This is a genomic window from Brucella sp. H1_1004, assembly GCF_047308065.1.
Taxonomy (GTDB): Bacteria; Pseudomonadota; Alphaproteobacteria; order Rhizobiales; family Rhizobiaceae; genus Brucella; species Brucella pseudogrignonensis_B.
In genome coordinates this window covers 354,285-410,335 of record NZ_JAYKZA010000002.1, presented here as the reverse complement: position 1 = coordinate 410,335, position 56,051 = coordinate 354,285, and the positions used below count along the sequence as shown (strand labels likewise).

Genomic DNA, 56,051 nt, shown 5'->3' with positions numbered 1-56,051 from the left:
ATGTTCCTATCGAGTTCGTAACGCGTAATCCACGCAATCCGCGGCGTATGTTCTCGGAAGTCGAACTGGAAGATTTGGCACAGTCGATCAAGGAACATGGTGTCGTTCAGCCGATTGTGGTTCGCCCGGCACCAGGTGAACCGGAACGGTTCGAGCTGATTGCGGGTGAACGGCGCTGGCGTGCGTCGCAGCGCGCAGGTGTCGATACGATTCCTGTCATCATCCGCGATGTGGATGATCGTGTGGCGCTTGAAATTGCTATCGTTGAAAACGTTCAGCGCGCAGACCTTAACGCAGTTGAAGAAGCGTTGGGATATCAACAGCTTATCGATAATCATGACTATACGCAAAATGATCTCGCACAGGTCATCGGTAAAAGCCGAAGCCATGTTGCCAATACGTTGCGTCTCCTGAAATTGCCACAGCGCGTGCAGGACTTTATCTCGGATGGCGCTCTTTCAGCTGGTCATGCACGTAGCCTGATCACCATGGAAGATCCAACCGCGTTGGCGGAACGTGTGGTCAAGGAAGGCTTGTCCGTGCGTCAGGTTGAAGCCCTGTCGCAGGCACGCAATGGTGCAGAGCCGAAGGCTAACAAGAGTGCGCCGGTCGAGAAAGACGCTGATACTAAGGCACTTGAAAAGCTGCTTTCTGATGTCACTGGCATGAAGGTGGAGATCAATCATCGCGAGCGCGGTGGCGAAGTGAAGGTGCGCTACAGCTCGCTTGAGCAGCTTGATGAGATTTGCCGTCGCTTGCAGAGCTGATAGCCTCTCATCAGGGTTACATTTGAAGTCGTGGAACAGTGATTTGTTTCACGGCTTTTTCTTATCGTCCGCGTGCCTTAATCAGCGAAAAGACGAGGATGATCATGATGATAGCACCCATGATCATACCTGCTGAACCTCCCCAGAAAGCTCCGTAGTCGCCACCAATGAGCCAGCCGATAAATGCGCCGATCATGATCAGGAAAATGGGAGGAATGCAGCCAATCATGCAATTATTCCAATGATTTGTATGAGATGGCTGCCTGAGGTGAGATGGGTAATAAGGCGCCAGATAAGGGAATTGTCGATTATTACGTTGGCTCTAATATTGATGAACAGGCGTTTAAACTCAAGATCGGGATGATGATCTCGCAGCCGATTGATCGGGTTCTCAAACTTTGCAGCCTGCCTGCTTTTAACGGCTTTCCCTCAAAGCGCTAAAATCTTATAAGAATAAAAGATAGAGCGTCCAGATCAAAGGGGCGGGAGAGAGCGCAATTCATGGAACTGCTGACGCAAATCATTATTCACACGCCAGTCTATGTTTGGGGATTGCTGGTCTATCTGATCATAATGGGCATCAAGGGGCGTGAAACACAAACGGTTTCGCTCTGGAAAATGCTTTTTGTGCCTGTGATTTTCATCGGCGTAGGCTTCTTGCACTTTGATGATACGTCGGACCAGTTTAGTTCGTTTCTAATCGCCTGGTGTGTAGGATTGGCACTGTTTGCGCCGCTGGGTTTTTTGACTGGGCCGCGCATTCTGGCAGTTGATCGTGAAACCAAGCGCATAGAACGAGCAGGCACAACGCTGCCGCTGATACGCAATCTACTTTTCTTCTGTGCGCAATATGTCTTGGCAGTTCTCAATGTGATCCACCCGGAAGAGCATACTACGTTGATGTATGTCACTGCCGTGGTTTCAGGCGCTTCAGCCGGCTATTTCGGCGGTTGGCTTGTTTCGCTTTGGCGGAAATATTCAGCTTCACCCAGTTTTCCGCATCGTCCTAGTTAAACCCGACAGCCACGCAACAATCGAACCTTGCGTGGCTGCTTTTAACCATAGAAACTCAGCGCCAGCCGAGCGCTGGTGCTACATGCTTGAGGATCGCTTCGATCACGTGCGCATTGTATTCGACGCCGAGCTGGTTTGGGACGGTCAGCAATAGCGTATCGGCTTCAGCAATCGCTTCATCCTGAGCGAGTTCTTTGATCAGCGCATCCGGTTCAGCCGCGTAGGAGCGACCAAAAATAGCGCGCGTATTCTCATCGATATAGCCGATGGAATCCTGCTCCTTGCTGCCGCCACCAAAATAAGCGCGGTCGCGATCATCAACGAGCGCAAAAATGCTGCGGCTAACTGAAACGCGTGGCGTTCTCGTATGTCCAGCCTCTTTCCAGGCTTCACGATAAGCACGAATTTGCGCGGCCTGCTGGACATGAAATGGCTCGCCCGTTTCATCATCTTTGAGCGTGGAGCTTTGCAAATTCATACCAAGCTTTGCGGCCCAGCGTGCCGTCGCATTGGAGCCTGCACCCCACCAGATACGGTCGCGCAGACCTTCCGAATGCGGTTCGAGACGCAACAGACCGGGAGGGTTTGGGAACATCGGGCGCGGATTTGGCTGGCCAAATCCTTGTCCTTTGAGTGCCTCAAAGAAAACCTCGCCATGTTTGCGGCCCATATCGGCATCGCTTGCGCCTTCCTCCGGTGCATAACCGAAATAGCGCCAACCATCGATCACCTGTTCGGGTGAGCCACGGCTCAGACCAAGCTGAAGGCGGCCTTGCGAGATAAGATCAGCAGCACCCGCATCTTCCACCATGTAAAGCGGGTTTTCATAGCGCATGTCGATGACGGCAGTGCCGATCTCGATCTTGCTGGTTTTCGCACCCACGGCTGCAAGCAGCGGGAAGGGCGACGCAAGCTGGCGGGCAAAATGATGCACGCGGAAATAAGCGCCGTCTGCGCCAAGTTCTTCGGCTGCAACGGCCAGATCAATTGACTGCAACAAAGCGTCACCTGCCGAGCGGGTGCCCGATTGTGGCGAAGGCGACCAATGACCGAATGAAAGAAAACCTATCTTTTTCATATTCATTTTCCTCAAGTCCCCGCCCTATGAGCGTGACGGTACTTTTCAAGTGTTCTCGCAGAATATGGCTTTGCGCGATAGTCTTTGAAAGTGGGTTGAACACAGTGTTCATGAAACAGAATGTAGTGGCGTATTAAAACAGCGAATGCGGACACGTTGACAGTCTATACGGACCCGATTAAGCCTTGTTATCAGGCGGATAAACCTTCAATTCCGGCAGATAGCCGTTGTTGAACATTCGGGTGTAAGCCAAAAATGCCTTCACAGGCGACGCACCAAAACAGGGGAGATTTTCATGCGTTCTATGCTTCTGGCCTTGCTGGCCGCAACAGCGCTTGCCACATCGGCTCAGGCCAAAGATGTGACCGTTGCTGTCACCGCTATCGTGGAACATCCGGCACTTGATGCTGCGCGTGATGGCGTTAAGGATGCGCTGGCTGCGGCTGGCTTCAAAGAAGGTGAAAATCTTACCTTCATCTATCAGTCAGCACAGGGCAATCCGGCAACCGCCGCACAGATCGCGCGTCAGTTTGTTGGCGATGGCCCGGACGTAATCGTTCCAATTTCGACACCATCAGCGCAGGCCGTTGTTTCCGCAACGCGGGATATTCCGATTGTCTTCACTGCGGTTTCCGATCCGGTTGGCGCGCAGCTCGTCAAGGACATGGCAAAGCCGGGCGGCAACGTCACTGGCCTTTCCGACATGTCGCCGGTTGTTGAGCATATCAAGCTCATCAAGGAAGTGATGCCGAATATCAAGAAGCTCGGTTATCTCTACAATTCCGGTGAAACCAATTCTGTTTCGCTGCTGGAAGCACTGAAGGCTGCGGCTGCGGCTGAAGACATCGAAATCGTTGAATCGGCCGCCACCAAGTCGGCAGAAGTTCAGGGCGCAGCGCGTGCGCTCGTTGGTCGTGCGGATGCGATGTATGTTCCAACCGACAACACCATTGTTTCGGCTCTTGAAAGCGCCGTCGGTGTTGCCGAAGAAAGCAAGTTGCCGCTCTTCACCGCTGATACGGACTCTGTGAAGCGCGGTGCGCTGGCTGCTCTTGGCTTCAACTATTACGATGTCGGCAAGCAGACTGGTGAAAAGGTCGTGGCCATTCTTAACGGCGAAAAGCCGGGCGATATTCCGGTTGAAATCGCCAAGGGTACCGATCTCGTCATCAATCTTGGTGCAGCCAAGAAGATGGGCGTTGAGCTCCCGCAGGCTGTGATCGACCGCGCCACCAGCAAGATCGACTGATTGCGATCCATATTGTAGATACAAAGGGCGGGAATTTATCCCGCCCTTTTGTTTAAAACCTGTCGAGTTTTTGAAATGCCCGCAATTCGCATTCTTCCAGCCGATGACAACACCAATGGCTGGAGCAAAATCCTCAGCGCTCGCACCCCGAATGTATCGCTAAAAGGCGACATCAAGGCTGATTGGATCGTGCTTGGTGCGGGTTATGCGGGTGTGGCTGCGGCGCGACGGCTGGCCGAAAATCGCCCCAATGATCAAATCGCGCTGATCGATGCGCAAGAGGTCGGCAAAGGCACATCAGGCCGTGCAGCGGGCTTTGCGATTGATCTGCCACATAATGTCAGCTCATCGATGGAAGAACTGGCAAAGTCCCACAGCTACCGCGCATTGGCGCGTGCTGCCATTGATCATCTCAAACAGCAAATCGATCAGCATGGAATCGACTGCGACTGGCGACAGGACGGCAAGTTTCACGCAGCCGTCTCCGATCAGGGGATGCGTGAAGTTTTGGAGCCGACGGTTAAAGAACTCGAACGTCTCAAAGAACCGTTTGACTGGCTGGAAGGCGATGCTCTCACCCAAAGGCTTGGCACAAGTCATTTCAAGGCAGCGATTTTCACGTATGGCACATCGCTGTTAAACCCGGCTGCTCTGGTGCGCGGCCTTGCCGATAGCCTGCCAGACAATGTGACGCTTTATGAAAACTCCGCTGTCACCAAAATCGATTATGGCGAGCGTATCCTGATCACCACTGCCCATGGCAGCGTTCAGGCACCGGCAATGATCCTGACCGTCAATGGGTTTGGGGAACAATTCGGCTTCTTCAGACGAAAACTGCTGAATTTCGCCGCGCATGCGAGCCTCAGCCGCACGCTGACCGATGTTGAATACAAAGCCATCGGCGAAGTTGCACCATGGGGTCTCACGCCTGCCAATTCCTTTGCTGGCATCACCATGCGTCTGACATCGGACCGGCGCATATTGGTTCGGCAGAATGTACACTTTTGCCCGTCGCTTCGTCAGTCAGATACGCGCCGTGAAACAATCAAGCGGGAACACAAATGCCTGTTTGATGCGCGTTTCCCGATGCTGGCTGGTGTCGATATGGAACATACATGGACAGGCTTTATCTGCCTGTCACGCAATGGCGCACCGGGTTTTGGGCAGATTGCAAAGAATGTTTTTACATCGCTGTGCCAGAATGGTGTCGGCATCACCAAGGGAACCATCGGTGGCATTCTCGCAGCCGACATGGCCTGTGACATCGACAATCCGCTGATTGATGACATGTTGAAACTTGGATCCCCGACCGAACTTCCGCCACGGCCTTTCCTTGATATTGGCGTGCGTGCGCGTTTCGCATGGGAGTTGTGGCGCGCGCGCGGAGAAGTGTAAGCTGAAATAAGCGGCCAAAATGTTGTAACAAGCTCACAGAACGCGGCTTTTCAGCGCCTTTCCATCGATAATGCTTGCGTGTTGAAACTTTTGAGTTGTATCGCAAAAGATAACTAGCCAGAACAGTCGCAATCAATGCGATTGCGCATGAAAACCGGGGAATGGTTTCGGAAGATATAAGCCTTCGAAACGAACTCAAACCAAAACCGGTCGTGATTGAAACAGGCCTGCGGGCATGAGTGGCAGAAGTCATCATGCTTGAAGGCCAATGAATAGTGTGTGCCGCAAGGCCATATTCATGTTCAGTCACGGCAAAGAACAAGGAATCTCAATGTGAGTCAGATCGCCTTCTGGGGTGCGGTCGAATTGGGCCTCGTCTTCTCTTTTGTCGCTATCGGCGTCTATCTGGCTTTCCGCGTGCTTGATTTTCCCGATCTGACCGTGGATGGCTCGTTTCCGCTCGGTGCAGCTGTAACCGGCGTTCTGATCCTTGCTGGCTGGAACCCTTGGCTGTCTGCCGGTGTTGCAATGATTGCAGGATCGATTGCCGGTCTTGTGACTGCAACGCTGAATGTGCGCTTCAAGATTCTCAACCTTCTGGCATCCATTCTGACGATGATTGCGCTGTTCTCGGTCAATCTGCGTATTATGGGTCGCCCGAATATCGCGCTGATCAATCAGGATACCATGCTGTCGCCATTCTTCGGTCATGGCATTCCTGAATATTATGTGCGTCCGGCTTTCCTTTTCGTGCTGGTGGCAATCACGGTTTTCCTCGTCTGGCGCTTCCTTGAAAGCGACATGGGCCTTGCCATGCGTGCAACCGGTGCCAACCCGAAAATGGCGCGTGCGCAAGGCGTACGCACTGACCGACAGATCTATCTCGGCATGGCGCTCTCGAACGCGCTGGTGGCGCTTGGTGGCTCGCTTTTTGCCCAGACAAACGGCTTTGCGGACGTAACCTCCGGCGTTGGTACAATCGTGGTTGGTCTTGCTGCCGTAATCATCGGTGAAACATTGCTGCGTTCGCGTCTGATTCTCGTGATCCTGATCGGCTGTGTGCTTGGCTCGATTATCTATCGTATCGCTATTCAGCTTGCGCTTTCCAATGGTAGCATTGTGGGCCTTCAGGCTTCCGATCTTAACATTGCAACGGCACTTCTCGTTACCTTCGCACTGATATTGCCACGCCTTCGCCGTGGAGGAGCATCATCATGATCGAAGTCTCCAATCTAGACGTTATCTTCGGTCGTGGAACACCGCTTGAAAAGCAGGTGCTCAACAAGATCAACCTGACGATGGAACAGGGTTCGTTCGTCACTGTGATTGGTTCCAACGGTGCTGGCAAATCGACTATGCTCGGCGTGCTGGCAGGTGATGTTATCCCGACCGCTGGCAGGGTGGTGATCAGCGGGCAGGACGTGACCCGCAAATCAACCGCAGAGCGTGCAGGTCTTGTGGCCCGCGTATTTCAGGATCCGCTTGCTGGCAGCTGTGGAACACTGACGATTGAGGAAAATCTGGCGCTGGCTGCATCGCGTGGAACACGCCGTGGTCTGACCCATGCGCTCAATTCCAAGCGCCGTGAGTGGTTCCGCGAACGCGTGGCAAGCCTCAATCTTGGCCTCGAAAACCGCATGCAGGATCGTATGGAGCTTCTCTCCGGCGGTCAGCGTCAGGCACTTTCGCTGATTATGGCGACCCTTGCTGGTTCAGAAGTGCTACTGCTTGATGAACATACCGCAGCACTTGATCCGGGCATGGCAGAATTTGTCATGGAACTGACCCGTACGCTGATTACTGAGAACAAGCTCACAGCGCTCATGGTCACGCATTCCATGCGTCAGGCGCTTGATTATGGCGACCGCACGATCATGTTGCATGGCGGCAAGATCCTGCTTGATGTGACTGGCGACAAGCGCAAGACGCTCAGCGTTGAAGACCTGATCGAAATGTTCCGCAAGGTGCGTGGACAGACGCTTGATGATGATGCTTTGCTGATCGAATAGCGTTGCAAACAGCTTTGTTCACAGCCGCCGCTCAGTTTGATCGGCGGCTGTTTTGTTTGAATGAGAATTGCGCTAGTACATCCTCTATGGCGCAGAAGAAAGCACACGAAGTAGATCAATTTCTCAGCAAACCGAGCAGCTCGTTTCCGGTTGTATTGCTCTATGGGCCTGATAAGGGGCTCGTGAACGAACGTGCGCGTCGCTATGCAAAGGCGACAAAATTGCCACTCGATGATCCCTTTGCTGTTATTCGTATGGAAGCAGACGAAATTGATGCTGATCCGGCAAAGCTTGCCGATGAAGCGCGCACAATTTCAATGTTTGGCGGTGAGCGGCTCATCTGGATCAAGAATGCCGGCGGACAAAAGAAGCTTGCCGAAGCTGTGAAACTTCTGGCGACCGAGCCGCCGCGTGAAACCTATATTCTGGTCGAAGCTGGCGATCTCAAAAAAGGCGTTGGTCTGCGCGGCGCGGTTGAAAATGCACCAGCTGGCATGGCACTGCCCTGCTATTCCGATGATGCACGCGGCATTGATGGCGTGATCGACGATGTGCTGGCCGAATGGAAGATGCAGATTACCATGGATGGCCGTCAGCTGCTGCGCGCGAGTCTTGGCGGTGATCGGTTGGCCACGCGTGGCGAGCTGGAAAAGCTTTGCCTCTATGCGCGGGGCAAGGAGCGCATCGACATAGATGATGTGCGTGAAGCCGTGGGCGATGTTGCAGGACTTTCTACGGACGAAGTCGTGGATGCGGTTCTGACGGGCGATTTGCGTCGTTTTGAGACAACATTTGACCGCGTTGTGAAATCGGGAACTGCTCCTTTCCTGGTGCTCAATACCGCCGCGCGTCAGTTCCAGCAGATTCAGACGCTACGTCATATCGCAGACACCGAGCGTAAAAGTGCTTCTGTCGTAGTCGCTTCAGCGCGTCCGCCGGTATTCTTCAATCGAAAGAAGCTGATTGAGAATGCGGTCAGCCGCTGGAATGCCGAAAGCCTTTCCCGTGTCATGGAGCGCCTGCAACGCGCAGTCCTTGAAAGCCGTCAAAATGCTGCTCTCTCAATCCCAATCATCCGCCAGTGCCTGCTCGCCATCTCGGTGGAAGCTGTGAAACTATCGCGGCGATAAATAAATGGCTGAAAGTTGATTGAATCTCTTTATAGCTAAATCTGGATGATCAAGAACATTGGCCTGATCTGCGAGGCGAAAAATATCCGCATAATGCAGAATGCTGCGTGCGGATTGCATTCCGGCGGGCATGGTGAAATGGCTTTGGTGTCCGTTGAGCCAGGCAAGGAATACAACGCCTGCTTTGTAATATTGCGTCGGAGCTTCAAAGATTTTGCGTGACAGCGGCACAGTTGGCTCGATGATCGCGCGGAAGCGGGAATTGTCGCCGTCGGCGAGGGCGGCGAGGGCGCTTGAAGCCTGCGGTGCCACGGCGTCAAAGATGCCAAGCAGCGCATGGCTGTGCTTGTTTCCATCGCCTTCGATCAATGGCGCATAGTTGAAATCATCGCCCGTGAAACAGAGAACGCCATCCGGCAGGCGGTTGCGAAGCGCGATCTCGTAGCGTTCTTCAAGCAGCGAAATCTTGATGCCTTCAACCTTGTCGCGATTGGTCTCTATAATGCCGATGACCGTATCAAGTGCGTCTTCAAACGTGTCGGAACCCCAGTAACCTTTGAGTTGTGGGTCGAACATATCTCCGAGCCAGTGCAGAATGACCTTTTCGCGGGCACTGGAAAGAATATGGTCATAAACCCTGGCATAATCCTCTGGCGAGCGGGCGATGCGAGTGAGTGCGCGACTGGCCATCAGAATGAAACGACCGCCGTGTTTTTCGATGAATTCAGCCTGGGTTTCATAAGCCCTAATCACGTCGTCAAGGCTTTTTGCGTCCGAAGGATCAAGATGATCGGTGCCAGCGCCACAGGCGAGATCAGCACCTGCTACGGTCTTGCTTTCTGCCAGTGAGCGGCGGATCAGCTCCTGCGCGCCAGCCCAGCTAAGCCCCATGCCGCGTTGCGAGGTGTCCATCGCTTCCGCAATCTGAAAGCCGAGGCTCCAGAGGTGATGGCGGAAAGCCATAGTCGCATCCCAATCAATCGCCGGATTGTTCCACGGATTGCTGTCTTTGAGCGGGTCTGAAACCACATGCGCTGCCGCATAGGCAATGCGGTTGAATCGGGGGGGAGATGCTGGGCGCGGTGTCGGGGTGCCGATCAAGCGATAGGGTTTTATGCTGCCGTCAGCGCATGGTAGGCTCAGCATATTTTCCGATAATGCGCTCATATCACTCCTCCGGCTCCAGGACGACTTGAATATTTTAGATCGTTCCAAATTTCAAGAGAGTGCTTAGAAAATGAAATTTCGGAACCTGATTTTGCGTTTTAGCTTGCAAAACACCGCAAAAATCGAGGCAAACCGATGTTGAGAATGCGGCAATTTCGTGTTTATTAAAAAAGTTGACAAATTTGGAACGTTCCAATTAACTTACCGCAACAGGAGACAGATATGAGCAAGAGCAGCATTACGGTTATCGATATTGCACGTGAAGCAGGCGTGTCGAAGTCGACCGTATCGCTGGTTTTGCGTGACAGTCCTCTGGTTCATGCCGAGACCCGGGCGAAGGTTCAGGAAGCGATCGAGAAGCTCGGCTATGTCTATAATCGCTCGGCCGCCAATCTCCGGCAGTCGAAATCGAAGATCATCGGGCTTGTGGTCAATGATCTGACCAACAGCTTCTTTGCCGAGCTTGCGGTGGGTGTTGATCGTGTCATGCAATCGGCAGGTTATGTGCAGTTTCTCGCCAATACAGCAGAAAGCATTGACCGCCAGCGCGAAGTGATTGCCTCGATGCGTGAGCATGGCATTGCCGGGCTGATCGTTTCGCCCGCGCGTGGCACCGAGGCTGGTGATCTGAAACCATTGGCAAAAAGCGGCCTGCCTGTTGTGCAGATGGTGCGCGATGTGCCGGGGTCGGGTGTGTCGTCGATTGTTTCGGATAATCGTGGCGGCGTGGCAAAGGCGGTTGAGCATTTGGTGTCGCTGGGGCATCGCGTAATCGCTTTCATCGGCGGCTATGCGGATACCGCTGTTTTTGCTGAGAGAGTTGCGGGTTATCGTGGGGGGCTTGAGCAGGCAGGCATCCTGTTTGATGATGCGCTGGTCTTCACCTCAGCCCCCTCGCGTGCTGGCGGTGTTGAAGCCGTTGAGCGCGTGTTGCGGCACAGCATGAAGCCGACGGCAGCGGTGTGTTTCAATGATGCTGTGGCTTTTGGGGTCTGCGATGGTTTGCGCGGCGCTCAACTGGAGCCGGGCCGGGATTTCGCTGTGGTTGGTTTTGACGATGTGATCGAAGCAAAGACCGCTGTTCCGGCACTGACAACTGTGGCTGTTGATCCGCAAGGTTTGGGAGAACGTGCAGCGCAGCTTTTGCTGAAACAGATCAATTCAGAACGGGTGGAGGCGGAGGCGCAGCGTTTGGCGGTGCGTCTTGCGGTGCGTGCAAGTTGCGGTACGCAATCTAAAAAGGAGGAGAAATTCGCATGGCAAAGTGGGGCCTTATAGGCGCAAGCACCATTGCAAAAGAATGGGTGATTGGCGCCATTCGCGCGACCGGTGGCGAAGTTGCGTCCGTTTACAGCACCAATGCTGAGCGTGCCGAAACCTATGCCCGCGAGAACGGGATTGCCCGCTCGGTGACAAGCCTTGATGCGCTGTTGTCCGATCCGGAAATCGACGCTGTCTATATCTCCACCACCAATGAACTGCACCGCGATCAGGCGATTGCCGCCGCCAAAGCAGGCAAGCATATTCTGTGCGAAAAGCCGCTGGCTCTGACGATTGGCGACGCGCATCAGATGCTGAAAGCCGTGCGCGAAGCGGGCGTTGTGGCGGGCACAAATCATCACCTACGCAATGCTGCTAGTCACCGCGCCATGCGTGATGCCATCGCTCAAGGCAAGATCGGCAAGGTGCTGGGCGCGCGGGTTTTCCACGCGGTTTATCTGCCGCCGCATTTGCAAGGCTGGCGCATTGAACGCCCTGATGCGGGCGGTGGTGTGATCCTCGATATTACCGTGCATGATGCTGACGCATTGCGCTTTGTGTTGGGTGAAAATCCGGTCGAAGCTGTGGCTTTCAGCCAGCAGGGTGGCTTAAGCGGCGCAGGGCTGGAAGACGGTGTGATGGGTGTGCTGCGCTTCTCCTCCGGCGCGATTGCTCAGTTCCACGATGCATTCACCGCCAAATATGCGGAAACCGGCTTTGAAGTGCATGGTAGCGAAGGCTCGCTCATTGCACGCAATGTCATGACGCAGAAGCCGGTGGGAACCGTCATTCTGCGTGACAAGGATGGCGAGCACGAATTGCAGCTCGACCAGAAGAATCTCTACGAAACCGCCTTGCGGGCTTTCCATAACGCCATCGCAGGTAAAGGCCAGCCTTCCGCAACTCTGGAGGATGGAATTTGGTCGCTGGCGACCGGGCTTGCCGTGCTTGAGGCTGCAAAGACCGGTAAGGCAACTGCTGTTCATTCAGGACTTTGAACATTATGAGCAAACATATTTCATTTTCGGAAGCAGCATCCCTTATTCCCGACAACGCTGTCGTTTCGGTTTCTTCATCGAGCGGCCTCGGCTGTCCGGATATGATGCTTAAAGCTATTGGCGAGCGTTTCGACGAAACCGGTCATCCCCAAAATATCACTACACTGCACCCGATCGCTGCGGGAGATATGAGTGGCATCAAGGGTGTCGATTACATCGCCAAAAAGGGGCTTTTGAAGAAGATCATCGGTGGTTCTTATCCGTCAGGGCCATCAAGTTCTGAGCCGCCGCTGATCTGGCAGATGATCACCAATAATGAGATTCCGGCCTATAATATTCCGTCTGGTATTCTGTTCGACATGCATCGTGAGGCAGCTGCCAAGCGTCCCGGTGTACTGACCAAAGTGGGGTTTGATACGTTTGTTGATCCCAAGCGTCAGGGATCGGCAATGAACGACAAGGCGCGTGAGGAGCCTGTCGTCAAGCAGGTCAGTTTTGAAGGTGAGGACTGGCTCTATTTCCCCAATATCGTGCCGCATGTAACGATCATCCGTGCCACCACTGCCGATGAACGCGCCAATCTCACCTATGAACATGAGGGCGCATATCTTGGTGGGATGGATCAGGCGCTGGCTGCGCGCAACAATGGCGGCATCGTCATTGCGCAGGTGAAGCGCATTGCCAAGGAAGGCACGCTGAAACCACATGATGTGCGCGTGCCGGGCGTTCTGGTTGACTATATCGTCGTTGATCCCGACCAGAAGCAGACAACGCAGACACTTTACGATCCGGCAATTTCCGGCGAGATTTTCCGTCCGCTCGATACATTCCGCTTACCGGAGTTCAATATTCAGAAGGCGATTGCGCGGCGTGTGGCGCAGGAGTTGCAAGCAGGTAGTGCGGTCAATTTGGGCTTTGGCATTTCTGCCAATGTGCCGCGCATATTGTTGGAAGAGGGCCTGCATGGTGCAGTGACCTGGGTGATCGAGCAGGGGGCTGTTGGTGGCGTGCCGCTTCTCGACTTCGCCTTTGGCTGCGCGTCGAATGCTGATGCTTATATGCCATCACCCTATCAGTTTACCTATTTTCAGGGCGCAGGCTTCGACGCATCGCTTCTGTCCTTCCTTGAGATCGGACGCGACGGCTCGGTCAACGTATCGAAGCTGTCATTCCGTCCGCATGTGACGGCTGGCGCTGGCGGTTTTGTCGATATTACCGCGCGCGCCAAAAAGATTGTCTTCTCCGGCATGTTTAATGCAGGCGCGAAATTGTCGGTCAATGATGGCAAGCTGGTGATCGAAAAAGAGGGTAAGCTCAAAAAGCTCGTCAATGAGGTTGAGCATGTTACATTCTCAGGTCCACGCGGTGTCGAGCAGGTGCAGGATATCACCTATGTCACCGAACGCGCCGTCTTGAAGCTGACACCGGAAGGGATTGTTCTCACCGAGATTGCGCCGGGTGTGGATTTGCAGACGCATATTCTGGACCAGGCCGAGTTTCCGCTGATTGTTTCGGATCAGCTTAAACGCATGGATGAGGCACTGTTCCGTGATGAGCCGATTGGTCTGACACTACCGCAAAAGCCTGCGCGAAAGCTGGAGGCATAAATGGCTCAACGGATAGACATTTCGATTGAGAACCACATCGCCGTCATGACCATCAAGCGGCCAGAAAAGCTCAACGCATTTGATATCGAGCTTTTGCAGGAATTGTCTGTGGCCTGTGATAAAGTGGAAGGCGATGGCTCGGTGCGTGTTGCGATCCTGACCGGTGAGGGCAAAGCCTTTTCCGCCGGCGGCGACATCAAGGCGTGGGGCGGCATGGAACCAGCAGAGTTCGGCCATGCATGGGTGCGCTATGGTCATCGTGTGTTCGAGCGGCTTGCGACTTTGCGGGTGCCGCTCATCGCAGCGATGAATGGTCATGCACTGGGCGGCGGTCTGGAACTGGCAGGTGCCGCTGATATCCGCATTGTCGAACGGCAGGCAAAAATCGGCCTGCCGGAAACCTCGCTTGGTATGATCCCCGGCTGGTCGGGTACGCAGCGTTTGGTGCGCCGTTTCGGTGCGCAGATCGTGCGCCGCATGGTGCTTGGTGGCGAAATTTTTACCGCTGATGAAGCGCTATCGCATGGGCTGGTCGATGCTGTGGTGGAGACGGGTGCGGCTTTACAAGCGGCCCAAGATTATGCGGCGCGTGTGGCAAAACGCGGACCTGCCGCACTCGAAATTTCCAAATTGATGCTGTCGGTCGCCAATGGCGAGGACAATGGCGCAGCCGTAGAGGCACTGGGGTCTATCCTTGTTGCCAAAACCGGCGATCTGCAAGAAGGCGTGCGCTCATTTAGCGAAAAACGCGAAGCGAATTTTGAAGGAAAATGGTGATGAGCATTGTTGTAAAACCGCAGCCGCTGAATGGGCTGGAAGTGCGTGAATTCTCCATGCTGATTGATGGCAAATGGGTTAGCAGCCAAAGCGGTGAAACAATTGAACGTGTCGCGCCCGGCCATGGCGTCACGGTAAGCCGCTATCCTGCTGGCAATAAGGCCGATGTGGAACGCGCGGTTGAGAGCGCACGTAAGGCTTTCGATGACGGGCGCTGGTCGTCTAAAACCGCATCGCAACGTTCGCTGATCTTGTTGAAAGCCGCGGATCTGATTGAAGCGCGGGCAGAGGAACTTGCTTATCTCGATGCAATTGAAGCGGGTAAGCCGATTTCTCAAGTGCGCGGCGAGATTGCAGGGTCGGTAGACATTTGGCGCTATGCGGCAGCACTGGCGCGTGATCTGCATGGTGAGAGCTACAATAATCTGGGCGATGGGACGCTTGGTGTCGTGCTGCGCGAGGCGATTGGCGTTGTCTCGATCATTACGCCGTGGAATTTCCCGTTCCTGATCGTGGGCCAGAAGCTGCCATTCGCGCTGGCTGCGGGTTGTACGGCATTGGTGAAACCATCGGAACTGACGTCTGGTTCGACTTTATTGCTTGGTGAAATTCTGGCTGAAGCCGGTGTGCCGGATGGTGTCGTCAACATCATCACCGGAACGGGTGCTGAGGTTGGTCAGCATATGAGCACGCATCCAGATGTGGACATGGTGTCGTTCACCGGTTCCACAGGTGTGGGCAAGCTGACCATGGCCAATGCGGCGCAGACGCTGAAAAAAGTATCGCTGGAGCTTGGCGGCAAGAATCCGCAAATCCTGTTCCCGGATGCGGATATGGATGCGTTCATTGACGCTGCGGTGTTCGGTGCATGGTTCAATGCGGGCGAGTGCTGCAATGCCGGTTCGCGACTCATCGTGCATCGCTCGATTGTCGATGAGATTATTGGGCGCGTTGCTGATCTGTCGAAGAAAGTGATCGTCGGCGATCCCCTCGATGTTAGTACGCAGGTGGGCGCGATCATCACGCCGCAGCATTTGAGCAAGGTTGGCACCTATGTCGATCAGGCCAAAAAGGCGGGTGCTTCAATAGCCCATGGTGGCGAAGTGCTGGATCTCGGCCTTGGCCAATATATGGGGCCGACCATCATTGCAGGCGTGAAAGCCGATATGGCTGTGGCGCGTGAAGAAGTGTTCGGGCCGGTTCTGTTGGTGCTGTCTTTTGATACGGTGGATGAAGCAATTTCGATTGCCAATGCGGTTGATTATGGGCTTTCCGCAGGTGTTTGGAGCCGCGATTTCGATACTTGCATGACCATTGGCCGCAAGGTGCGGGCGGGCACAGTCTGGATGAACACCTTCATGGACGGCACGCCGGAACTGCCTTTTGGCGGTTACCGCCAGTCAGGTCTGGGTCGCGAGCTGGGTCGTCATGCGGTCGAGGATTATACCGAAACCAAGGCGCTCAACATGCATATCGGTGCGCGTACCGGCTGGTGGATGCCGCAAGCAAAATAAGGAGTGACGGCTTTGGGAGGACAGCCGGATATTGTCATTATCGGATCAGGCATCGGCGGCGCAACGATGGCCGCTGGTCTGGCCGCGTCTGGTGCGGATATTCTCATTCTGGAGGCGGGCGAGCATTTGCCGGACAGACCGGAAAACCGCGACCCACGCGCCATTTTCCAGCGTGGTTTCTTTCGCCCGAAAGAGTTCTGGTATGAGACGGATGGTACGCCGTTTAATCCCGGAAATTATTACAATGTCGGCGGCAATTCCAAATTCTATGGCGCAGTGCTGGTGCGCTATCGGCGCGAGGATTTTGAGGAGCTTGCGCATCTTGAAGGCGTGTCTCCGGCGTGGCCCTTCGCCTATGATGAGCTTGAGCCCTGGTATTGCAAGGCGGAAGAGCTTTTTCAGGTGCGCGGTGAGTTGGGCGATGACCCGACCGAACCCTATCATTCAAAGCCCTATTCGTATCCGGCTATCCGTGATGAGCGTCCGATTGCAGATCTGCGTGCGCGGCTGAAGAAGGCAGGGCTGCATCCGGCTTCCTTGCCATTGGGTGTTGATATTGAGCGCTGGCTGGCGAAGGCCAAAACGCCGTGGGACGCGCATCCCAACAGCGATGATGGCAAGATGGATGCGGAAACCTGTCCGTTAGCAATTGCGCTCAAACATCCAAATGTCCGGCTTGAAACATCCGCGCGGGTAACGAAGCTGGAAACCGGGCCCGATGGTAAAACCATCTTGGCAGTTCACTATGTGAAGAATGGCGAGGCGCTGGTCCTCCGTCCAAAGCTCGTCATTCTTTCAGCGGGAGCGGTGCAGTCGGCTGCGCTTTTGCTGCGTTCAGGACTGGCGAACCGTTCCGATCAGGTCGGTCGCAATTTTATGAACCACAATTCGAGCGCGGTGATCGGATTTGATCCGCGCTATCGCAATGACAGCGTCTACCAGAAGACCTTTGGCTTCAATGATTACTATCTCAGCGATGGGGCAGGTGGGCCGCCGCTTGGCAATGTGCAATTGCTGGGGCGGGTGTCGGGTGCGATCCTGAAAGCCAATATGCGTCAGGTGCCGGAATGGATACTGAACCGCATTGCCGGGCATACGATTGATTTTTATGCGATGAGCGAAGACCTACCATCGCCGGAAAGTCGCGTGAGCGTCGATGGCGATCGCATCATTTTGCATTGGGTGCGTTCCAACTGGAAGGCGCATCTGATGCTGGTAGATAAGCTTAAATCCGCGCTGCGAGCAGCAGGATTTCCAATCGTGCTGTCGCGCGCTTTTGATCGCCGAACACCATCGCATCAATGCGGCACGGTGCGCATTGGCAATGATTGCGCGACAGCGCCGCTTGATCCCTATTGCCGTGCTTATGACCATCCCAATCTCTATGTGGTCGATGCGTCGTTTCTGCCGACATCGGCGGCGGTTAATCCTGCGCTGACGATTGCGGCGCAGGCTCTGCGCGTTGCTGATCACATTCATGCGGAGGCACTGGCATGAACCGTCAAAGACCTGTGGCACTGGTGACTGGCGGGCGGCGTGGTATCGGGCTTGGCATAGCGCGTGCTTTGGCCGCCAAAGGGTTTGATCTGGCGATTACCGACCGTGAACGTGATGAGGCGGTTATCCAAGAATTGCGCGGGCTTGGGGGAAGGGTGGCTTTCTTTGAAAGCGACCTGGCATCTATCGAAACGCACGAAGCGACGGTTGAAGCCGTTGTGAATGAGCTTGGCGGCATCGATTGTCTGGTCAACAATGCTGGTATGGGTTCGGTTGAGCGCGGTGATTTTATCGAGCTGAAGCCTGAGAATTTCGACACGATTATTGATGTGAACCTGCGCGGTACTGTGTTTTTTACGCAAGCGGTGGTGAAAGCCATGCTGGCCGTGACGGATGTGCGTTTTCCGCGCAGTATCGTGACGATCAGTTCGGTTTCGTCGGTGATGACTTCACCTGAAAGGCTTGATTACTGCATCAGCAAAGCAGGTCTGACAGCCTTCGTGCAGGGGCTTGCGCTGCGGTTGGCAGAAGCCCGGATCGGCGTGTTCGAGGTGCGTCCCGGTATTATCCGCACCGATATGACAGCGCGTGTTGCCGAGCGTTATGACGGACTGATCGAAGGTGGTCTGGTGCCGATGAAACGCTGGGGCGAGGCAGGCGATGTCGGCGCTATTGTGGCCGGGCTTGCAGGCGGTGATTTCATTTTTGCGACGGGCTCGGCGATCAATGCCGATGGTGGCCTGTCGATTGCGAAGCTTTAGTTTCTCGGGAGGAGAAACGCATGACGTATGACTATATCATCGTTGGCGGCGGACCTGCCGGTTGCGTTCTCGCCAATCGTCTGAGCGAAGATGCAGCGATCAAAGTGCTGCTGCTGGAAGCAGGCGGAAGCGACTGGAATCCGCTGTTTCACATGCCTGCCGGTTTTGCAAAGATGACCAAGGGTGTGGCGAGCTGGGGCTGGGAAACCGTTCCGCAGAAGCATCTCAAAAACCGTGTGTTGCGCTATACGCAGGCAAAAGTCATTGGCGGCGGCTCCAGCATCAATGCGCAGATTTATACACGCGGCAATGCAGCCGATTATGATCTATGGGCTACTGAGGACGGCTGTACCGGCTGGGACTATCGTCATGTGTTGCCCTATTTCAAACGCGCTGAAGACAATCAACGTTTTAACGATGATTTTCACTCCTATGGCGGGCCGCTTGGCGTTTCGATGCCTTCCGCACCATTGCCGATTTGCGACGCCTATATACGCGCGGGTCAAGAACTCGGCATTCCGTATAACCCGGATTTCAATGGTCGTGAGCAGGCAGGCGTCGGCTTTTATCAGCTAACCCAGCGCAATCGCCGCCGCTCGTCTGCATCCCTTGCCTATCTCGCGACGATCAGGGATCGCAAGAACCTTACCTTGCGGATGAATGCGCCGGTGCGCAGTATCGATCTGGAAAAGACCCTAGTTACCGGCGTAACACTGATGGACGGCGAGGTTTTGCGCGCAAACCGTGAGGTGATTGTCTCGTCCGGCGCTATCGGCTCACCTAAGCTTCTGCTGCAATCGGGTATCGGCCCTGCTGATCATCTTAAAAAGGCTGGCGTGAATGTGAGGCACGATCTGCCGGGTGTGGGTGAGAACATGCAGGATCACCTCGATCTGTTTGTTATTGCCGAATGCACAGGCGATCACACCTATGATGGCGTGGCAAAGTTGCACCGGACGCTGGGCGCTGGCCTGCAATATATCTTTCTGCGCTCTGGTCCGGTGGCGTCCAGCCTCTTTGAAACCGGCGGCTTCTGGTATGCTGATCCGGATGCCCGCTCACCGGATATTCAGTTTCATCTGGGTCTTGGTTCGGGCATTGAAGCTGGCGTCGAGAAGCTCAAGAATGCAGGCGTGACGCTTAATTCTGCCTATCTGCATCCGCGTTCGCGTGGAACCGTGCGGCTGGCTTCCAATGATCCGGCTGCAGCACCCCTGATCGATCCGAATTATTGGAGTGATCCGCATGATCGCAAGATGTCGCTTGAAGGCCTGAAGATCGCGCGCGAAATCATGAGCCAGGATGCATTGAAACCTTACGTGATGGCCGAGCGTCTGCCGGGGCCGAAGGTGGTGAGCGATGATGATCTGTTCGACTATGCCTGCGCCAATGCCAAGACCGATCATCATCCGGTCGGCACCTGCAGGATGGGGACGGATGCTATGGCCGTTGTCGATCTGGATCTTAAAGTGCGCGGTCTTGAAGGTCTGCGGGTGTGCGACAGCTCGATCATGCCGCGCGTTCCCTCGTGCAACACCAATGCACCGACCATCATGGTCGGCGAAAAGGGTGCGGATATTATTCGCGGTCTCGACCCGCTACCGCCTGTTGTATTTTCATGGGAGAAAAACGAACAGAGGTGGCGCGCGCGGGGTTAGTCTTCGTTTACCTCAAAACGCAGATAACCCGCAATGCCGGAGCCTTTGTAGTTCGGATTGTCTGACGGGTGGTTCACGCCGTCATTGACCGGAATGACCTTGAAGTCGAAAGGTGAGACGCCTTCGAGACAGGCGACATTGACGCCATATTGTTTTGGATTGGATCGGCGCTGGTGGAACGTATAAATCCCGCATTTCGAGCAAAAGTAATGCTTCGCTGAACCTGTATTGAATGTGTAGAGCGTCAGCGCATCTTCGCCTTCCAGGACTTCAACGCCACTAAGATCTGCGGAAACGGCGACGGCACCGCGCATCCGGCAATAGGAGCAGGTGCAGCGGCGAGCTGTGTGAAGTCCATCGGATAGTTTGACGCGAAAGCGCACGGTTTCGCAGTGACAGGCACCATTGGCAGTTTGAATATCAAAATCCATTTGCAGCTCCTTTTTCGCCAGAATTTTATTCTGGTCTTCCAGGCTTTACCATTGGAAAAACTTAACTAAAGTCGACCGACAAGATTTTGGGAGGGGTTGAATGAGTGGATTTGCGGTGGTCACAGGCGGTAGCACTGGTATCGGCAGACATCTGGTTCTGGCGTTCGCGGAGGCCGGATATGCCGTTGCTTTCAGTTTCAGAGGTGATGAAGAGCCCTCAAACACACTTGTGGAAGAGGTGGAGGCTGCTGGCGGTCAGGCGCTTGGGATCGAGTGCGATGTTGGTTCCGCCGCCGAAGTGGACGCATTTTTCGATGAAGTCTGCAGCTGGTATGGTGATGCGCCGGACGTGCTCGTTAACAATGCTGGAATTCAGGTCTGGGCATCATTGCTCGAACTTTCCGAAGATGATTGGGACGATGTTATTCGCACCAATATGAAGGGCTGTTTCCTGAATACACAAGCGGCAGCCAGACGCATGGTTGATGTTGGTAAAGCGGGTTCGATCATCAATATAGGCTCGGGTTGCAACAAGCTGGCTTTTCCCAATCTGGTTTCTTACACGGCGTCAAAAGGCGGGATTGAACAATTCACCAAGGTTTCGGCGGTAGAACTCGGACCGAAGGGCATCCGGGTCAATTGCGTCGCACCGGGCGCTATTCTCAACGAGTGCACGATGCAAGAACAGCCAGATTATGCGCCAAGCTGGAGCCGGATTACTCCATTGCGACGCGTTGGTTCTGCCGAGGATATATCAGGGCCGGTGTTGTTTCTAGCATCGGATGCCGCCGGCTTCGTGACCGGGCAGACACTGTGGGTGGATGGCGGCGTGTTTTCACAAGCCAACTGGGCTTATGACAGATGAAACAATAAAACCGATGGGTTATTTGGGCATCCTTAGATGCTCAGCATAGCCGAACAACATCAAGTTGTTTTCTGAATACTTCCCGATTTTTTCTAAATTGTAATTATTGAGGGAAACTTATGGTTTCTCTCGCCTTCTGGGTGCTGGAATTTAAAAAAACACTAATTTACAACGTTTTTCAGAATCGTAATCCCCCTTTTTAAGTGTGTGAGGTTGTTATAATTACCGAAACAAATAAGCTTGTTTGGACAATCATGATTAAAACGATGTCCATAGCTGGCATTACAATAGGCTTTGTTTGGGTATTCGTATTTTTATACATCGGCCATTTTTGGCTCGTATTTTTTCTTTTGTCTCTCGGAGTATTCGCAATATTTGGTATAATTTTAGCCAAATATGGATATTACTCGTCTGCTTTAATAATAAATCAATTGAGTATTTTAACTTTTATAGTTATTTATTGTATTTTTTTTGATTTTCCAACGGAAAAGTTTTCCAGAACAACCCATCAATATATACCTATCGTATTTATTGTTGGATTTGTGAATTATATCAGATTTAAATCAAAATTACAATTATTGGTTATGATATTATCGCTAATATTATACATATTTTTTATGATTAATTTTAGTTTATCTACTAAATATGATGTTCTTCCTGATCATATAAGGCATAGTAGTGAGTGGATAAATGCGATTTTAAGTGTTTCACTGTTTTCAGCTGCTGTTTTTCTTCTCAAAAATGAATTTGAGGAAGATGGAAGGCTTAAAAAGCAAATTCAGAGTGCGATAGTCGATGATGAACTTGAATTGTTCTACCAGCCTCAGGTCAACTCAGATCGCGATATCATTGGTGTGGAGGCGTTGTTGCGCTGGAGGCACTCTGAGCGGGGATATGTTGCGCCCAATGATTTCCTTCCTGCCGCTCAAAGACTGGGATTAATGCCGCGAATTGGCGGTTGGGTTTTGAACGAATGTTCGAAAACATTGGCCGAGTGGCAGAACAGACCCGGTTTTCAAAGACTTCATATTTCAATGAATATCACAGCTGATCACGTGCTTCTGGATAATTTTCATGAAATTATTATGGATACAATATTGGCTTACGACGTGAATTCGAAGTTATTGCGTTTAGAAATTACTGAAAGCGCATTTATAAATGACTTTATCAAAGTGGAAAAAAATTTACGTAAGCTGAAAGAGAATGGATTTTATATTTCAATTGATGATTTTGGTACGGGATATTCATCTCTTAGCTATATTAAAAGACTTCCAATAAACCAGATTAAGATAGACAGAAGCTTCGTTGCGGATGTTTCGAGCAGCCTCCACGGCGCTGCACTTGCAAAAAATATTATAAGAATGGGCAAGGATCTTGGTATGGATGTTTTAGCAGAGGGGATAGAAAATAAGGATCAGTTCGAATTTATGAAGGTAAATGGCTGTAATGAATTTCAAGGTTTTTATTACGGTAAACCTATGAACAAGAATGATTTTGAGGCGCTCTTTTCGCGTCGGCAAAACGGAGCATAAAATCAGCTCTGATATTTGCAATGCACCTGCACAAGAATTGGATAAATGGTGATCCCGACTGGATTCGAACCAGTGGCCTCAAGATTAGGAATCTTGCGCTCTATCCTACTGAGCTACGGGACCAGCACCATCAAAGCCCTGCTTGCGCTGAGCATTTTCCGACACATACTGTTTTTCATGGCTTTCGCCAACCCCGCAAAAAGCGGGGCAGGCGCATTTATTTGCATATTGCGTTTCAGGCGGCGAGGGCGGTTTCAATCACCGACACGAAATAACTCACGCCATAAGGAATGGCTTCGTCATTGAAGTCGTAAGCGGGATGATGCAGGCCCGGTGTGTCGCCATTGCCAAGGAAGATATAAGCGCCGGGACGCGCTTCCAGCATATAGGAAAAATCCTCCGCAGCCATCATCGGGGCCACATCGGTTTTCACCTTGCCTTCGCCAGCGACATTTTTTGCAACGCGGGCGGCAAAATCGGTCTGGTCATCGTGGTTGTACGTAACCGGATAATTATTCTTGTAGCGAACGGTGATTTCCGCACCAGTTACAGCCGCGATACCAGCCGCTGCATCGCGAATGCGCTTTTCGGCATAGGCGCGCGTTTCTTTGCTGAGCGTGCGCACCGTGCCCGAAAGTTTTGCTGTTTCCGGAATGACGTTATAGGCTTCGCCAGCGTTGAATTTCGTGACCGAAATCACGAGCGAATCGAGCGGGTCGGTATTGCGCGAAACGACGCTCTGTATGGCGATATGCAGTTGTGAACCGGCTAGGATCGGATCAATTGTGCGGTGTGGCTGTGCTGCGTGGCCACCGCGTCCTTTGATTAAAAAATCGAATTCATCGGTGGCTGCCATGATCGGGCCTTTGCACATAGCAAACTGGCCGACCGGCAGGCTTGGAAGATTATGCACGCCATAGACTTCCGTAATACCGAAACGGTCCATCACGCCGTCCTGAACCATGGCGAGTGCACCTGCGCCACCTTCTTCGGCTGGCTGGAAAAGCAGGACAGCAGAGCCACGGAAATTGCGGGTTTCAGCGAGATATTGCGCTGCACCCAATAGCATTGCCGTGTGACCATCATGACCGCAGGAATGCGCTTTACCCAGATTTTTGGAGGCCCATTCGACGCCGCTGGTCTCGTTAATCGGCAGTGCATCCATATCGGCGCGCAGACCAATCGCCGGACCCTCTCCGTGACGACCTTTGATGACGGCGACAACACCGCTGCGACCAATGCCGGTTTCGACCAGATCACAACCAAAAGACTTCAGCTTTTCTTCGACAAATCGTGCGGTTTCGTGAACGTCATAAAGCAGTTCAGGGTTCTGATGCAGATGACGGCGCCATGCGGCGATCTCCGCTTGAGTTTCGACGACACGATTAAGCACTGGCATTTCAAAAATATCCTGAGATTCTTTATGTACAGAAGTTGTCAGGATATGACGTTTCGGTGAAAGCGGGCAATCCCTATTTGCCTTTTGATTGCCACATGGCATAGATAACAGAAAGTAAATTCTTCTTTTTGATTGATGTATTCGCAAGCGGTTATCGTTCTTGCTGATTGGAACTACGAATGATCTCGAAGTCGTTGAAAATCCTTTGTGCAGCCGCGGCTCTTTCAGCCCTGGCTTTGTCGAGCGCTCTGGCGAACCCATCAATTGCTGTCGATGTGGCCACCGGTAAGGTTTATTCGGCTCAGGATCCATTTCAGCGCTGGTATCCGGCGTCGCTCACCAAGATGATGACGGCTTATGTTACATTTCGGGCGCTCCAGTCGGGACAGTTGACGCTTGAGTCACCGGTCAAGATGACCGTCAATGCTTCCAAAGAGCCGCCGAGCAAGATGGGCTATCGCCCTGGTTCGGTGCTGACGTTGGATAACGCGCTAAAAATCATGCTGGTCAAGTCGGCCAATGACGTATCGGTTGCCGTTGCAGAAGCGGTTGGCGGCAGCGAGGCTGCTTTCGTCAAGCGCATGAATGCAGAAGCGCAGCGCCTTGGCATGAGTGGAACCCATTTCGCTAATCCGAACGGTTTGCATGATCCCAACAATTATTCGACTGCGCATGATCTGGCAGTGCTTGGTGTGCAGCTGCGTCGTGAGTTCCCGCAATATGCGCATTATTTCAATACGGAAGCGATTGATGCGGGTGATGGTAAGAAGCCACAGGCCAATTACAACATTCTGCTCGGTCGTTTCGACGGCGCGGACGGTATGAAAACCGGCTTTGTCTGTGCATCCGGCTTTAATCTGGCCAGTTCCGCAACGCGTCAGGGCCGGACAATTCTGGCTGTGGTTCTGGGGGCCGATCGTCAGGAAACCCGCGCAGTTCAGGCAGCGCAGCTGATGACCGATGCTTTCCGCTCCAATGGTGCCGGTGTGCCGACGCTTGGCAACATGGTGCCGCCCGCAAGCAGCGCGGTTCATCAGGCCGTGGATCTGCGCAAGACCATTTGCAGCCAGCAGGCTATGGCTGATCGCTGGGATGGTCGCGATGTGGAAGGGCGGTTGCAGCTCAATTCGCCTTATATCCACGCGATGACCCGCGAGCCTGTGCCGGTTCAGGTCGGACTTGTTTCGGCTCCGCCAGCGAAGATCACCCGCGTTGGTCAGCTCGATATTTCGCAGGTTCCGGTGCCAATGCCACGTCCGCAGCGCACATCCGCTTCAATCAATTAAGATAGACCCATGCCGCATCCAATTCCTGTTTCCGTGCTGACCGGCTTTCTTGGTTCGGGCAAGACCACGCTGCTTAATCGCTTGCTCAAAGACCCGGCGCTGACCGATACGGCTGTGATCATCAATGAATTTGGTGAAGTCAGCATCGATCATTTGCTGGTTGAAGAAGCCAGCGAAGGGGTGATCGAACTTGCCGATGGTTGCCTGTGCTGCACGGTGCGCGGCGAGTTGGTGGATACGCTGGCCGATCTGATTGACCGTCTTCAGACGGGCAAGATCAAGGCATTGAAGCGGATAATAATAGAGACAACAGGTCTTGCCGATCCGGCTCCGGTGCTGCATTCGATCATGGGGCATCCGGTTCTGATTCAGGCGCTTCGTCTTGATGGCGTGCTGGCGACCGTTGATGCCGTCAATGGCATGGCGACGCTTGATAATCATGAGGAAGCGGTCAAGCAGGCGGCAATGGCTGATCGTATCATCATCACCAAAGCTGACATGCCGGAAGCGCAGGCAGGACTTGGAGCGCTCAAAGCGCGGCTGAAGCTGCTTAATCCGGGTGCGGATATTCTGGAAGCATCCGATACACGCACGGGCTATGCAGCTCTGTTTGAATGCGGGCTTTATAATCCTGAGACCAAAACGGCGGATGTGCAGCACTGGTTGAACGCCGAAGCCTATGAGGATGATCATCATCACGATCATTCGCACCATCATGACCATGGGCATGACCACAGCCATGACCATGATCATGTGTGCGGCCCTGATTGCGATCATGAGCATCACCATCACCATGGGCATCACCACCATCATCATGATGATGCGATCCGTTCATTCTCGCTGCGTCATAAGGAGCCGATTCCGTTCTCAACGTTTGAAATGTTTCTTGATCTGCTGCGTTCGACCCATGGCGAGAAGCTGCTGCGCGTGAAAGGCATCGTGCAGATTGCAGAAGACCCGGAGCGTCCGTTGGTCATTCATGGTGTGCAGAAGATTTTCCATCCCCCCGCACGTCTGCCAAAATGGCCCAAGGATGAGCATGAAACGCTTTTGGTGATGATCGTCAAGGATTTGCCGGAAGCCTATGTGCGTGAGCTTTTCGATGCATTTCTCGGCAAAGCGGGGATTGATCGTCCAGACCGTGCCGCGATGATGGATAATCCGCTGGCAATTCCCGGATTTTCGACGCGATAATTATTTTTTCTGAATGAGAAAACGGTGAAGGTTTTCATGGCGCTCTTGTGAAAGCAGAGCGTGACCTTCCTGTGTGCAGAAATGTGGAAGGTCAATGCCCGACAGCGGGTCGGTTGCTTCGACCCAAAGAAGCGCACCGGCTGGCATGTTTTGCAGGCGATTGCGTGTTTTTAAAACGGGAAGAGGGCATTTAAGCCCTCTCAAATCATAGACCGGAATGTTTTCACGCATTGCGTCTTAGTTTCCGCCGAGCTTCCACCATGCCTTCTTCTTTTCAGGCGCTGGTGCTGCCACAGTTTCAGCAACGGTGTTTGCCGTGGTCATGGGCGAAACAGTGGCTGGGTTCTGCTGCGGAACAGGCACGGAAGCTGTCTGTGTTGCATCAACGACCGCTGGTGTTGCTGCAATTGCTGTGTTTGGCTGCACCGAGATCGGTGTTGCCGCAGGCGCAATATCCGGAGCATTTGGTGTTTCAGCCGATGAAGGCGAAAGTGACGGTGGTTCACGCGTTACTTTCTCGCCACGCGCACGCGCTGCACTCCATGCCGAGACAAGCTTCGCTTCGGTTAGGCCCTGAATGGATGGTGCAGGCTTCTTTTGTGCCGCACTAAAGGCCGACTGGAATGTCTTTTCATACGATGTCGTATAGGCCATCGATTCAGCATTGGCAGAAGGCGGGCAGGCATCGGTTGCGGAAAGCGGCTGACCATTTGGTGTCGGCACGTTGAAAACGTAGCGCTTTTCGCAAACGTCAACTTTTGGCGGCACTTTGGTTGCTTCAAAGGCGTCATAGCCCTGCTTGAGCATTTTCCAAAAAGCATAGTTCTGGTCGTTCTTATAACGCGCCATATTGGCTGCGGTCATACGGAACGGGAAGGCTTGAATCTGGAAGTCACGCTGTCCGCCCTTGAAAGCGTCGCGCCCAAAAGCATAAATTTCGCTCACGCTCTCATCGGTCATCGAATAGCAGCCTGAGGAGGAACAGGCGCCATGGACCATCAGATTCTGGCCTGTGCGGTTATGCGCACGGTCATAGGCGTTGGGGAAGCCGATGTTGAAAGCAAGGTGGTATTGCGAATTCGGGTTCATCTGCGCCGGGCGGACTGTATAGAACCCTTCAGGCGCCTGACGATCACCTTCGATGAATTTCGGGCCAAGTTTACCGGACCATTTGCAAATCTCATAAGAGGCAATCTGGTCGTATTTGCCGTTATTCTTCTGCTTCCAGACTTCAAGGACGCCTTCTTCCTTGAAAATGCGGACCATGACGGGCGAAGTGCGGCTCATGCCCTTCGACTTCATCTTGGCGACCATCTTCGCGGAAAGTGGCTTTTCAGCCCGAAGGCTGAGATCGGAAACGGACGAACCCTGACAACCCGCAAGCAGAGCGGAGGCCATGAGAGTTGCAAAAAGTGCGGTTCTGATCTTCATATCGCATCAAGCCTGTTTCGAAATCTGAATTTTCAGTATTCGTTTATTAACAACAAAACCTTTCAGTATCGTTGATAATTCCTTGCTCAAATACCTAAAAAACAGCGTGTCCGCAATATGGCGGAAATGGCGGCATGATGCAAATCCGGCGCAGTTTGAGCTGCGCCGGAGCGGTTTTTTAAATTTTAGGGTAAATTAAAGGTTACGACCGATCTCCAGGAACTTCTGGCGGCGTTCCTGTTTCAACGTTTCACCATCGACATCTTTCATCGAGCGCAGCGAAGCGGTGATGATGTCGCCAGCGGCTGCAATGGTCGATTCCTTGCCGCGATGAGCGCCGCCGAGCGGTTCCGGGATGATACCGTCGATGACCTTGAGATCGAACAGATCCTGCGCGGTGATGCGCATATTTGATGCTGCATCCTTGGCGCGCGTTGAATCGTGCCAGAGGATTGAGGCCGCACCTTCCGGCGAAATCACCGAATAGATCGAATGTTCAAGCATATAGACGCGGTTTGCGACAGCAATCGCGATTGCGCCGCCCGAACCACCTTCACCGATGATGATCGAAATGACAGGCACGCGCAGCTTGAGGCATTCTGCCGTCGAACGCGCAATGGCTTCGGCCTGACCGCGTTCTTCTGCGCTCACGCCCGGATAAGCACCAGCGGTATCGACAAAAGTGATCAGCGGCAGCTGGAAACGGTCGGCCATTTCCATGATGCGTACCGCCTTGCGGTAGCCTTCAGGACGGGCCGAACCGAAATTGTGCTTGAGGCGCGTCTTGGTGTCCGAGCCTTTTTCCTGACCGAGAATGGCAACAGCCTGACCATTGAAACGGGCGAAACCGCCCTGAATGGCTTCGTCATTGGCAAACTGGCGGTCACCGGCCAAAGGCGTGAATTCGGTGAAAAGCGCGTTTATATATTCAAGGCAGTGCGGACGATCCGGGTGGCGGGCGATCTGCGCCTTCTGCCATGGGGTCAGCTTGCGATAAATATCCTTGAGCGCATCGGCCGAGCGTTTCTCGAGACGGCTGATCTCGTCGCTCATCTCAACACTGCCCTGTTCCTGAGCGAGTTTTTTCAGCTCAAGGATCTGGCCTTCAAGGTCTGCGACGGGTTTTTCAAAATCGAGATAGTTATACATCGGGCCTGACTATTGTGCGTTTCCAGAGATGTTGGCCATAAAACACCCCAGATAACGGCTGTTTTACGACGCCTTACATATTTACTTCGAGCGCATCTTGCAAATTTTTCTGAAATTCTCTTAAACGCCGCGCGCTTAATCGGCAAGCGGATGATGTTCACTTACCAGCTTATGCAGTCTTTCTTCCAGAACATGCGTATAAATTTGCGTGGTTGAAATGTCGGAATGACCCAGCAATTGCTGCACAGTTCTTAAGTCTGCACCATTTTGCAAAAGGTGGCTGGCAAAGGCGTGACGCAGCACATGCGGAGAGATGGACGCGCTTGAAAGCCCGGCACGTGCTGCCAAAATTTTCAGCTCGCGGCCAAAAACCTGTCGCGCCAGATGCCCGGTTTCAGAAAAGGCGGGAAAGAGCCACGGATTATCATCGCTGCCGGGTAAGCCATCGCGCACCACGATAAAGGCTTGCAGTGCTTCGCGCGCTTTGGGCGACAAAGGCACCATGCGGTCCTTTGAGCCTTTGCCACGCACAATCAGAAAGCGATGGTCGGTACGGGCGACGCTGACCGGCAGGCCAACAAGTTCCGAGACACGCAAGCCGGTTGCATAAAGCGTTTCGAGAAGCGCATGAAGACGCAAGGCCTTGAAATGCTCGGCTGGCTCCGTTGCTTCGCGTGCTTCGAGTGCTGCACGGTCGAGAAGGCGACCGACATTTTCGACGCTCATGATTTTTGGCAGTGGCTTCTGCTTTTTGGGCGCATCGATCACACTGGTCGGATCGTCCTGCCGAAAGCCTTCCGCATAGAGAAAGCGATAAAATTGTCTGAGCGCAGACAGACGCCTCGCTTGTGACGTGGCCGCGAAACCTTCATCGGCCATGCTATTGAGAACATGGCGGATATCGTCGGTCTTGGCCTCAGCGAGATTGATGCCTCGTGCTGTGAGTATATCAGCTGCCGCTTCCAGATCGCGCTGATAGGATTCCAGCGTATTATGCGCTGCGCCGCGTTCCGCACTCATCATTTCAAGAAAGTTTTCAATCGCGAGTGATGCGCGCATGTCTATTCCTGAGCATCCGTGTTGTCTTCCACGACTGGCGCTGGTTGTGTCGGCGGCGCAATGACGGTCTGCTTCAACTTCGATGAGGGAATCTCGATTGTGATTTCATGGGTGGTGGGCTTCACGAAAGTAGCGAGCGAGAACATTGCGCCATAAATTATGGCAGCAATCACAGCGAGCAGGAGGAGGATGCGCGTCAGCGTGGGCATGTGTTGTTTATGCTCGGCTATTGAGACGAAAGCAAGGAGCACCCGCGCTTGGCGCTAAAAAGCCGTATTTGGTTCGGTTTTGTCGATGAAAGGATTGACGGCGCACGGTTTTTGATATGGAACCGGAAGAAATGGATGAGGCCAATGAGCAGTACAACAAAACAAACAGATATTAACGAGAAGGCGGACCTTGTTCGTCAGCTTCTTGGCGCGAAAGTGGTTGTTCTTGTTGGGCTGATGGGTGCAGGCAAATCGACGGTTGGCCGCAAAGTGGCAGCCATGCTCAACTTGCCGTTTAAGGATGCGGATAACGAGATCGAGTCTGCGGCCCGCATGACGATCCCTGAATTGTTCGATGCCTATGGCGAGGCGGAGTTTCGTGATCTTGAGCGCCGCGTGATCCTGCGTCTGCTTGAAGATGGTCCGATGGTTCTTGCCACTGGCGGCGGCGCATATATGAACGCCGAAACCCGGGCAGCGATCGCCGCAAACGGTGTTTCGATCTGGCTCAATGCGGAGCTGGATGTCTTGATGGATCGCGTTTCGCGCCGCCAAAATCGTCCGCTTCTCAAGAATGATGATCCGCGTGGCGTGATGCAGCGGCTGATGGATGTACGCTATCCTGTTTATGCGCTGGCAGATGTTCATGCCATGACGCGCGACGACAAAAAAGAAGTGATTGCCGGAGAGCTGATCGATGTTCTGATCGCGCATCTGGATAAGGATCAGGTTTAAAGCCTCGGGGAGAATGCAATGAGTGCCGACAATGTAACAGTTCCGGTTTCGCTGGGGGACCGGTCTTATGAAATTCTGATCGGCAAAGGATTGGTTGCACGCGCTGGCGAAGAAGTTTCAAAGCGTATGCCGGGCATTCGTGTGGCAATCGTCACCGACGAAAATGTCGCCAAAGCGCATCTTGAAGCACTCACAGAGAGCTTTGCGCGCGCAGGCATCGAATCAACGCCGGTGATCGTTGCTCCTGGTGAAAAGTCGAAGTCGTTTTCAGTGCTTGAAACCGTCACCAATGCTGTGCTTGCAGCGCGGCTTGAGCGTGGTGACGCGGTGGTTGCTTTTGGCGGTGGCGTGGTCGGCGATCTTTCCGGTTTTGTTGCGGGTATTGTGCGGCGCGGTATGAATTTCGTGCAGATGCCGACTTCGCTTTTGTCGCAGGTGGATTCCTCCGTTGGTGGCAAGACGGGCATCAACACCCAATATGGCAAGAACCTTGTGGGTGTTTTCTATCAGCCGCGGCTGGTGCTGGCCGATACAGACGTGCTCGACACATTAAGCCCACGCGAATTTCGTGCAGGCTATGCCGAAGTCGCGAAATACGGACTGATTGATCGCCCGGATTTCTTCGCATGGCTTGAGAAAAACTGGGAAGCGGTTTTTGCAGGCGGGGCAGCACGCACGCAAGCCATTGCTGAATCATGCCGCTCGAAGGCTGCAGTTGTCGCACGCGACGAGCATGAAAACGGTGATCGTGCGCTGCTTAATCTCGGTCATACATTCGGTCATGCGCTGGAAACAGCGACAGGATATGATTCAAGCCGTCTGGTGCATGGCGAAGGCGTTGCCATCGGTATGGCGCTTGCGCATCGTTTTTCGGTGAAGATGAACCTTTGCGGCATTGAAGACGCGGAACGTGTCGAGGCGCATCTGAAGACTGTTGGTCTGCCGACATCGCTAAATGATGTGCCGGGTGGTCTGCCGGACGCTGAAAAGCTGATGGATTACATCGCACAGGACAAAAAAGTCTCGCGTGGAGCGCTGACCTTCATTCTGACACGCGGAATTGGCCAGTCTTTCATTTCCAGGGATGTGCCGGCGACCGCCGTCCTGGAGTTTCTGAAGGAACGTCTCTCCGTCTAACCCTAAAAGGATTACGAGAATGATTTTTGAGCTATGGATCATGTGTGGTATTATCCTGCTCTGCATCATTTTGTCGGCCTTTTTTTCCGGTGCAGAGACAGCGCTGACTGCGGCATCTCGCGCTCGCATGCTCACTTATGAGCATAATGGCGATGAGCGTGCCACAGTCGTGCAATATCTGATCAGCAAGCGGGATCGATTGATCGGCGTTCTGCTGATTGGTAACAACCTTGCTAATATCCTTGCATCGTCTATTGCCGCCAATATCTTTCTGCAGATGTTTGGCGACGCTGGCGTTGCATATTCGACGCTCGCCATGACCGTTATTCTGGTTATTTTTGCAGAAGTGCTGCCAAAATCCTGGGCCATTTCCAGCCCTGACCGTTTTTCGCTGAATGTTGCACGCCCGGTTTCCGCTGTTGTCACGCTGGTTGGTCCGGTTTCGGGTCTGGTAAACTGGATTGTGCGCAAAATCCTGCGACTGTTTGGCGTCAATCTCGTATCCGGCCATTCAATGCTTTCTGCTCAGGACGAATTACGCGGAGCGGTCGAGGTTCTGCATCGCGATAAATCGCTGGTGAAGGAAGACCGTGACCAGCTTGGTGGTTTGCTGGACTTAAAGGAACTGGAAGTCAGCGACGTGATGGTGCATCGCACGTCCATGGGGATCATCAACGCTGATGCGCCTGCCGATCAGATCGTTGGCGAGATTCTTGCAAGTCCGCATACCCGTATGCCTGTTTGGCGTGATGAGATTGATAATATCGTTGGTATTATTCACACGAAGGATTTGCTGCGTGCGCTTTACAGCGTCGACAATGATTTTTCGCGCATCAATATTATGGACGTGGCGCGCAAGCCCTGGTTTGTGCTCGATACAACCACGCTTCAGGACCAGCTCGACGCATTCTTGCGCCGCAAAGCGCATATCGCCATTGTCGTCGATGAGTATGGTGATGTGCAGGGGTTGGTGACGCTCGAAGACATTCTCGAAGAGATTGTCGGAGATATTGCAGATGAGCACGACATTGATATTGAGGGCGTTCGACTGCAACCCGATGGTTCCTTAATTGTCGATGGATCATTGCCGGTGCGCGATCTCAACCGTGCATTGGGCTGGAATCTTCCTGATGAGGAAGCGACGACAATCGCCGGTCTTGTCATCCATGAAACGCAGTCGATTCCAGAAGTGAAGCAAGCTTTTACCTTTCACGGCAAGCGTTTTTCAGTGCTGAGAAAAGAGAAGAATCGACTAATGCGTCTGCGAATCGTACCGCTCGATGCGGATGGTAAGCCTGTTTCCAATCCGGTTGCTGGGCGAGTGCTAAATTAATGGCCGTTCCCGCAAACAAGCATGAATTGCTTGCGGCGATTGAAACCAATTATGCGCGACTGGTGCTTGATCTTAGTCGGGTGGCGCCTGAACAATCCGCGCTCAAAACCATGGAAGGTCATGCCAAAGGCACGTTGATGAGTGTGCATGATTTGGTTGCTTATCTGGTTGGCTGGAACGAGCTTGTGATCAAATGGTGCGCGCGAAGGGATCAGGGGTTTAGCTGGTGCGCGCGAAGGGATCAGGGGTTTAGCGTTGATTTTCCGGAAACGGGTTTCAAATGGAATGAACTGGGCAAGCTCGCGGCAAAGTTTTATCGTGATTATGAAGATGTATCGTTCAGCGCGCTTCTGATCCGGTTCGAAATTGCCAAAAATGCGCTGGTCGCATTGATTACGGCGCGCACGGATGCAGAGCTTTATGGTGTTGCGTGGTACGAGAAATATACGCTCGGACGCATGATCCAGTTCAATACATCCTCGCCCTATGCCAATGCGCGGGGTCGTTTGCGCAAATGGCTTAAGGCTGAGACATAAAAACTATCAGCGACGGGTTGGTTCGCCGGGTGCTGAAGGTTCCAGCGCCAGCGCGTGAACGCCGGTATTAAGTTCATCTTTCAGCAGATCGTTGATCGCGCGGTGACGCGCAATGCGGCTTAAGCCTGTGAAAGCATCGGACACGATGCGCACGCGAAAATGTGTTTCGCCGGTGCCGTCATAGACCTCATGATTGCCACGATCTTCGTGATGATGGCCGGCATGGAGATGGCTTTCATTGATGATTTCAAGCTTTTCAGGCGCAAAAGCTGCTTGCAGTTTTGCTTCCATCGAAGATTGTTTGCTATTGTGAATGGACATTTGGGCCAGTTCTCCCCATATAGACGCTGTGCCTCATATAGACGTCGCCTTGGCGACAATCGGTGGGGCAAATCCGCACAGGAATTGTTATCTGTATAAAATTTTCGCCCTGACCTCTTGGCCAAAACCATTCAGGACGAAAAGTCAATTCTTGTTTCGTCACTCTTATTCCGCATAATCCGATTCGATGACAACGAACTCAAAATTTTTCGACAGCATCCGCATCCGTCCCAAGAAGGAAGCGGAAAAGAAGTCCAGTGGTCCCTGCTGCCAATGGGATGGTTGTGACAAGCCTGGTACGCATCGTGCCCCGGTTGGGCGTGAGCGCGAGGGTGAGTATCTGCGTTTCTGCGTGGATCATGTCCGCGAATATAATAAGAATTTCAATTATTTCTCCGGTCTGACAGACAGCGATATTTCGAAATTCCAGAAGGACGCTATCACTGGCAATCGTCCAACCTGGTCTACGGCTTCCAACGCGACAGCCAAAACCCGTACGTCGCCGGATATGGCGACACGGCGTTCGGGTTCTGCTGCCTATCAGAACCGTATGCGTGATCCGTTTGGCTTCGTGAAGGATGCTAAAAACAACACCGGTACCGCCAAGGCTGTGCAGCGCAAACCGCGCACTTTGGAAGTAAAGGCACTTGGAACACTCGGTCTTGATGCAAATTCAACTAGCGATATGATTAAGTCTCGCTATAAAGAACTTGTGAAGCAACACCATCCCGATGCAAATGGTGGTGACCGCGGGTCTGAAGAAAGATTTCGCGAGGTCATTCAGGCTTATCAATTGCTCAAGACGGCAGGTTTTTGCTAAAGCCTGTTTGGGCTTTATGAGCCGAGTATCAGGGCATTCTTTGCCCTGACGGACATTCATCTACTGCGCTTTCGTGCAGATGCGATTACGGATGCCCGCAACTGAACTCAAGGGGCGCCATCCGGCTCGCTGGAAATCGGCCTCCTGATTGAATTTGAATGTCGCGGCAGGACAGTTCCTGTCGCTCTGGAGGCATGATGAACAAGGTTGAGCGGGATATAGCCAATTTGCCGGATACGACGGTTTCGGTACGCGAAGTGTTCGGGATCGATTCCGACATGCGTGTGCCAGCCTATGCGGCAGGCGATTCCTATGTGCCGGAAATAGACCCGGATTATATTTTTGACCGCACCACGACGCTCGCGATCCTCGCAGGATTTGCCTATAATCGTCGCGTGATGGTTTCCGGTTATCACGGTACGGGTAAATCGACCCATATCGAACAGGTCGCAGCCCGCCTCAACTGGCCTTGTGTCCGTATCAATCTCGACAGCCATGTCAGCCGTATCGATCTTGTCGGTAAGGATGCAATCGTCGTCAAAGACGGCGTACAGGTTACCGAATTCAAAGACGGTATTCTGCCTTGGGCCTATCAGCACAATGTTGCGCTGGTTTTCGACGAATATGATGCGGGTCGCCCGGACGTCATGTTCGTGATCCAGCGCGTTCTGGAGACCTCTGGCCGTCTGACGCTTCTCGATCAGAGCCGCGTGATCCGGCCGCATCCAGCGTTCCGCATGTTTGCAACAGCAAATACCGTTGGTCTCGGCGACACGACCGGCCTCTATCATGGCACGCAGCAGATCAATCAGGCACAGATGGACCGCTGGTCGATCGTGACGACGCTGAATTATTTGCCGCACGACAATGAAGTGAACATCATTCTCGCTAAATCCAAGCATTACCAGAATGCTGAAGGCCGCGAGATCGTCAACAAGATGGTTCGTGTTGCCGACATGACCCGTCAGGCTTTCATCAATGGTGATCTTTCCACCGTGATGAGCCCGCGTACCGTCATTACCTGGTCTGAAAATGCCGCGATCTTCAATGATGTCGGCTTTGCATTCCGCCTGACCTTCCTCAACAAGTGCGATGAACTTGAGCGCCAGACGGTGGCTGAGTTCTATCAGCGCGCTTTCGGTGAGGAACTTCCAGAATCGGCTGCCAATATCGTTTTGGCATAAGACTGGATGATGCCTGCCGCTCGTTGAGAGCGGCAGCGCTTTTAACGCATGTCGTTATCGGAAAACCGGTTCCCACTTTTCCGCGACATGCTTTATATAAAGTCAGGAAAAGCAGATGTCGGGCCAGAAGTCAGGAATTGGCGATAATTCGCGCGAGCGCAAAAATGGACCAGTGGATTCGGAGCCGTTCAAGCGGGCGATGACCGTGACCATGCGCGCCATTTCCGGTGAGAACGAGCTGGAAGTGGCTTTCAGCAATGATCGCCCTGCGCTGACTGGCAACCGTGCCCGCCTGCCTGATCTTCCAAAGCGCCCGACTGCTCATGATGTTGCCGTCACACGCGGCCTTGGCGATTCCATGGCGCTGCGTCAGGCGCGCCATAATGCCCGCATTCATGCGAGCCTTGCGCCGGAAGGCAAACAGGCGCGCGCGATCTATGACGCGGTTGAGCAGGCGCGTGTCGAATCGATTGGCGCACGCGCCATGGCAGGTGTTGCCGAAAACCTTTCGGTGATGCTGGCTGATAAATATGCCCGCGCCAATTTTTCCGCAGTGACTGACAAAGAAGATGCACCGCTTGAAGAAGCTGTGTCGCTTTTGTTGCGCGAAAAGCTGACCGGACGCAAAGCGCCCGCTGAAGCTGGTCCTGTGCTAGATCTCTGGCGCGAATGGATTGAGCAGAAGGCCGGTCCTGAACTCGCACGTCTTGGCGAAAATCTCGAAGACCAGCAGGCCTTTGCGCGCACCGTGCGCGACATGCTGGCCTCGATGGATATGGCTGAGGAGCTTTCGCAGGAAGAGCAGAGCGACGAGCAGGACGAGGATAACGAGCAGACGCCGGAGCAGGACGAAAACGAAGAGGGCGGCGAGGAAAATCAGGAAGGTTCTGATTCTGCGGAAAGCGACGAATCGGACAATTCCAGCGAAGAAGGCGAGCAGGGCGAAATGGAAGCCACTGACGCCTCTTCCGATGATCTGGACGATAGCGAGGATGTTGACGCGGAAACGCCGGGCGACACACGCCGTCAAAACCAGCCTTTTGCCAATTTTGCCGAACATGTTGATTATAATGTCTTCACCCATGAGTTTGATGAAGAGGTTGAGGCCACCGATCTTTGTGACGAGGCCGAACTTGCGCGTCTGCGCGGCTTTCTCGACAAGCAACTGGCCAATTTGCAAGGTGTTGTTGGCAGGCTTGCCAACCGTTTGCAGCGTCGCCTGATGGCGCAGCAAAACCGCTCATGGGACTTTGATCTGGAAGAGGGTTATCTCGATAGTGCGCGTCTGGTGCGTATCGTGATCGACCCGACGCAGCCGCTATCCTACAAGATGGAGCGGGATACGGATTTCCGCGATACGGTTGTCACGCTGGTGATCGATAATTCCGGCTCGATGCGTGGCCGCCCGATTACGGTTGCAGCGACCTGTGCCGATATTCTGGCCCGTACGCTCGAGCGTTGCGGCGTGAAGGTCGAAATTTTGGGCTTTACAACCAAGGCTTGGAAGGGTGGGCAGTCACGCGACGCATGGCTTGGTCGTGGTAAGCCGTCCAATCCGGGCCGCCTGAATGATCTGCGTCATATCATTTACAAACGCGCAGATGCGCCGTGGCGGCGTGCACGCAACAATCTTGGCCTGATGATGCGTGAAGGGCTGCTCAAGGAAAACATCGATGGTGAGGCGCTGATCTGGGCGCATCAGCGTCTATTGGCACGTCCTGAACAGCGCAAGATCATGATGATGATTTCTGACGGTGCGCCGGTGGATGATTCCACACTTTCGGTCAATCCGGGCAATTATCTGGAACGCCATTTGCGTGCTGTCATCGAAGAGATTGAAACCCGCTCGCCTGTTGAGCTGATTGCCATTGGTATTGGCCATGATGTGACACGCTATTATCAGCGTGCTGTGACGATTGTGGATGCTGAAGAGCTCGCCGGTGCAATGACCGAACAGCTCGCGTCCCTGTTTGAAGAACAGGGTGCAGGCGGGGCAGGGCGCGGACGCAGGCGTTCAGGCAGATAAGACTGCGTAAATGAAAGGGGCCTGAAGGCCCCTTTCATTTACGATCCGGCGCATAAAGCGCTGGGGCGAACACCGCCAGAATGGCACCGTAAGGCACAAGCATCAGTGTTCCCATAACGACCTTCACAAAGAAGTCACCGATAGCTAGCGAAGCCCAGAGAGGCATGCCAAGGCCAAGGAAAGCGGCAGGATCGGTCAGCGATGAATCGGGCAGACCGGTTATGGCATCGATCCATGCAAATTGCGCGGCAAAGGCGATAGAGAAGAACAGCAACGTATCGACAATCGAGCCGAACATCGCAGCCGCAAAAGGTGCTTTCCACCATGTCTTCTGACGTAGACGGTTGAAGACCGTAATGTCCATCAATTGCGCGATCAGAAATGCCGAACCGGACGCAATGGCGATACGCGGTGTTGCCAGCCAGATTGACATGAAAACGCCAAGGAGAAAACCCGCATAAACGACTTTGCGCGCGGCCGCAGGACCGAAGCGACGGTTCGTCAGATCATTGACGAGGAAGGCAAATGGATAGGTGAAGGCGCCATAGGTCAGCATTTCGCCGAGGCCAAAATGCTCAAATGGATATTGCACAAGGATATTGGAAGCGGCGACAGCCGCGCACATGCACAATATAGCCGGCAAAAGCCGGGACAACGCAGGGCTAGCAGAAAACATTTTTTTATCCTGGGTGATGTCACCAGTAAAAAAGGCTGACGCGAGTCAGCCTTTTTTTCAAAACTTAAAAAGCTGATTGCTTATGCAGCAACTTCAGCCTGCTTCTTCGCGATCTGACGCTTCAGCAGGCGAGCGCGCTGCGAAAGTTCTTTGTCGTCAGACTTTGCGAGGAAAGCGTCGAGGCCACCGCGATGCTCAACCGAACGCAGAGCAGAAGCGGAAACGCGAAGACGGTAGCTCTGGCCGAGAACTTCGGACATAAGCGTAACATTGCAGAGGTTCGGCAGGAAGCGGCGACGCGTACGGTTGTTCGCGTGGCTGACATTGTTGCCGTACTGGACCGAGGTGCCGGTCAATTCACAAGCGCGGGACATTTTGGTCTCACCTTCAAATTTTTGTTTCTCAGGCCCCGACTCGAATGTCCGAATTCAACGCAATCATAGCAGTATTTCTGCTGCTGGCGCGCGATCTCGGACAGGCGGCCTATTGGGAAAGTCGCGTTTCTATAGTGAGAGTAGCGATTACAGTCAAGATAGATTCCGTCAGCATGACCTAAAGGCGCGCAATTCCGGCAGTTTTCGGCTCGGATCATGCCAGCCGATCATAACTTTGCCAGCTTTTTCTGTTCGACACAGCATGTCAATTAGAAATCTGGCGCAGATTTTGAGCTCTTGATAGTCGAAAGCTTAAAAGCAAGACACAGCATCTGTCGAGAAAGAGAATCGGTTACAGGTGTAGTTCATGGATCAAGTGGCCGGCATCATTCTCGCGAGCAGATTGATGTGACGCTGATTAAGAGGAAAGGAAAGTCTGGCATGATCATGCAATCGTATTTCCAGCAACCGGTTAACAAGCGGGTCGTCAGGAGAAGACTTGCATTTTTAACCGGACTGACGATTGCGACCGTGTCAATGATGAGTTCCGCGAAAGCGGATGATCTCTACCGGACCGAATACGATATTTCCATGTTTGCGCTTTCTATTGCTCGCTCTGCAATTGAGACGGTTGTTAAAGGTGCAAATTATGGCGTGAATGGCCGTTTCAAAACCTCCGGCATTGCCCGCATTTTTGATGATACCGATGGTACTGTCTATGTGGGCGGCAGTTCGACGCGGAGCAAGGTAACGCCATCTGCCTTTGATCTCGCTTATAAGCATGGGCGAAAAAACAAGAGTACGACTATTCGCTTTTCTGGCGGGAATGTGACGTCTTCTGAGAATGTGCCGCCAGTCAAAAAGCGCGCCCCCTGGGTGGAAATAACACCGCAGGACCTCATCAATGTCAGCGATCCGCTGAGTGCACTTATGATTCCCACCAAAGACCCGAAAGCTGTCTGCAATCGAACGCTTAGAGTTTTTGACGGGCAGACCCGCGCTGATATTCAGCTGAGCTTCAATGGCACGGAATCCTTCACCACCAAAGGTTTTACGGGCGAGTCTGTTATCTGCTCGGCGAAGTTTGTGCCGCTTGCTGGTTATCAGAAGGGTAAAAAGGCTATCGATTATCTCGCCAATCGCAGCAAGATAACAATTTCTTTTGCTTCCTTGGGCGATTCCGGTATTTATGCGCCGGTCGTGGCACGCATCGGTACACAGTTGGGGACTCTGAAAATCCAGGCGACACGATTTGAAAAAATTATGTAAGGGATACAAAAAGACGCTTTAAGGCGCGCCTGTAATCCCGCAATTGGGGGATTAATCATGAAACTGGCAACGCTGATCGGTTTTTCAGCTATAGCGATGTGGGCACTTCTGGCGCTTTTTACCGCTGGTTCAGGTCAGGTTCCGCCGTTTCAGCTTTCAGCCATGACTTTTTCGGTTGGTGCAGCTCTTGGTCTCGTCTCCTGGCTGTGGCGGCCGAGTGCCGTTAGACATCTTCGTCAGCCGCCTATCGTGTGGCTTGTTGGGGTTATTGGTCTTTTCGGTTACCATTTTTTCTATTTTACAGCACTCCGAAATGCTCCAGCGGTGGATGCCAGCCTGATTGCTTATCTCTGGCCACTCCTAATCGTGGTCGGATCTGCCGTTATGCCGGGTGAACGGCTGCATTGGTATCATATCGTTGGTGCGCTTCTTGGGCTTGGCGGGACTGCGCTGATTGTGAGCAAAGGTGATGGCATCGGTTTTGATGTCCGCTATGGTTTTGGTTATGCCATGGCCGCATTGTGTGCCTTGACGTGGTCAAGCTATTCGCTGCTCTCCCGGCGCTTTTCCAAGGTGCCAACAGATGCTGTTACAGGCTTTTGTGTGGCAACAGCTGTCTTGTCTTTGATATGTCATCTTGCGCTAGAGCAGACTGTATGGCCGGAAACGACAGCGCAGTGGCTTAGCGTCATTGCGCTCGGTCTGTTGCCTGTAGGTGCGGCTTTCTATGCGTGGGATTTCGGAGTGAAGCGCGGCAATATTCAGGTGCTGGGCGCGGTGAGTTATGCCGCGCCGCTTCTCTCGACGCTTGTGCTCATTTCAGCCGGTATGGCGCAACCTTCCATGCGCATCCTGGCAGCCTGTCTTTTAATCACGTCAGGTGCGGCGCTCGCTGCAAAAGATATGATTTTTATCCGGCGAAAAGAAGCTGTGTCAGGGCAATCAGGTTAAACTGTATTCCAACAGGAAAGTGGTTCCGATTCTTCGCTTAAATCTGGTTAGTGTGGTGGATTTAAAGTTCGTATCATTCGCGCTGCATTCACTTCGAGGAACTTTAAATCCGTAAATCACACTAGATTCAATATTTTGCTGGTATGGCTTTGGACCCGAAATTCGCTCAGTTGGTGCTTTGCAGTGAAGCGAATTTCTGGTCCGCCATACTAGTGACTGGGATGCAGGCATTCGTCATGATTGCCGAGAATTTCGATCACCCGGCACTGATCAATGCGACCATGGGCCGTGCAGTCAAGCATCCGTAACAGCTCGGTTTTCAAAGATATCAGTTTCGCGATGCGATGCTCGACATCGATCAGGCGCGCGCGTGCAATAGAATCAGCTGCCGCACATGACTGGTCGGGATTGTCCTGAAGGTCTAAAAGTGTACGGATCGCATCCACTTCAAAGCCCAGATCACGCGCATGGCGGATGAATAACAGCCGCTGAATATCGGCGTTGTCATAGAGGCGGCGATTGCCTTCCGTGCGCGGTGGCACGGGTAAAAGCCCGATTTGCTCGTAATAACGAATAGTTGGCACTTTCACACCGCTGGCTTTCGATGCTTCGCCAATCGGAACATTGGTCATCATTTTTTCGCTTGCTCCTCTAGTCACTAGAGGATGTAGACCTTGTTTCGGACATTTCAAGTGCGATCTCGCTAGGGGCAGGCTATGAACGAAATTCTGACACAAAACCGGTTTCGCGTGGAAGGTATGGATTGCGCTTCTTGCGCAATGAAAATCGATACAGCGTTGCGCCGGGTTTCGGGCGTGGAGGATGTTTCCGTATCGGTGACAACAGGCATGATGACGGTGCGCCATCATGGCAGCTGCGACCTGGAAAGCGTTGCCAAAAAGGTGCGCAGCCTTGGTTACGGTATCGAACCATTGGTTGACGAAAAAGCGTCTGCCAAGCATCACGATCATGATCATGATCATGATCACGATCACGATCATGATCATGCAGGCTGCAGCGGCCATGATCATGATAAGCACGACCACGATCATCATGACCACGCTCATGAGGAACCCGAAGCAACGCAAATTGTAGCCGGTGCGGACAGTTTCCGTTTCCGTGTTGAAGGGATGGATTGTGCATCCTGTGCGACCAAGATCGATACGGCTGTGCGTCGTGTTGGAGGTGTTCAGGATGTTTCGGTTTCCGTGACCAATGGCACGATGATCGTCAATCATGATGGCTCATCGCTGGCTGATGATATTGCGGCGAAAGTCTCTCAGCTTGGTTATAAGGCCAGTGTACAATCGACCACCGATGCAACTTTGAAGCCACCGGCACGTGTAAAACAAAAGCGCTGGTGGCAGAGCGCTAAGGGCCAGATGATGCTCGCCTGTGGCGGTGGTCTGGTGGTTGCCTATATTGTTGGCCATCTTTATCCGCCGATTGAACTATGGGCCTTTACGGCCGCTATGCTGATCGGTCTGATACCGATTGCAAAACGTGCTTATTCAGCGGCGATCAACGGCACGCCGTTTTCGATTGAAATGCTGATGACGATTGCGGCGATCGGCGCGGTCATTATTGGGGCAACGGAAGAAGCCGCAGCGGTCGTGTTCCTGTTTCTGGTTGGCGAATTGCTGGAAGGTGTGGCGGCTGGCAAGGCGCGTGACAGTATTCAATCCCTCACTGCCCTTGTGCCGAAGACCGCATTTCTCGAAAGCAATGGCGAAACGAAAGAAGTGCCAGCGGAAGAGCTGAATGTCGGTGATGTGATTGCTGTGCGTCCGGGCGACCGTATGCCTGCTGATGGCCAGATTATTGCTGGTGAAAGCGCTATTGATGAAGCGCCGGTGACGGGCGAAAGCACGCCGGTTGGCAAAGCCGTGGGCGACAGTGTTTTTGCTGGCACTATTAATGGCGATGGTTTGCTGCGGGTGAAAGTGACAGCCGCAGCGCAGGATAACACGATTGCGCGTGTTGTGCGGCTTGTTGAAGAAGCACAGGAAGCCAAGGCGCCCACAGAGCGTTTCATCAATCGTTTCTCGACCTATTATACGCCGGGTGTGGTTGTTGTTGCGGCCCTGGTTGCTATTCTCCCGCCGCTTGTCGCAGGCGCTGAATGGGGCGAATGGGTCTATAAAGGTCTGGCTATTTTGCTGATCGGCTGCCCCTGTGCGCTGGTTATTTCGACGCCTGCAGCCATTGCGGCTTCGCTTTCCTCCGGTGCGCGTCGCGGACTTTTGCTCAAGGGTGGCGCGGTTTTAGAGACCATCGGCAAAATCACGACCGCCTGTTTTGATAAGACCGGTACGTTGACCGAAGGTAAGCCGCAGGTGACGGATGTTCTCGCTGGCGCCCTTTCAGCGGACGAAGTGCTACGTTTGTCTGCCTCGCTTGATGCAGGTTCCAGCCATCCGCTTGCTCTTGCCATTGTGAGCGCATCCGATGCGCGCGGTTTGAAACTCTCACCCGTTTCGACCGGCAAGGCACATGGCGGTAAGGGTGTGTCGGGTGTGGCTGACGGAATTGAGCTGTTTTTGGGTTCGCGTAAGGCTGCCAATGAAATCTCGGCTATTTCGGAAGAGCTGGCAGCACAGATTGCAGCCTGTAACGATGAAGGCAAGACAGTTTCAGTTCTTGTTGCTGATGGAAAAATCGCGGGTGCTATCGCCATGCGTGATGAGCCGCGTGCCGATGCGATTGCCGGTCTAAAAACGCTGAAAGCTGCCGGTATTCGCACCGTTATGCTGACCGGTGATAATCGCCGCACGGCGGAAGCGATTGGCAAGGATCTTGATATTGAGGTGCGTGCCGAACTCATGCCGGAAGACAAGCAGCGTATTGTTGGCGAGTTTCACAATGAAGGTCAGATCGTTGCCAAGGTCGGTGACGGCATCAATGACGCGCCAGCGCTTGCCGCAGCCGATGTTGGCATCGCTATGGGTGGCGGTACCGACGTGGCGCTGGAAACGGCGGACGCAGCCGTGTTGCATGGTCGTGTGGGTGATGTGGCCGCGATGATTGATCTCTCCAAGCGGACCATGCGCAATATTCATCAGAACATTGCAATCGCGCTTGGGCTGAAAGCTGTTTTTCTCGTGACGACAGTGCTTGGGATTACCGGCCTCTGGCCGGCGATTCTGGCCGATACGGGCGCAACCGTTCTGGTGACGATCAATGCATTGCGCTTGCTGAGACAGCCTTCTTAGAACGCGCATCTTTAACCGAAAACCGTTTCACACTTTTCGGGATGCGCTCTAAACACAAAACCGGCGAAATTTCCTTCGCCGGTTTTTTTAAAACTTATTCGCCAATCAGATCGCGGATGCGATCACCATATTGCTTGGCAAAGGTGACATGTTCCGGGTTGATCTGTTTCACTTCATCGACAAGCTGGTCTTCTTCCTCGGCGTCTGCCGCTGCAAGTCCGCTCATCATGGCGAAATAGGCCAGCAGATAATCGCGGGGTGCAATATTTTCCGCCTTCATCACTTCGACCACCTGCGGGCGTGACTCAATGCTTTTGACCATTGAGTCCATTGAAGGTCGCGCATCCAGACCTTCCTCTGCTGTGGGTGAAAGCTGCATTGCCTCAAGCTGGTTATGGATTTTTTCCATACGCGTCAGAAGATCTTCACTCAGCTTGAAATTGTTGATTTCCTCTGGTGTTTTCAGCGGTGTTGCGATTGCAATGATGTCTTCCGCAAAAGCTGATTGAAGGGTTTGCGGCAGCATCACAAGCGAGAGGCCCAGCAGGGCTGCGGTCTTGAAGCGTTTCATTGGGAAAATCTTTGTCATGATCGAATCCTAGAATAAATCCTTGCGCTTACGGATTTCCGCAAAAACAGCTTCATCAGTTGCGTTCTGCATCCCAAGGCGGGTGCGAATGCGGGCATCGTGCCAGCGCAGAAACGGATTGGTGGCCATTTCAAGCGCTATGCTTGTGGGTAGCGTCATCTTATCAGCCGCGCGCAGCCGCGCAATCTCGGCGGCTCGTTCTTTCAGGGCTGAATTGTCTGGATCGATTGTGAGGGCAAAACGCGCATTGCTCTGGGTATATTCGTGGCCGCAATAGACTGCCGTGTCGCCCGGAAGGGCCACAAGCTTTTGCAGTGACTGGAACATCGTGCCGGGTGTGCCTTCCAACAGACGTCCACAGCCCAGCGCAAACAGCGTGTCGCCGGTAAACACGACTTTTGCTTCCGGCAAATAGAAGGAAACCTCGCCATTCGTATGGCCGGGCGTGGAGATCACTTTGACTTTGAAAAGCCCGAAGGTGAACGCGTCGCCATCCTGCACGGTACGGTCAAGCGTCGGAATTTTATCGGCCTCAGCCTTTGGGCCAATGATGCTGACGCCGAATTTGGCTTTGAGTGCCGCATTGCCTTCGACATGGTCGAGGTGATGATGCGTTGTGAAAATGAAATCCAGTGTCCAGCCACGGCGCTTGAGAGCGCTTTCAACGGCTGCGGCATCGGGTGCATCGATTGCCGCCGTCAGATCGCTTTCAGGATCATGAATGAGAACGCCATAATTATCGCTTCGGCAAATGAATTGTTCAATGTCCAGCCTTTTGTCGATTTGGGCCATGGCGTCCTCCCTGATTAACCTTAGTCTTTACGGGCTTCTGGCAAAGTGTGCTTCTGAATAAGCGGCATTTGTAAAAGTGTGAAGACAATGGTGATCGGCATGATGCCCCAGACCTTGAAGGAAACCCAGGCATCGGTCGATAAATTGCGCCACACGACTTCATTCACCACTGCGAGGAAAATAAAGAACAGGCCCCAACGGAAAGTGAGCTTCCGCCAGCCGTCTGCATCGAGCTTGAAGGCTGAATCAAACACATAGCCGAGCAGGGATTTGCCGAACAGCAGTCCCCCAAGCAGGATTGCGCCAAACAGCGTATTGACGATGGTGGGCTTCATCTTGATGAAAGTGTCGTTGTGCAGCCAAAGCGTCAGCGCACCAAACACCAGAACCACGATGCCGGAGATAAGCGGCATCATCGGCAGAGTGCGTGTCATCGACCATGAAACAGCAAGTGCTATAACGGTCGCAACCATGAACAGGGCGGTTGCCAGAAAGATCGGTTCGCCAATCTGTGCAAGCACCGGAAAACGCTCGATCAGATTTTCACCACGCGCATTGGCGAAGAAAAAAACGAGAAGTGGTCCGAGTTCCAGCGCAAGCTTGAGAAGTGGCGGCACTTCCTTGCGTTCAGCTTCTGTCTTTTGCGAGGGATCGCGTTCAAAAACGGGATGCTCCATCAGGCAACTCCTGCGATGGCGCGGGCAAAATCCTTGGCCGCAAATGGTTCAAGATCATCGACACCTTCGCCGACGCCGATGAAATAGATCGGAAGTTTATGTTTGGCCGAGATTGCGACGAGAATGCCGCCGCGTGCCGTGCCGTCCAGTTTGGTCATGACGAGGCCGTTGACGCCAGCGATATTCTTGAAAATTTCAACCTGATTGAGCGCATTCTGTCCGGTGGTGGCATCCAGTGTCTGAAGAACCGTGTGCGGCGCCTCCGGGTCGTGCTTGCCAAGAACGCGGACGATCTTGGCGAGTTCGTCCATCAGTTCGGCCTTGTTCTGCAAACGGCCTGCGGTGTCGATGATCAAAACATCGCTGCCCGCATCTTTCGCCTGTTTCCATGCGTCATAGGCAAGGCCAGCGGCGTCCGCGCCAAGCTTGCTTGAAACAACAGGCGAGCCGGTGCGCTCGCCCCAGATATGGAGCTGTTCAATCGCGGCAGCACGGAAAGTATCACCTGCCGCAAGCATGACTTTGAGGCCGCCAGCGGTGAGTTTTGCGGCAAGCTTGCCAATGGTCGTTGTCTTGCCAGTGCCATTGACGCCGACAACCAGAATGACATGCGGTTTATGCGAGAGATCAAGCTCCAAAGGCTTTGCGACTGGCCCAAGCACCTTTTCGATTTCCGTGCCCATGATGTTGCGCACTTCTTCGCCAGTCACGTCCTTGCCATAGCGGCCAGACGAGAGCGCATCGGTCACACGCATGGCGGTTTCCAGCCCGAGATCGGCCTGAATGAGCACGTCTTCGAGATCCTGCAAGGTGTCTTCATCAAGCTTGCGCTTGGTGAAAATGCTGCCAATGGAATCACTCAATGAATTCGATGAACGCAGCAGACCGCGACGCAGCCGCTCAAACCACGAAAGCTTTGGTTCAGGCGCAGCCTCAACCGGTGCTTCGTCCCGATGTTCTTCAACGGCCTTGGCGACCTTGACCTTTTTGGGCTTTACCGGTTCTGGCTGAGGTGACGGCTCGACCGTTTCCTCAACCAAAGTCTCTGAAGATTCTGTGACTTCGGGTTCAGCAGCAGGTTCCTGCTCTGGTTCGACAACTGCTTCCGGCGCTGGCATTTCCACCACGATCGGTTCCATAACGGGTGGCTGCTCAATCGGAATTTCGATTTCGGCAACCGGATGTTCTGGCTCAGCCTCGACTTCTTCAACCGGGTCAGGCTCTGGATTAATCACAGCCACTTCCCGTTCGGTTATGACCGCTTCGGTAGCAGGAATTTCAGCTTTTTCAGGTACTTCAACAGCTTCAGGAAGCGCTGCTTCCACAGCATCAGGGGCCGGTTGTTCGACCGGCTTTTCTTCAACCTCCTTCTTGCCGAAGGAGAACATTTTCTTGATGAAACCCATTGCCATGAATTTTAATGCCTTGTTTAAGCCGCTTTGGGCTCTGCCTGACGGGTGAGAAGTTTTTCACCGTCATGCCCCGTCACAATTCGTTCGATAATTTCGCCAGCATTGCCTTGATCCACAGCGGCCAGCGTAAAGCCTTCCGTGCGGGCAATGCCTTCCTTCTCGATCAACAGGCGCTGGTGAGTGCCGTTGAGAGAAGCGAGGTGTTTTTCATAAGCCTTGTCGCCCACAGCGCGCAGCCGTTTGGCGCGATCTTTGACGATGTCGCGCCTGACCTGCGGCATACGCGCAGCTGGTGTGCCTTCGCGGGCACTGTAAGGGAAGACGTGCAAATGCGTCAGCCCGCATTCCTCAACGATCTTCATCGAATTTGCAAACATCTCTTCGGTTTCGGTCGGGAAACCGGCGATGATGTCGGCACCGAACACAATGTCAGGGCGAAGAGCGCGTACATCTGCGCAGAAGCGGATGGAATCATCGCGCAGATGGCGGCGCTTCATGCGCTTTAAAATCATGTCATCGCCTGCCTGAAGCGAAAGATGCAAATGCGGCATCAGGCGCTTTTCATTGGCGATTGCATCCATCAGGTCTTCGTCCGCCTCAATTGAATCAATGGATGACAGACGCAGGCGCTGCAAATCCGGCACCTGAGCGAGAACGGTTTTCACCAGTTTACCAAGGCGCAGGCTACCCGGCAGATCAGGACCGTAAGAAGTCATATCCACGCCGGTCAGCACCACTTCGGCATAACCATTATCGACAAGGCGTTTGACCTGATCGACCACGCCGCCCATCGGCACCGAACGCGAATTGCCGCGGCCATAAGGGATAATGCAGAAGGTGCAGCGATGATCGCAGCCATTCTGTACCTGCACAAATGCGCGGGCGCGGCCTTCAATGGCATCAACCATATGACTTGCGGTTTCGCGCACTTCCATAATGTCGTTGACGCGAACTTTTTCAAACTGGTTCACGCCGAAATCAGGCAGCATGCGGTAGGAGTTGGATTTCAGTTTTTCCTCATTGCCTAAAATGAGGTCAACTTCATCCATGGCCTCAAACTTGGCCGATTCAGTCTGTGCGGCACAGCCCGTCACGATGATGCGGGCTTGCGGATTATCGCGGCGCGCTTTGCGGATGGCCTGACGCGCCTGACGCACGGCTTCCGATGTGACCGCACAGGTGTTGAAGATGATCGCGCCATTTTTCAACTCGCCAAGGCCAGCACTATCGGCTTCGCGTTTCATCACCTCGGATTCATAGGTGTTGAGCCGGCATCCGAAGGTTACGACTTCTACAGCCATCAGGCAGCTCCCCGGCTCGTCTTTGGGGCGTACTCCCATGCGCCGGTTGCAGGATCAAATGTGCCGTCGAATTCCCATTCGGCCGGGCCGGTCATCATGACGTGATCATCCTCGCGCCATTCGATTTTAAGCGGACCACCAGGAACATGGACGTTAACATTGCGTTCAGTACGGCCTGTGCGCGCACCTGAAACAGCGGCAGCGCAGGCGGCAGAACCGCAAGCGCGGGTAAGACCTGCACCGCGTTCCCAAGTGCGTAGGTTCATGCTGTCGCGCGATGTGATTTGCGCGATGGAAATATTAGCACGCTCGGGGAAAATCGGATCATGTTCCAGTGCCGGCCCATATTGGTCAAGCGCATAGGACCAGACATCGTTTTCGACCCAGAAGATCGCGTGCGGATTGCCCATCGATGCAATCGACGGCGCTTGCAGAACAGGCGCATCGGCAGGGCCAGCAGACAGATCAATGGCGCGGGTGTCGTCCACTTCATGGGCGAGGGGGATTTCCTTCCAGCCGAAATGCGGCTTACCCATATCGACCGTGATCAGCCCGTCTTCGTGTTGATTGGCAGTTAGAATGCCTGCCAGGGTCTGGAATGTGTAATCCTGCTTGCCGCTTTCATTGGAAAGCCACTGCACAACGCAGCGTGTGCCGTTGCCACAAGCTTGCGCCTGCGTGCCATCGCAATTGATGATCTCAATGTAATGATCGGTGCCGGGCGTCTTTGGATCATGGATCGCCATGATTTGATCGAACGAGGTGGCTTCGTCACCGGCCAAACGGATTGCAGCAGCCGGTGCGATGTGATCGCCGCGCCCGCGCATATCGGCAACAATGATCTTGTTGCCTAGTCCGTTCATTTTGGCGAAGATAGCCTTACTCATTGCTGGTTCTGGATCCCGTATATTCTGGAAAGTTTCTGGAGCGCATTTCGATCTGATTTGATCCGATCCGCGCTCCAACTTATTCCTTCAAGCCGCATCTTAGTCCGAAAACCGTTTCACACTTTTCGGGATGCGCCTTATATGGCGGAAAAGCCCACAAATTGCCAGTACCGGCGCACTATTGGCGGCACTGGTCTTTGATGGGCTTCATTATTGATCGCAATTTCTTCAAAAACTGTGTCCTTCCTGTGCCATTTCAAAAATTTCTAAGCTATTTCAAGCGTTATTGACGCTGGTAGGTTAAATTCACAGCTGACTACTGTTGATTTTTTAACCATATCGCCATTTTATCGGTGCAATATTGTTTTAGCTCGAGCTTTCAAACTCGATGATACGAGGGGCACTTCCCCAAAATAGTCAGCCCCAGGATGTCTTAGAAAGACGACTTAGGAATTGGAGAACCAGATGGGAATTTCAAAGGCAAGTTTGCTCAGCATTGCTGCGGCGGGTGCTATTCTGGCTGGTTGCCAGAGCTCGCGGGTCGGAGGCTTTGACAACAATATGTCGCCACCACCACCAGCGCCGCTGCGTTCTGCTCCTGTCAGTTCCGTACAGTCCGGCAATCTGGATGCTCCGAATTCGTTCCCGACTGCGCCTGCTACCGACATGTCGCAGTCAGAAGCTGGTACGCAGGTGGCAAGCCTTCCGCCCGAATCAGCGCCTGATCTGACACCGGGTAAGGTCGCTGGTGTATGGAATGCGTCACTTGCCGGTCAGCAGTGTAAGATTGCAACGCCGCAGACCAAATATGGTCAGGGTTTCCGCGCTGGTCCACTGCGCTGCCCGGGTGAACTGGGAAGCCTCGCCTCATGGGCAGTCAATGGCAAGCAGCTATCGCTCTATGACGCGAATGGCGGCACGGTCGCGACACTTTATTCGTCCGGTCAGGGTCGCTTCGATGGTCAGACCACAAGCGGACAGTCTGTTTCGCTGTCGCGCTGATCAGGCACTTGAGTTAAAGACAGGCGGGGCAGTCGCAAGACGCTCCGCCTTTTCTGCAATTAGGCGGTTGGACAAGCTATCATGTCTTTCGACGGTAATCTGAAGGCGTTCCCATCGGTTCGCGAGCAATATGATGCGCTGGTCAGAGCTGGCGAGGTTGATTCCGATCCTGCACAGCTTGAGCTGACCGCGCGCTATGACCGGCTGATCGAGGAAATCTGCACCAAGCGTCTGTCGCGCAAATCGAGCGCGCTTGGCTGGCTGTTTGGCAAGCGCAAGGAAATTGCCACCGTCAAAGGGCTTTATGTTCACGGTGAAGTGGGCCGCGGCAAAACCATGCTGATGGATATGTTCTTTCAGCTTTTGCCGGTTGAACGCAAACGCCGTGTGCATTTCAATGATTTTATGGCGGATGCGCATGAGCGGATCAATGCGCACCGTCAGGCTTTGAAGCGGGGCGATACCAAGCAGGAAGATCCGATCCCACCCGTTGCGGAAGCCTTAGCGCAGCAGGCATGGGTGCTGTGCTTTGACGAATTTACCGTCACAGATATTGCCGATGCGATGATCCTGTCGCGCCTGTTCAATGCTCTGTTTGCCCATGGTGTGGTGCTGATTGCAACGTCTAACGTTGCGCCTGACAATCTGTATCGCGACGGGCTTAACCGCCAGCTGTTTCTGCCGTTCGTTGATATTCTGAAAAAGCATGTCGATGTGATCAATCTTGATTCCCGCACCGATTATCGGCTGGAAAAGCTTGACCGTCAGCCGGTTTATCTGACGCCGCTCAATTCCGAGACCACCAAGCGTATGGATGCGGCCTGGACGGCCCATAAGGATGGTCAGCAAGAACAGCCCGACGTTATTCATATCAAGGGTCGCGATATTGTCGTTCGTCAGGCCGTACCGGGGGCCGCACGTTTCACCTTTGACGAGCTTTGCGCGCAGCCGCTTGCAGCCAATGATTATATCGCGATTGTTTCACGCTATCAGACGCTGTTCATTGACGATGTGCCGGTGCTTGATCTTTCACGCCGCAATGAGGCCAAGCGCTTCATTTTGCTGATTGACGTGCTTTATGATCATCACGCACGGCTTTTTGTTTCCGCCGAAGCGCAGCCTGAAAAGCTCTATCAGGCAAAACAGGGGGTGGAAGCCTTCGAGTTTGACCGCACAGCATCGCGCCTGTTTGAAATGCAGAGCGCGGAATATCTCGATGCATTTTCTGAAAAATCAACAGGCTGAGACGGATCGCATTCCTTTCCTTTTGAGATGCGATCTATCATCGAACTGCCACAGACTCGACTTATAGCATTCGCGGGCTATGTTAACGCAACGTAGCTTGGGTGGGATGCGGTTTTCTTTTAATCGATTGTACTCCCCAGCAGAACCAATGTGCGGACGCGCTGTCTCGTTTCAGGGGATACGAAACAGCCGGACGAAGAGACTCATTTGCCCCGAATTTGCCAAAATGTCTTACGTTTACGTAAGTCCATATAAATCTAACCGATTGAAAACATTGGTCGCAAAATAATGAGTTGAGTTTTTTTTCAAAGAGTCCTATCGAACCCTCGCAGCGCAGACGCGTTTTCCGGGAGGAAACCGGATAGCTTCATGCGTTTCTGGATCAAACTTGAGGAAAGAAACAATCATGGCACGCAACAAGATTGCCCTCATCGGCTCCGGTATGATCGGCGGCACGCTCGCTCATCTTGCTGGTCTGAAGGAACTCGGCGACGTCGTCCTTTTCGATATTGCGGAAGGCACTCCGCAGGGTAAGGGACTGGATATTGCAGAATCTTCACCGGTTGACGGTTTTGATGCGAAGTTCACCGGTGCAAACGACTATGCCGCAATCGAAGACGCAGACGTTGTCATCGTCACCGCAGGCGTGCCGCGTAAGCCGGGCATGAGCCGCGATGATCTTCTGGGTATCAACCTGAAGGTCATGGAACAGGTCGGCGCAGGCATCAAGAAATACGCTCCTGAAGCTTTCGTTATCTGCATCACCAACCCGCTTGATGCGATGGTCTGGGCTTTGCAGAAGTTCTCCGGTCTGCCAGCGCACAAGGTTGTCGGCATGGCTGGCGTTCTCGATAGCGCTCGTTTCCGCTACTTCCTGTCGGAAGAATTCAACGTGTCGGTCGAAGACGTCACTGCATTCGTGCTTGGTGGCCACGGCGACTCAATGGTTCCGCTCGCTCGTTACTCGACCGTTGCCGGTATCCCGCTGCCAGACCTCGTCAAGATGGGCTGGACCACACAGGAAAAGCTCGACAAGATCATTCAGCGTACCCGTGATGGCGGTGCAGAAATCGTCGGCCTGCTCAAGACTGGTTCGGCTTTCTACGCACCTGCTTCTTCGGCAATCGCGATGGCTGAATCCTATCTCAAGGACAAGAAGCGCGTTCTGCCAGTGGCAGCACAGCTGACCGGTCAGTATGGCGTCAAGGACATGTATGTCGGCGTTCCAACCGTAATCGGCGCCAATGGCGTTGAACGTATTATCGAGATTGATCTCGATAAGAGCGAGCAGGCCGAGTTCGAGAAGTCGGTCGCATCTGTTGCCGGTCTTTGTGAAGCTTGCGTCGGTATCGCTCCGTCACTGAAATAAGTTCCAGATCAGGCCGGATGGCTACGCATACGCAGTCCCGGCCTTTTCCGGCTGTTAATCCGCAGAGGACAACCAGATGAATATTCACGAATATCAGGCCAAGCGCCTGCTCCATACCTTCGGCGCACCGATCGCCAATGGTGTGGCTGTTTATTCCGTCGAACAGGCGGAAGAATGGGCAAAGACGCTTCCAGGCCCGCTTTATGTCGTCAAGAGCCAGATCCATGCTGGTGGACGCGGCAAGGGCAAGTTCAAAGAACTCGGTCCTGATGCAAAGGGCGGCGTTCGTCTTGCAAAGTCGATCGAAGAAGTTGTTTCCCATGCCAAGGAAATGCTCGGCAACACGCTCGTGACCAAGCAGACAGGCGAAGCTGGCAAGCAGGTCAACCGTCTTTACATCGAAGATGGTGCAGACATTGCGCGTGAGCTTTATCTCTCGATCCTCATCGACCGCACGGTTGGTCGTCCTGCTTTCGTCGTTTCGACCGAAGGCGGTATGGACATTGAAGCTGTTGCTGAAGAAACACCAGAAAAGATCATCACCGTTGCTATCGATCCTGCCAAGGGCGTGACCGATGAAGACGCCAACAAGCTCGCTGATGCGTTAGAGCTTAAGGATGCAGCGCGTGAAGACGGCCTCAAGCTGTTCCCGATCCTCTACAAGGCATTCACCGAGAAGGATATGAGCCTTCTGGAAATCAACCCGCTGATCGTCATGACGGATGGCCGTGTGCGCGTTCTCGATGCCAAGGTGTCGTTCGACGGCAATGCATTGTTCCGTCATCCTGACATTCAGGAATTGCGCGATCTGTCGGAAGAAGACGAAAAGGAAATCGAAGCTTCCAAGCACGATCTCGCTTACGTCGCTCTTGATGGCAATATCGGCTGCATGGTCAACGGCGCAGGCCTTGCCATGGCAACCATGGACATCATCAAGCTTTACGGTGCTGAGCCGGCTAACTTCCTCGACGTTGGTGGCGGCGCTTCCAAGGAAAAGGTTACGGCTGCGTTCAAGATCATCACCGCTGATCCGGCTGTTCAGGGCATTCTGGTCAACATCTTCGGTGGGATCATGAAGTGCGACGTGATCGCCGAAGGCGTTATCGCTGCCGTTAAGGAAGTTGGCCTCAAGGTTCCTCTGGTTGTCCGTCTTGAAGGCACCAATGTTGAGCTTGGCAAGAAGATCATCAACGAGAGCGGCCTGAATGTTATTTCGGCTGACGATCTCGACGATGCGGCGCAGAAAATCGTCGCTGCAGTGAAGGGAAACTAAGGCATGTCCATTCTCGTTAACAAGGACACCAAGGTTCTCGTACAGGGCCTGACCGGCAAGACCGGCACTTTCCACACCGAACAGGCGCTTGCTTATTACGGCACGCAGATGGTCGGCGGTATCCATCCGAAAAAGGGTGGCGAAACCTGGGAAGGTTCGAAAGGCGAAAAGCTTCCGATTTTCGCGACTGTTGCAGAAGCCAAGGAACGCACAGGTGCAGACGCATCGGTGATCTATGTTCCGCCAGCAGGTGCAGCCGATGCCATCATCGAAGCCATTGAGGCTGAAGTCGGCTTCATCGTTTGCATCACCGAAGGCATTCCGGTCATGGACATGGTTCGCGTCAAGGAGCGTCTGGAACGCTCGAAGTCGCGTCTGCTTGGACCAAACTGCCCAGGCATCCTGACCCCTGAAGAATGCAAGATCGGCATTATGCCGGGCAATATCTTCAAGAAGGGTTCGGTGGGTGTTGTTTCGCGCTCGGGTACACTTAC

Annotated in this window: 56 protein-coding genes and 1 tRNA gene (2 of these 57 cut by a window edge); 36 read left to right on the top strand and 21 right to left on the bottom strand. The window is 53.4% G+C overall.

The features are described from left to right. Window positions 1–767 carry the 3' portion of a ParB/RepB/Spo0J family partition protein gene (locus U2P60_RS09225; RefSeq protein ID WP_413572322.1) on the top strand. It extends 109 nt beyond the left edge of the window, so 767 of the gene's 876 nt are visible here — the last part of the coding sequence; its start codon lies beyond the left edge, outside the window; the stop codon is at window positions 765–767. 61 nt (window positions 768–828) lie between these two features. Here U2P60_RS09225 and U2P60_RS09220 read toward each other — a convergent pair whose 3' ends face one another. Next, window positions 829–996, bottom strand: a complete 168-nt coding sequence (locus U2P60_RS09220) for a hypothetical protein (RefSeq protein ID WP_313827493.1) — start codon at window positions 994–996, stop codon at window positions 829–831. A 44-nt stretch (window positions 997–1,040) separates the two neighbouring features. On the opposite strand from U2P60_RS09220, the gene U2P60_RS09215 reads away from it, so the two are divergent. Together U2P60_RS09215 and U2P60_RS09210 are read left to right on the top strand one after the other, a co-directional pair. Continuing rightward, a complete protein-coding gene (locus U2P60_RS09215; RefSeq protein ID WP_413572320.1) occupies window positions 1,041–1,208 on the top strand; it encodes a hypothetical protein in 168 nt (55 codons plus the stop codon). Window positions 1,209–1,268: 60 nt separating this feature from the next. Beyond that, entirely contained in the window at window positions 1,269–1,781 is a 513-nt protein-coding gene (locus U2P60_RS09210; RefSeq protein WP_413572319.1) for a hypothetical protein, read from the top strand. Between the two features lie 55 nt (window positions 1,782–1,836). Here the strand turns inward: U2P60_RS09210 and U2P60_RS09205 are convergent, their stop codons facing one another. Further along, window positions 1,837–2,859 carry an LLM class flavin-dependent oxidoreductase gene (locus U2P60_RS09205; RefSeq protein ID WP_313827490.1) on the bottom strand — a complete coding sequence of 341 codons (1,023 nt, stop codon included), beginning with the start codon at window positions 2,857–2,859 and terminating at the stop codon, window positions 1,837–1,839. Between the two features lie 295 nt (window positions 2,860–3,154). On the opposite strand from U2P60_RS09205, the gene U2P60_RS09200 reads away from it, so the two are divergent. From U2P60_RS09200 to holA, 5 genes are all read left to right on the top strand, one after another. Beyond that, window positions 3,155–4,108, top strand: coding sequence for an ABC transporter substrate-binding protein (locus tag U2P60_RS09200; protein WP_313827489.1), 954 nt, complete (start codon window positions 3,155–3,157; stop codon window positions 4,106–4,108). Between the two features lie 75 nt (window positions 4,109–4,183). Continuing rightward, complete coding sequence (locus tag U2P60_RS09195) at window positions 4,184–5,503, top strand: NAD(P)/FAD-dependent oxidoreductase (RefSeq protein WP_413572318.1); 1,320 nt, start codon at window positions 4,184–4,186, stop codon at window positions 5,501–5,503. 333 nt (window positions 5,504–5,836) lie between these two features. Next, window positions 5,837–6,721 carry an ABC transporter permease gene (locus U2P60_RS09190; RefSeq protein ID WP_310013062.1) on the top strand — a complete coding sequence of 295 codons (885 nt, stop codon included), beginning with the start codon at window positions 5,837–5,839 and terminating at the stop codon, window positions 6,719–6,721. Continuing rightward, window positions 6,718–7,512, top strand: coding sequence for an ABC transporter ATP-binding protein (locus U2P60_RS09185; RefSeq protein ID WP_413572317.1), 795 nt, complete (start codon window positions 6,718–6,720; stop codon window positions 7,510–7,512). The genes U2P60_RS09190 and U2P60_RS09185 overlap by 4 nt, the downstream gene beginning before the upstream one ends. Window positions 7,513–7,598: 86 nt before the next feature. Beyond that, entirely contained in the window at window positions 7,599–8,642 is a 1,044-nt protein-coding gene (holA, locus tag U2P60_RS09180; RefSeq protein WP_413572316.1) for a DNA polymerase III subunit delta, read from the top strand. On the opposite strand, the gene U2P60_RS09175 is transcribed toward holA, so the two are convergent. Continuing rightward, the gene (locus tag U2P60_RS09175; protein ID WP_413572315.1) at window positions 8,628–9,809 is read right to left on the bottom strand and encodes a dihydrodipicolinate synthase family protein; all 1,182 of its coding nucleotides are present in this window, start codon (window positions 9,807–9,809) and stop codon (window positions 8,628–8,630) included. The two genes, holA and U2P60_RS09175, sit on opposite strands and share 15 nt — an antisense overlap. A 222-nt stretch (window positions 9,810–10,031) precedes the next feature. Between U2P60_RS09175 and U2P60_RS09170 the strand changes: the two genes are divergently transcribed. The 8 genes from U2P60_RS09170 to U2P60_RS09135 are packed head-to-tail and all read left to right on the top strand — an operon-like array spanning window position 10,032 to window position 19,881. Further along, the gene (locus tag U2P60_RS09170; protein ID WP_413572313.1) at window positions 10,032–11,087 is read left to right on the top strand and encodes a LacI family DNA-binding transcriptional regulator; all 1,056 of its coding nucleotides are present in this window, start codon (window positions 10,032–10,034) and stop codon (window positions 11,085–11,087) included. Then, entirely contained in the window at window positions 11,066–12,067 is a 1,002-nt protein-coding gene (locus U2P60_RS09165; protein WP_413572312.1) for a Gfo/Idh/MocA family protein, read from the top strand. The genes U2P60_RS09170 and U2P60_RS09165 overlap by 22 nt, the downstream gene beginning before the upstream one ends. A 5-nt stretch (window positions 12,068–12,072) precedes the next feature. Beyond that, window positions 12,073–13,674 carry an acyl CoA:acetate/3-ketoacid CoA transferase gene (locus U2P60_RS09160; RefSeq protein ID WP_413572311.1) on the top strand — a complete coding sequence of 534 codons (1,602 nt, stop codon included), beginning with the start codon at window positions 12,073–12,075 and terminating at the stop codon, window positions 13,672–13,674. Further along, complete coding sequence (locus tag U2P60_RS09155; protein ID WP_413572310.1) at window positions 13,675–14,451, top strand: enoyl-CoA hydratase/isomerase family protein; 777 nt, start codon at window positions 13,675–13,677, stop codon at window positions 14,449–14,451. After that, the gene (locus U2P60_RS09150) at window positions 14,445–15,965 is read left to right on the top strand and encodes an aldehyde dehydrogenase family protein (protein WP_413572309.1); all 1,521 of its coding nucleotides are present in this window, start codon (window positions 14,445–14,447) and stop codon (window positions 15,963–15,965) included. Before U2P60_RS09155 ends, U2P60_RS09150 begins: the two co-directional genes overlap by 7 nt. Window positions 15,966–15,977: 12 nt before the next feature. Then, window positions 15,978–17,462 (top strand): GMC oxidoreductase, encoded by a 1,485-nt coding sequence (locus U2P60_RS09145; protein WP_413572308.1) that lies wholly within the window; start codon window positions 15,978–15,980, stop codon window positions 17,460–17,462. Beyond that, the gene (locus U2P60_RS09140) at window positions 17,459–18,223 is read left to right on the top strand and encodes a 3-ketoacyl-ACP reductase (RefSeq protein WP_413572306.1); all 765 of its coding nucleotides are present in this window, start codon (window positions 17,459–17,461) and stop codon (window positions 18,221–18,223) included. The genes U2P60_RS09145 and U2P60_RS09140 overlap by 4 nt, the downstream gene beginning before the upstream one ends. A gap of 20 nt (window positions 18,224–18,243) precedes the next feature. Next, entirely contained in the window at window positions 18,244–19,881 is a 1,638-nt protein-coding gene (locus U2P60_RS09135; RefSeq protein WP_413572305.1) for a GMC family oxidoreductase, read from the top strand. Here U2P60_RS09135 and U2P60_RS09130 read toward each other — a convergent pair. Next, the gene (locus tag U2P60_RS09130; RefSeq protein ID WP_413572304.1) at window positions 19,878–20,312 is read right to left on the bottom strand and encodes a GFA family protein; all 435 of its coding nucleotides are present in this window, start codon (window positions 20,310–20,312) and stop codon (window positions 19,878–19,880) included. The genes U2P60_RS09135 and U2P60_RS09130 overlap by 4 nt on opposite strands. Window positions 20,313–20,412: 100 nt before the next feature. Between U2P60_RS09130 and U2P60_RS09125 the strand changes: the two genes are divergently transcribed. After that, complete coding sequence (locus U2P60_RS09125; protein ID WP_413572303.1) at window positions 20,413–21,177, top strand: SDR family NAD(P)-dependent oxidoreductase; 765 nt, start codon at window positions 20,413–20,415, stop codon at window positions 21,175–21,177. A 266-nt stretch (window positions 21,178–21,443) separates the two neighbouring features. Continuing rightward, the gene (locus U2P60_RS09120; protein ID WP_413572301.1) at window positions 21,444–22,709 is read left to right on the top strand and encodes a putative bifunctional diguanylate cyclase/phosphodiesterase; all 1,266 of its coding nucleotides are present in this window, start codon (window positions 21,444–21,446) and stop codon (window positions 22,707–22,709) included. Between the two features lie 46 nt (window positions 22,710–22,755). On the opposite strand, the gene U2P60_RS09115 is transcribed toward U2P60_RS09120, so the two are convergent. Together U2P60_RS09115 and U2P60_RS09110 are read right to left on the bottom strand one after the other, a co-directional pair. Further along, window positions 22,756–22,832 (bottom strand) — tRNA-Arg (locus U2P60_RS09115). A 112-nt stretch (window positions 22,833–22,944) separates the two neighbouring features. Further along, window positions 22,945–24,108, bottom strand: a complete 1,164-nt coding sequence (locus U2P60_RS09110) for a M20 aminoacylase family protein (protein WP_413572300.1) — start codon at window positions 24,106–24,108, stop codon at window positions 22,945–22,947. A 179-nt stretch (window positions 24,109–24,287) separates the two neighbouring features. Between U2P60_RS09110 and U2P60_RS09105 the strand changes: the two genes are divergently transcribed. Together U2P60_RS09105 and U2P60_RS09100 are read left to right on the top strand one after the other, a co-directional pair. Next, window positions 24,288–25,394 (top strand): D-alanyl-D-alanine carboxypeptidase family protein, encoded by a 1,107-nt coding sequence (locus U2P60_RS09105; RefSeq protein WP_413572299.1) that lies wholly within the window; start codon window positions 24,288–24,290, stop codon window positions 25,392–25,394. Between the two features lie 9 nt (window positions 25,395–25,403). Further along, window positions 25,404–26,588 (top strand): GTP-binding protein, encoded by a 1,185-nt coding sequence (locus tag U2P60_RS09100; protein ID WP_313827470.1) that lies wholly within the window; start codon window positions 25,404–25,406, stop codon window positions 26,586–26,588. On the opposite strand, the gene U2P60_RS09095 is transcribed toward U2P60_RS09100, so the two are convergent. From U2P60_RS09095 to U2P60_RS09075, 5 genes are all read right to left on the bottom strand, one after another. Next, entirely contained in the window at window positions 26,589–26,819 is a 231-nt protein-coding gene (locus tag U2P60_RS09095) for a sulfurtransferase TusA family protein (RefSeq protein ID WP_413572298.1), read from the bottom strand. A 6-nt stretch (window positions 26,820–26,825) separates the two neighbouring features. After that, window positions 26,826–28,019: a hypothetical protein gene (locus U2P60_RS09090; protein WP_413572297.1), complete on the bottom strand. Its 1,194-nt coding sequence runs from the start codon at window positions 28,017–28,019 to the stop codon at window positions 26,826–26,828. A gap of 195 nt (window positions 28,020–28,214) precedes the next feature. Further along, on the bottom strand, window positions 28,215–29,168 hold the full coding sequence (locus U2P60_RS09085; protein ID WP_313827467.1) for an acetyl-CoA carboxylase carboxyltransferase subunit alpha: 954 nt from the start codon (window positions 29,166–29,168) through the stop codon (window positions 28,215–28,217). 135 nt (window positions 29,169–29,303) lie between these two features. After that, on the bottom strand, window positions 29,304–30,227 hold the full coding sequence (gene xerD / locus U2P60_RS09080) for a site-specific tyrosine recombinase XerD (RefSeq protein WP_413572296.1): 924 nt from the start codon (window positions 30,225–30,227) through the stop codon (window positions 29,304–29,306). Between the two features lie 2 nt (window positions 30,228–30,229). Further along, window positions 30,230–30,436, bottom strand: coding sequence for a recombinase (locus U2P60_RS09075; protein ID WP_413572295.1), 207 nt, complete (start codon window positions 30,434–30,436; stop codon window positions 30,230–30,232). A gap of 144 nt (window positions 30,437–30,580) precedes the next feature. Here U2P60_RS09075 and U2P60_RS09070 point away from each other — a divergent pair, with 144 nt between their 5' ends. Genes U2P60_RS09070 through U2P60_RS09055 form a run of 4 tightly spaced genes read left to right on the top strand, consistent with a single transcriptional unit; the run spans window position 30,581 to window position 34,177 of the window. Beyond that, complete coding sequence (locus U2P60_RS09070) at window positions 30,581–31,171, top strand: shikimate kinase (RefSeq protein ID WP_313827463.1); 591 nt, start codon at window positions 30,581–30,583, stop codon at window positions 31,169–31,171. Window positions 31,172–31,189: 18 nt separating this feature from the next. Further along, complete coding sequence (gene aroB, locus U2P60_RS09065; RefSeq protein WP_413572294.1) at window positions 31,190–32,308, top strand: 3-dehydroquinate synthase; 1,119 nt, start codon at window positions 31,190–31,192, stop codon at window positions 32,306–32,308. Between the two features lie 19 nt (window positions 32,309–32,327). Beyond that, window positions 32,328–33,641: an HlyC/CorC family transporter gene (locus tag U2P60_RS09060; protein WP_313827460.1), complete on the top strand. Its 1,314-nt coding sequence runs from the start codon at window positions 32,328–32,330 to the stop codon at window positions 33,639–33,641. Continuing rightward, window positions 33,641–34,177: a ClbS/DfsB family four-helix bundle protein gene (locus U2P60_RS09055; protein WP_413572293.1), complete on the top strand. Its 537-nt coding sequence runs from the start codon at window positions 33,641–33,643 to the stop codon at window positions 34,175–34,177. Before U2P60_RS09060 ends, U2P60_RS09055 begins: the two co-directional genes overlap by 1 nt. A 6-nt stretch (window positions 34,178–34,183) precedes the next feature. Here U2P60_RS09055 and U2P60_RS09050 read toward each other — a convergent pair whose 3' ends face one another. Beyond that, entirely contained in the window at window positions 34,184–34,498 is a 315-nt protein-coding gene (locus tag U2P60_RS09050) for a BolA family protein (protein WP_413572291.1), read from the bottom strand. A gap of 187 nt (window positions 34,499–34,685) precedes the next feature. On the opposite strand from U2P60_RS09050, the gene U2P60_RS09045 reads away from it, so the two are divergent. The 3 genes from U2P60_RS09045 (at window position 34,686) to cobT (ending at window position 38,528) form a co-directional block, all read left to right on the top strand. Beyond that, window positions 34,686–35,318 carry a J domain-containing protein gene (locus U2P60_RS09045; protein ID WP_313827457.1) on the top strand — a complete coding sequence of 211 codons (633 nt, stop codon included), beginning with the start codon at window positions 34,686–34,688 and terminating at the stop codon, window positions 35,316–35,318. A gap of 197 nt (window positions 35,319–35,515) precedes the next feature. Then, window positions 35,516–36,502 carry a cobaltochelatase subunit CobS gene (cobS, locus tag U2P60_RS09040; RefSeq protein WP_313828570.1) on the top strand — a complete coding sequence of 329 codons (987 nt, stop codon included), beginning with the start codon at window positions 35,516–35,518 and terminating at the stop codon, window positions 36,500–36,502. Window positions 36,503–36,617: 115 nt separating this feature from the next. Beyond that, window positions 36,618–38,528 (top strand): cobaltochelatase subunit CobT, encoded by a 1,911-nt coding sequence (gene cobT / locus U2P60_RS09035; RefSeq protein WP_413572289.1) that lies wholly within the window; start codon window positions 36,618–36,620, stop codon window positions 38,526–38,528. A 34-nt stretch (window positions 38,529–38,562) separates the two neighbouring features. Here cobT and U2P60_RS09030 read toward each other — a convergent pair whose 3' ends face one another. Both U2P60_RS09030 and rpmB read right to left on the bottom strand, forming a co-directional pair. After that, window positions 38,563–39,204 carry a queuosine precursor transporter gene (locus tag U2P60_RS09030; protein WP_413572288.1) on the bottom strand — a complete coding sequence of 214 codons (642 nt, stop codon included), beginning with the start codon at window positions 39,202–39,204 and terminating at the stop codon, window positions 38,563–38,565. A gap of 80 nt (window positions 39,205–39,284) precedes the next feature. Beyond that, window positions 39,285–39,578 (bottom strand): 50S ribosomal protein L28, encoded by a 294-nt coding sequence (rpmB, locus tag U2P60_RS09025; protein ID WP_094578447.1) that lies wholly within the window; start codon window positions 39,576–39,578, stop codon window positions 39,285–39,287. A 44-nt stretch (window positions 39,579–39,622) separates the two neighbouring features. Between rpmB and U2P60_RS09020 the strand changes: the two genes are divergently transcribed. From U2P60_RS09020 to U2P60_RS09010, 3 genes are all read left to right on the top strand, one after another. Then, window positions 39,623–39,760, top strand: coding sequence for a hypothetical protein (locus tag U2P60_RS09020; RefSeq protein WP_413572287.1), 138 nt, complete (start codon window positions 39,623–39,625; stop codon window positions 39,758–39,760). Between the two features lie 259 nt (window positions 39,761–40,019). After that, complete coding sequence (locus tag U2P60_RS09015; RefSeq protein WP_313828569.1) at window positions 40,020–40,847, top strand: DUF3108 domain-containing protein; 828 nt, start codon at window positions 40,020–40,022, stop codon at window positions 40,845–40,847. Between the two features lie 57 nt (window positions 40,848–40,904). Further along, window positions 40,905–41,798, top strand: a complete 894-nt coding sequence (locus U2P60_RS09010; protein WP_413572286.1) for a DMT family transporter — start codon at window positions 40,905–40,907, stop codon at window positions 41,796–41,798. 209 nt (window positions 41,799–42,007) lie between these two features. Here the strand turns inward: U2P60_RS09010 and U2P60_RS09005 are convergent, their stop codons facing one another. Next, entirely contained in the window at window positions 42,008–42,430 is a 423-nt protein-coding gene (locus U2P60_RS09005) for a MerR family transcriptional regulator (protein ID WP_413573737.1), read from the bottom strand. Window positions 42,431–42,526: 96 nt separating this feature from the next. Here U2P60_RS09005 and U2P60_RS09000 point away from each other — a divergent pair, with 96 nt between their 5' ends. Then, window positions 42,527–45,010 (top strand): heavy metal translocating P-type ATPase, encoded by a 2,484-nt coding sequence (locus U2P60_RS09000; RefSeq protein WP_413573736.1) that lies wholly within the window; start codon window positions 42,527–42,529, stop codon window positions 45,008–45,010. A gap of 94 nt (window positions 45,011–45,104) precedes the next feature. On the opposite strand, the gene U2P60_RS08995 is transcribed toward U2P60_RS09000, so the two are convergent. From U2P60_RS08995 to dapF, 6 genes are read right to left on the bottom strand one after another with little or no spacing between them, the layout of a single operon-like run. Further along, a complete protein-coding gene (locus U2P60_RS08995) occupies window positions 45,105–45,599 on the bottom strand; it encodes a hypothetical protein (RefSeq protein ID WP_413572285.1) in 495 nt (164 codons plus the stop codon). Between the two features lie 9 nt (window positions 45,600–45,608). Further along, complete coding sequence (gene gloB / locus U2P60_RS08990) at window positions 45,609–46,391, bottom strand: hydroxyacylglutathione hydrolase (RefSeq protein WP_413572283.1); 783 nt, start codon at window positions 46,389–46,391, stop codon at window positions 45,609–45,611. Window positions 46,392–46,411: 20 nt separating this feature from the next. After that, window positions 46,412–47,068: a septation protein A gene (locus U2P60_RS08985; protein ID WP_413572282.1), complete on the bottom strand. Its 657-nt coding sequence runs from the start codon at window positions 47,066–47,068 to the stop codon at window positions 46,412–46,414. Further along, window positions 47,068–48,480 (bottom strand): signal recognition particle-docking protein FtsY, encoded by a 1,413-nt coding sequence (gene ftsY / locus U2P60_RS08980; protein ID WP_413572280.1) that lies wholly within the window; start codon window positions 48,478–48,480, stop codon window positions 47,068–47,070. The genes U2P60_RS08985 and ftsY overlap by 1 nt, the downstream gene beginning before the upstream one ends. Before the next feature lie 17 nt (window positions 48,481–48,497). Continuing rightward, window positions 48,498–49,781 carry a tRNA (N(6)-L-threonylcarbamoyladenosine(37)-C(2))-methylthiotransferase MtaB gene (mtaB, locus tag U2P60_RS08975; protein WP_413572279.1) on the bottom strand — a complete coding sequence of 428 codons (1,284 nt, stop codon included), beginning with the start codon at window positions 49,779–49,781 and terminating at the stop codon, window positions 48,498–48,500. Further along, window positions 49,781–50,668, bottom strand: coding sequence for a diaminopimelate epimerase (gene dapF / locus U2P60_RS08970; protein ID WP_413572278.1), 888 nt, complete (start codon window positions 50,666–50,668; stop codon window positions 49,781–49,783). Before dapF ends, mtaB begins: the two co-directional genes overlap by 1 nt. A 465-nt stretch (window positions 50,669–51,133) precedes the next feature. Here dapF and U2P60_RS08965 point away from each other — a divergent pair, with 465 nt between their 5' ends. The 5 genes from U2P60_RS08965 to sucD form a co-directional block, all read left to right on the top strand. Next, on the top strand, window positions 51,134–51,670 hold the full coding sequence (locus U2P60_RS08965; RefSeq protein ID WP_313827444.1) for a protease inhibitor Inh/omp19 family protein: 537 nt from the start codon (window positions 51,134–51,136) through the stop codon (window positions 51,668–51,670). Between the two features lie 81 nt (window positions 51,671–51,751). Next, window positions 51,752–52,915, top strand: coding sequence for a cell division protein ZapE (zapE, locus tag U2P60_RS08960; RefSeq protein WP_413572277.1), 1,164 nt, complete (start codon window positions 51,752–51,754; stop codon window positions 52,913–52,915). A gap of 406 nt (window positions 52,916–53,321) precedes the next feature. After that, window positions 53,322–54,284: a malate dehydrogenase gene (gene mdh / locus U2P60_RS08955; protein WP_413572275.1), complete on the top strand. Its 963-nt coding sequence runs from the start codon at window positions 53,322–53,324 to the stop codon at window positions 54,282–54,284. Window positions 54,285–54,360: 76 nt separating this feature from the next. After that, the gene (gene sucC / locus U2P60_RS08950; protein ID WP_413572274.1) at window positions 54,361–55,557 is read left to right on the top strand and encodes an ADP-forming succinate--CoA ligase subunit beta; all 1,197 of its coding nucleotides are present in this window, start codon (window positions 54,361–54,363) and stop codon (window positions 55,555–55,557) included. Between the two features lie 3 nt (window positions 55,558–55,560). Further along, window positions 55,561–56,051, top strand: the 5' portion of a protein-coding gene (gene sucD, locus U2P60_RS08945; protein ID WP_024898520.1) for a succinate--CoA ligase subunit alpha. The gene runs 412 nt beyond the window's last position; the window shows 491 of its 903 coding nt (coding positions 1–491); it begins with the start codon at window positions 55,561–55,563; the stop codon falls past the right edge of the window.

What these genes read in the sequence shown, in the direction of transcription:
- U2P60_RS09130 (WP_413572304.1), bottom strand. Translation starts at nt 20,312, where the DNA reads ATGGATTTTGATATTCAAACTGCCAATGGTGCCTGTCACTGCGAAACC.
- xerD (WP_413572296.1), bottom strand. Translation starts at nt 30,227, where the DNA reads ATGCGCGCATCACTCGCGATTGAAAACTTTCTTGAAATGATGAGTGCG.
- U2P60_RS09005 (WP_413573737.1), bottom strand. Translation starts at nt 42,430, where the DNA reads ATGACCAATGTTCCGATTGGCGAAGCATCGAAAGCCAGCGGTGTGAAA.
- U2P60_RS09020 (WP_413572287.1), top strand. Translation starts at nt 39,623, where the DNA reads ATGTCCGAATTCAACGCAATCATAGCAGTATTTCTGCTGCTGGCGCGC.
- U2P60_RS09170 (WP_413572313.1), top strand. Translation starts at nt 10,032, where the DNA reads ATGAGCAAGAGCAGCATTACGGTTATCGATATTGCACGTGAAGCAGGC.
- U2P60_RS08985 (WP_413572282.1), bottom strand. Translation starts at nt 47,068, where the DNA reads ATGGAGCATCCCGTTTTTGAACGCGATCCCTCGCAAAAGACAGAAGCT.
- U2P60_RS09055 (WP_413572293.1), top strand. Translation starts at nt 33,641, where the DNA reads ATGGCCGTTCCCGCAAACAAGCATGAATTGCTTGCGGCGATTGAAACC.
- rpmB (WP_094578447.1), bottom strand. Translation starts at nt 39,578, where the DNA reads ATGTCCCGCGCTTGTGAATTGACCGGCACCTCGGTCCAGTACGGCAAC.
- U2P60_RS09205 (WP_313827490.1), bottom strand. Translation starts at nt 2,859, where the DNA reads ATGAAAAAGATAGGTTTTCTTTCATTCGGTCATTGGTCGCCTTCGCCA.
- holA (WP_413572316.1), top strand. Translation starts at nt 7,599, where the DNA reads ATGGCGCAGAAGAAAGCACACGAAGTAGATCAATTTCTCAGCAAACCG.
- U2P60_RS09210 (WP_413572319.1), top strand. Translation starts at nt 1,269, where the DNA reads ATGGAACTGCTGACGCAAATCATTATTCACACGCCAGTCTATGTTTGG.
- U2P60_RS09075 (WP_413572295.1), bottom strand. Translation starts at nt 30,436, where the DNA reads ATGCCCACGCTGACGCGCATCCTCCTCCTGCTCGCTGTGATTGCTGCC.
- U2P60_RS09110 (WP_413572300.1), bottom strand. Translation starts at nt 24,108, where the DNA reads ATGCCAGTGCTTAATCGTGTCGTCGAAACTCAAGCGGAGATCGCCGCA.
- U2P60_RS09100 (WP_313827470.1), top strand. Translation starts at nt 25,404, where the DNA reads ATGCCGCATCCAATTCCTGTTTCCGTGCTGACCGGCTTTCTTGGTTCG.
- U2P60_RS09105 (WP_413572299.1), top strand. Translation starts at nt 24,288, where the DNA reads ATGATCTCGAAGTCGTTGAAAATCCTTTGTGCAGCCGCGGCTCTTTCA.
- U2P60_RS09010 (WP_413572286.1), top strand. Translation starts at nt 40,905, where the DNA reads ATGAAACTGGCAACGCTGATCGGTTTTTCAGCTATAGCGATGTGGGCA.
- U2P60_RS09150 (WP_413572309.1), top strand. Translation starts at nt 14,445, where the DNA reads ATGGTGATGAGCATTGTTGTAAAACCGCAGCCGCTGAATGGGCTGGAA.
- U2P60_RS09070 (WP_313827463.1), top strand. Translation starts at nt 30,581, where the DNA reads ATGAGCAGTACAACAAAACAAACAGATATTAACGAGAAGGCGGACCTT.
- U2P60_RS09045 (WP_313827457.1), top strand. Translation starts at nt 34,686, where the DNA reads ATGACAACGAACTCAAAATTTTTCGACAGCATCCGCATCCGTCCCAAG.
- U2P60_RS09155 (WP_413572310.1), top strand. Translation starts at nt 13,675, where the DNA reads ATGGCTCAACGGATAGACATTTCGATTGAGAACCACATCGCCGTCATG.
- U2P60_RS09120 (WP_413572301.1), top strand. Translation starts at nt 21,444, where the DNA reads ATGTCCATAGCTGGCATTACAATAGGCTTTGTTTGGGTATTCGTATTT.
- U2P60_RS09125 (WP_413572303.1), top strand. Translation starts at nt 20,413, where the DNA reads ATGAGTGGATTTGCGGTGGTCACAGGCGGTAGCACTGGTATCGGCAGA.
- ftsY (WP_413572280.1), bottom strand. Translation starts at nt 48,480, where the DNA reads ATGGCAATGGGTTTCATCAAGAAAATGTTCTCCTTCGGCAAGAAGGAG.
- dapF (WP_413572278.1), bottom strand. Translation starts at nt 50,668, where the DNA reads ATGAGTAAGGCTATCTTCGCCAAAATGAACGGACTAGGCAACAAGATC.
- U2P60_RS09200 (WP_313827489.1), top strand. Translation starts at nt 3,155, where the DNA reads ATGCGTTCTATGCTTCTGGCCTTGCTGGCCGCAACAGCGCTTGCCACA.
- U2P60_RS09060 (WP_313827460.1), top strand. Translation starts at nt 32,328, where the DNA reads ATGATTTTTGAGCTATGGATCATGTGTGGTATTATCCTGCTCTGCATC.
- U2P60_RS09165 (WP_413572312.1), top strand. Translation starts at nt 11,066, where the DNA reads ATGGCAAAGTGGGGCCTTATAGGCGCAAGCACCATTGCAAAAGAATGG.
- U2P60_RS09215 (WP_413572320.1), top strand. Translation starts at nt 1,041, where the DNA reads ATGGGTAATAAGGCGCCAGATAAGGGAATTGTCGATTATTACGTTGGC.
- U2P60_RS09195 (WP_413572318.1), top strand. Translation starts at nt 4,184, where the DNA reads ATGCCCGCAATTCGCATTCTTCCAGCCGATGACAACACCAATGGCTGG.
- U2P60_RS09095 (WP_413572298.1), bottom strand. Translation starts at nt 26,819, where the DNA reads ATGCGTGAAAACATTCCGGTCTATGATTTGAGAGGGCTTAAATGCCCT.
- sucC (WP_413572274.1), top strand. Translation starts at nt 54,361, where the DNA reads ATGAATATTCACGAATATCAGGCCAAGCGCCTGCTCCATACCTTCGGC.
- cobS (WP_313828570.1), top strand. Translation starts at nt 35,516, where the DNA reads ATGAACAAGGTTGAGCGGGATATAGCCAATTTGCCGGATACGACGGTT.
- U2P60_RS09220 (WP_313827493.1), bottom strand. Translation starts at nt 996, where the DNA reads ATGATTGGCTGCATTCCTCCCATTTTCCTGATCATGATCGGCGCATTT.
- gloB (WP_413572283.1), bottom strand. Translation starts at nt 46,391, where the DNA reads ATGGCCCAAATCGACAAAAGGCTGGACATTGAACAATTCATTTGCCGA.
- zapE (WP_413572277.1), top strand. Translation starts at nt 51,752, where the DNA reads ATGTCTTTCGACGGTAATCTGAAGGCGTTCCCATCGGTTCGCGAGCAA.
- U2P60_RS08965 (WP_313827444.1), top strand. Translation starts at nt 51,134, where the DNA reads ATGGGAATTTCAAAGGCAAGTTTGCTCAGCATTGCTGCGGCGGGTGCT.
- U2P60_RS09015 (WP_313828569.1), top strand. Translation starts at nt 40,020, where the DNA reads ATGATCATGCAATCGTATTTCCAGCAACCGGTTAACAAGCGGGTCGTC.
- U2P60_RS08995 (WP_413572285.1), bottom strand. Translation starts at nt 45,599, where the DNA reads ATGACAAAGATTTTCCCAATGAAACGCTTCAAGACCGCAGCCCTGCTG.
- mtaB (WP_413572279.1), bottom strand. Translation starts at nt 49,781, where the DNA reads ATGGCTGTAGAAGTCGTAACCTTCGGATGCCGGCTCAACACCTATGAA.
- U2P60_RS09140 (WP_413572306.1), top strand. Translation starts at nt 17,459, where the DNA reads ATGAACCGTCAAAGACCTGTGGCACTGGTGACTGGCGGGCGGCGTGGT.
- U2P60_RS09050 (WP_413572291.1), bottom strand. Translation starts at nt 34,498, where the DNA reads ATGTCCATTCACAATAGCAAACAATCTTCGATGGAAGCAAAACTGCAA.
- U2P60_RS09090 (WP_413572297.1), bottom strand. Translation starts at nt 28,019, where the DNA reads ATGAAGATCAGAACCGCACTTTTTGCAACTCTCATGGCCTCCGCTCTG.
- U2P60_RS09185 (WP_413572317.1), top strand. Translation starts at nt 6,718, where the DNA reads ATGATCGAAGTCTCCAATCTAGACGTTATCTTCGGTCGTGGAACACCG.
- mdh (WP_413572275.1), top strand. Translation starts at nt 53,322, where the DNA reads ATGGCACGCAACAAGATTGCCCTCATCGGCTCCGGTATGATCGGCGGC.
- U2P60_RS09160 (WP_413572311.1), top strand. Translation starts at nt 12,073, where the DNA reads ATGAGCAAACATATTTCATTTTCGGAAGCAGCATCCCTTATTCCCGAC.
- cobT (WP_413572289.1), top strand. Translation starts at nt 36,618, where the DNA reads ATGTCGGGCCAGAAGTCAGGAATTGGCGATAATTCGCGCGAGCGCAAA.
- U2P60_RS09085 (WP_313827467.1), bottom strand. Translation starts at nt 29,168, where the DNA reads ATGTATAACTATCTCGATTTTGAAAAACCCGTCGCAGACCTTGAAGGC.
- U2P60_RS09135 (WP_413572305.1), top strand. Translation starts at nt 18,244, where the DNA reads ATGACGTATGACTATATCATCGTTGGCGGCGGACCTGCCGGTTGCGTT.
- U2P60_RS09030 (WP_413572288.1), bottom strand. Translation starts at nt 39,204, where the DNA reads ATGTTTTCTGCTAGCCCTGCGTTGTCCCGGCTTTTGCCGGCTATATTG.
- aroB (WP_413572294.1), top strand. Translation starts at nt 31,190, where the DNA reads ATGAGTGCCGACAATGTAACAGTTCCGGTTTCGCTGGGGGACCGGTCT.
- U2P60_RS09175 (WP_413572315.1), bottom strand. Translation starts at nt 9,809, where the DNA reads ATGAGCGCATTATCGGAAAATATGCTGAGCCTACCATGCGCTGACGGC.